This is a genomic window from Kitasatospora sp. NPDC056076 (genome assembly GCF_042266305.1).
Taxonomy (GTDB): domain Bacteria; phylum Actinomycetota; class Actinomycetes; order Streptomycetales; family Streptomycetaceae; genus Kitasatospora.
In genome coordinates this window covers 1-54,431 of the sequence record NZ_JBHJWG010000019.1, presented here as the reverse complement: position 1 = coordinate 54,431, position 54,431 = coordinate 1, and the positions used below count along the sequence as shown (strand labels likewise).

General features: G+C 71.7%; 54 protein-coding genes and 6 pseudogenes (1 of these 60 running past the window's edge). 25 read left to right on the top strand and 35 right to left on the bottom strand.

Annotated features, from left to right (window positions below; genetic code table 11):
- On the top strand, positions 1 to 27 hold the 3' portion of the coding sequence (locus ACFC1T_RS17975) for an SDR family oxidoreductase (RefSeq protein ID WP_375889824.1). The gene continues 870 nt to the left of window position 1, outside the view; the window shows 27 of its 897 coding nt (coding positions 871-897); the start codon falls outside the window, past its left edge; it ends in the stop codon at positions 25 to 27.
- 51 nt (positions 28 to 78) lie between these two features.
- Here the strand turns inward: ACFC1T_RS17975 and ACFC1T_RS17970 are convergent, their stop codons facing one another.
- Both ACFC1T_RS17970 and ACFC1T_RS17965 read right to left on the bottom strand, forming a co-directional pair.
- On the bottom strand, positions 79 to 528 hold the full coding sequence (locus tag ACFC1T_RS17970) for a DUF6328 family protein (RefSeq protein WP_375889597.1): 450 nt from the start codon (positions 526 to 528) through the stop codon (positions 79 to 81).
- 218 nt (positions 529 to 746) lie between these two features.
- Positions 747 to 1,091, bottom strand: a complete 345-nt coding sequence (locus tag ACFC1T_RS17965; RefSeq protein ID WP_375889594.1) for a hypothetical protein — start codon at positions 1,089 to 1,091, stop codon at positions 747 to 749.
- A 292-nt stretch (positions 1,092 to 1,383) separates the two neighbouring features.
- Here ACFC1T_RS17965 and ACFC1T_RS17960 point away from each other — a divergent pair, with 292 nt between their 5' ends.
- Positions 1,384 to 2,574, top strand: coding sequence for a YbdK family carboxylate-amine ligase (locus tag ACFC1T_RS17960; RefSeq protein ID WP_375889592.1), 1,191 nt, complete (start codon positions 1,384 to 1,386; stop codon positions 2,572 to 2,574).
- A 28-nt stretch (positions 2,575 to 2,602) separates the two neighbouring features.
- On the opposite strand, the gene ACFC1T_RS17955 is transcribed toward ACFC1T_RS17960, so the two are convergent.
- Positions 2,603 to 2,857 (bottom strand): hypothetical protein, encoded by a 255-nt coding sequence (locus ACFC1T_RS17955; protein ID WP_375889590.1) that lies wholly within the window; start codon positions 2,855 to 2,857, stop codon positions 2,603 to 2,605.
- Between the two features lie 294 nt (positions 2,858 to 3,151).
- On the opposite strand from ACFC1T_RS17955, the gene ACFC1T_RS17950 reads away from it, so the two are divergent.
- Complete coding sequence (locus tag ACFC1T_RS17950; protein WP_375889588.1) at positions 3,152 to 3,706, top strand: type 1 glutamine amidotransferase domain-containing protein; 555 nt, start codon at positions 3,152 to 3,154, stop codon at positions 3,704 to 3,706.
- A 214-nt stretch (positions 3,707 to 3,920) separates the two neighbouring features.
- Positions 3,921 to 4,328, top strand: a complete 408-nt coding sequence (locus ACFC1T_RS17945) for an SsgA family sporulation/cell division regulator (RefSeq protein ID WP_375889822.1) — start codon at positions 3,921 to 3,923, stop codon at positions 4,326 to 4,328.
- Positions 4,329 to 4,401: 73 nt separating this feature from the next.
- On the opposite strand, the gene ACFC1T_RS17940 is transcribed toward ACFC1T_RS17945, so the two are convergent.
- The gene (locus tag ACFC1T_RS17940; RefSeq protein ID WP_375889586.1) at positions 4,402 to 4,641 is read right to left on the bottom strand and encodes a DUF6296 family protein; all 240 of its coding nucleotides are present in this window, start codon (positions 4,639 to 4,641) and stop codon (positions 4,402 to 4,404) included.
- A gap of 456 nt (positions 4,642 to 5,097) precedes the next feature.
- A complete protein-coding gene (locus ACFC1T_RS17935) occupies positions 5,098 to 6,564 on the bottom strand; it encodes a PP2C family protein-serine/threonine phosphatase (RefSeq protein WP_375889583.1) in 1,467 nt (488 codons plus the stop codon).
- A gap of 394 nt (positions 6,565 to 6,958) precedes the next feature.
- On the opposite strand from ACFC1T_RS17935, the gene ACFC1T_RS17930 reads away from it, so the two are divergent.
- Entirely contained in the window at positions 6,959 to 7,420 is a 462-nt protein-coding gene (locus ACFC1T_RS17930; RefSeq protein ID WP_375889580.1) for an SRPBCC family protein, read from the top strand.
- 302 nt (positions 7,421 to 7,722) lie between these two features.
- Here the strand turns inward: ACFC1T_RS17930 and ACFC1T_RS17925 are convergent, their stop codons facing one another.
- Together ACFC1T_RS17925 and ACFC1T_RS17920 are read right to left on the bottom strand one after the other, a co-directional pair.
- Positions 7,723 to 7,890, bottom strand: coding sequence for a hydrophobic protein (locus ACFC1T_RS17925; RefSeq protein WP_375889577.1), 168 nt, complete (start codon positions 7,888 to 7,890; stop codon positions 7,723 to 7,725).
- A 116-nt stretch (positions 7,891 to 8,006) separates the two neighbouring features.
- A complete protein-coding gene (locus ACFC1T_RS17920) occupies positions 8,007 to 8,564 on the bottom strand; it encodes a hemerythrin domain-containing protein (protein ID WP_375889574.1) in 558 nt (185 codons plus the stop codon).
- A 193-nt stretch (positions 8,565 to 8,757) separates the two neighbouring features.
- Between ACFC1T_RS17920 and ACFC1T_RS17915 the strand changes: the two genes are divergently transcribed.
- The gene (locus ACFC1T_RS17915) at positions 8,758 to 9,747 is read left to right on the top strand and encodes a YihY/virulence factor BrkB family protein (protein WP_375889572.1); all 990 of its coding nucleotides are present in this window, start codon (positions 8,758 to 8,760) and stop codon (positions 9,745 to 9,747) included.
- A gap of 75 nt (positions 9,748 to 9,822) precedes the next feature.
- On the opposite strand, the gene ACFC1T_RS17910 is transcribed toward ACFC1T_RS17915, so the two are convergent.
- The 6 genes from ACFC1T_RS17910 to ACFC1T_RS17885 form a co-directional block, all read right to left on the bottom strand.
- On the bottom strand, positions 9,823 to 10,242 hold the full coding sequence (locus tag ACFC1T_RS17910; RefSeq protein WP_375889569.1) for a hypothetical protein: 420 nt from the start codon (positions 10,240 to 10,242) through the stop codon (positions 9,823 to 9,825).
- A gap of 467 nt (positions 10,243 to 10,709) precedes the next feature.
- On the bottom strand, positions 10,710 to 11,123 hold the full coding sequence (locus ACFC1T_RS17905; protein ID WP_375889566.1) for an ATP-binding protein: 414 nt from the start codon (positions 11,121 to 11,123) through the stop codon (positions 10,710 to 10,712).
- 67 nt (positions 11,124 to 11,190) lie between these two features.
- On the bottom strand, positions 11,191 to 11,541 hold the full coding sequence (locus ACFC1T_RS17900) for a hypothetical protein (RefSeq protein ID WP_375889563.1): 351 nt from the start codon (positions 11,539 to 11,541) through the stop codon (positions 11,191 to 11,193).
- A gap of 175 nt (positions 11,542 to 11,716) precedes the next feature.
- On the bottom strand, positions 11,717 to 12,616 hold the full coding sequence (locus ACFC1T_RS17895; RefSeq protein ID WP_375889560.1) for a SigB/SigF/SigG family RNA polymerase sigma factor: 900 nt from the start codon (positions 12,614 to 12,616) through the stop codon (positions 11,717 to 11,719).
- A gap of 159 nt (positions 12,617 to 12,775) precedes the next feature.
- Positions 12,776 to 13,231: an ATP-binding protein gene (locus ACFC1T_RS17890; RefSeq protein ID WP_375889557.1), complete on the bottom strand. Its 456-nt coding sequence runs from the start codon at positions 13,229 to 13,231 to the stop codon at positions 12,776 to 12,778.
- Between the two features lie 10 nt (positions 13,232 to 13,241).
- A complete protein-coding gene (locus tag ACFC1T_RS17885; protein WP_375889555.1) occupies positions 13,242 to 13,643 on the bottom strand; it encodes an STAS domain-containing protein in 402 nt (133 codons plus the stop codon).
- A gap of 278 nt (positions 13,644 to 13,921) precedes the next feature.
- On the opposite strand from ACFC1T_RS17885, the pseudogene ACFC1T_RS17880 reads away from it, so the two are divergent.
- Positions 13,922 to 14,200: pseudogene (locus ACFC1T_RS17880) on the top strand (DUF6328 family protein); the annotation flags it as partial.
- A gap of 9 nt (positions 14,201 to 14,209) precedes the next feature.
- On the opposite strand, the gene ACFC1T_RS17875 reads toward ACFC1T_RS17880, so the two are convergent.
- The 9 genes from ACFC1T_RS17875 to ACFC1T_RS17835 form a co-directional block, all read right to left on the bottom strand.
- Entirely contained in the window at positions 14,210 to 16,027 is a 1,818-nt protein-coding gene (locus tag ACFC1T_RS17875) for a complex I subunit 5 family protein (protein ID WP_375889552.1), read from the bottom strand.
- A 3-nt stretch (positions 16,028 to 16,030) separates the two neighbouring features.
- The gene (locus ACFC1T_RS17870; RefSeq protein ID WP_375889550.1) at positions 16,031 to 16,378 is read right to left on the bottom strand and encodes a sodium:proton antiporter; all 348 of its coding nucleotides are present in this window, start codon (positions 16,376 to 16,378) and stop codon (positions 16,031 to 16,033) included.
- Entirely contained in the window at positions 16,378 to 17,130 is a 753-nt protein-coding gene (locus ACFC1T_RS17865) for an MnhB domain-containing protein (protein ID WP_375889547.1), read from the bottom strand. Before ACFC1T_RS17865 ends, ACFC1T_RS17870 begins: the two co-directional genes overlap by 1 nt.
- Complete coding sequence (locus tag ACFC1T_RS17860; protein ID WP_375889544.1) at positions 17,127 to 17,393, bottom strand: Na(+)/H(+) antiporter subunit B; 267 nt, start codon at positions 17,391 to 17,393, stop codon at positions 17,127 to 17,129. The genes ACFC1T_RS17865 and ACFC1T_RS17860 overlap by 4 nt, the downstream gene beginning before the upstream one ends.
- Complete coding sequence (locus ACFC1T_RS17855; RefSeq protein WP_375889542.1) at positions 17,390 to 17,686, bottom strand: cation:proton antiporter; 297 nt, start codon at positions 17,684 to 17,686, stop codon at positions 17,390 to 17,392. Before ACFC1T_RS17855 ends, ACFC1T_RS17860 begins: the two co-directional genes overlap by 4 nt.
- A gap of 54 nt (positions 17,687 to 17,740) precedes the next feature.
- Positions 17,741 to 18,031, bottom strand: a complete 291-nt coding sequence (locus ACFC1T_RS17850; protein ID WP_375889539.1) for a monovalent cation/H+ antiporter complex subunit F — start codon at positions 18,029 to 18,031, stop codon at positions 17,741 to 17,743.
- On the bottom strand, positions 18,028 to 18,483 hold the full coding sequence (locus tag ACFC1T_RS17845) for a hypothetical protein (RefSeq protein WP_375889536.1): 456 nt from the start codon (positions 18,481 to 18,483) through the stop codon (positions 18,028 to 18,030). The genes ACFC1T_RS17850 and ACFC1T_RS17845 overlap by 4 nt, the downstream gene beginning before the upstream one ends.
- A gap of 365 nt (positions 18,484 to 18,848) precedes the next feature.
- A complete protein-coding gene (locus ACFC1T_RS17840) occupies positions 18,849 to 19,172 on the bottom strand; it encodes a plasmid stabilization protein (protein WP_375889534.1) in 324 nt (107 codons plus the stop codon).
- Between the two features lie 2 nt (positions 19,173 to 19,174).
- Positions 19,175 to 20,251: an SDR family oxidoreductase gene (locus ACFC1T_RS17835; RefSeq protein WP_375889532.1), complete on the bottom strand. Its 1,077-nt coding sequence runs from the start codon at positions 20,249 to 20,251 to the stop codon at positions 19,175 to 19,177.
- 120 nt (positions 20,252 to 20,371) lie between these two features.
- Between ACFC1T_RS17835 and ACFC1T_RS17830 the strand changes: the two genes are divergently transcribed.
- The 9 genes from ACFC1T_RS17830 (at position 20,372) to ACFC1T_RS17790 (ending at position 31,530) form a co-directional block, all read left to right on the top strand.
- Positions 20,372 to 21,058, top strand: coding sequence for an HAD family hydrolase (locus ACFC1T_RS17830; protein ID WP_375889529.1), 687 nt, complete (start codon positions 20,372 to 20,374; stop codon positions 21,056 to 21,058).
- Between the two features lie 10 nt (positions 21,059 to 21,068).
- Positions 21,069 to 21,836, top strand: a complete 768-nt coding sequence (locus ACFC1T_RS17825) for a class I SAM-dependent methyltransferase (protein WP_375889526.1) — start codon at positions 21,069 to 21,071, stop codon at positions 21,834 to 21,836.
- A gap of 60 nt (positions 21,837 to 21,896) precedes the next feature.
- The gene (locus ACFC1T_RS17820; protein ID WP_375889523.1) at positions 21,897 to 23,684 is read left to right on the top strand and encodes a thiamine pyrophosphate-requiring protein; all 1,788 of its coding nucleotides are present in this window, start codon (positions 21,897 to 21,899) and stop codon (positions 23,682 to 23,684) included.
- Between the two features lie 3 nt (positions 23,685 to 23,687).
- Positions 23,688 to 26,747 (top strand): FAD-binding and (Fe-S)-binding domain-containing protein, encoded by a 3,060-nt coding sequence (locus ACFC1T_RS17815; protein ID WP_375889520.1) that lies wholly within the window; start codon positions 23,688 to 23,690, stop codon positions 26,745 to 26,747.
- 2 nt (positions 26,748 to 26,749) lie between these two features.
- Positions 26,750 to 27,862 (top strand): enolase C-terminal domain-like protein, encoded by a 1,113-nt coding sequence (locus ACFC1T_RS17810; RefSeq protein WP_375889517.1) that lies wholly within the window; start codon positions 26,750 to 26,752, stop codon positions 27,860 to 27,862.
- A 66-nt stretch (positions 27,863 to 27,928) separates the two neighbouring features.
- Positions 27,929 to 29,698 carry a glycoside hydrolase family 15 protein gene (locus ACFC1T_RS17805; protein WP_375889515.1) on the top strand — a complete coding sequence of 590 codons (1,770 nt, stop codon included), beginning with the start codon at positions 27,929 to 27,931 and terminating at the stop codon, positions 29,696 to 29,698.
- Positions 29,699 to 29,799: 101 nt separating this feature from the next.
- Entirely contained in the window at positions 29,800 to 30,180 is a 381-nt protein-coding gene (locus tag ACFC1T_RS17800) for a hypothetical protein (protein WP_375889513.1), read from the top strand.
- A 130-nt stretch (positions 30,181 to 30,310) separates the two neighbouring features.
- Positions 30,311 to 31,267: a TIGR03557 family F420-dependent LLM class oxidoreductase gene (locus ACFC1T_RS17795; RefSeq protein ID WP_375889511.1), complete on the top strand. Its 957-nt coding sequence runs from the start codon at positions 30,311 to 30,313 to the stop codon at positions 31,265 to 31,267.
- Between the two features lie 101 nt (positions 31,268 to 31,368).
- Positions 31,369 to 31,530 (top strand): YqaE/Pmp3 family membrane protein, encoded by a 162-nt coding sequence (locus tag ACFC1T_RS17790; RefSeq protein ID WP_375889508.1) that lies wholly within the window; start codon positions 31,369 to 31,371, stop codon positions 31,528 to 31,530.
- A gap of 404 nt (positions 31,531 to 31,934) precedes the next feature.
- On the opposite strand, the gene ACFC1T_RS17785 is transcribed toward ACFC1T_RS17790, so the two are convergent.
- On the bottom strand, positions 31,935 to 33,482 hold the full coding sequence (locus ACFC1T_RS17785; RefSeq protein ID WP_375889505.1) for a recombinase family protein: 1,548 nt from the start codon (positions 33,480 to 33,482) through the stop codon (positions 31,935 to 31,937).
- 88 nt (positions 33,483 to 33,570) lie between these two features.
- On the opposite strand from ACFC1T_RS17785, the pseudogene ACFC1T_RS17780 reads away from it, so the two are divergent.
- Positions 33,571 to 33,714: pseudogene (locus tag ACFC1T_RS17780) on the top strand (exodeoxyribonuclease III); the annotation flags it as partial.
- A gap of 241 nt (positions 33,715 to 33,955) precedes the next feature.
- On the opposite strand, the pseudogene ACFC1T_RS17775 reads toward ACFC1T_RS17780, so the two are convergent.
- The 4 genes and pseudogenes from ACFC1T_RS17775 to ACFC1T_RS17760 all read right to left on the bottom strand — a co-directional run.
- A pseudogene (locus tag ACFC1T_RS17775) lies at positions 33,956 to 34,193 on the bottom strand (transposase family protein); the annotation flags it as partial.
- 80 nt (positions 34,194 to 34,273) lie between these two features.
- Positions 34,274 to 34,909: a hypothetical protein gene (locus ACFC1T_RS17770; RefSeq protein WP_375889502.1), complete on the bottom strand. Its 636-nt coding sequence runs from the start codon at positions 34,907 to 34,909 to the stop codon at positions 34,274 to 34,276.
- A gap of 125 nt (positions 34,910 to 35,034) precedes the next feature.
- On the bottom strand, positions 35,035 to 35,664 hold the full coding sequence (locus tag ACFC1T_RS17765; RefSeq protein ID WP_375889500.1) for an HhH-GPD-type base excision DNA repair protein: 630 nt from the start codon (positions 35,662 to 35,664) through the stop codon (positions 35,035 to 35,037).
- Between the two features lie 501 nt (positions 35,665 to 36,165).
- Positions 36,166 to 36,678, bottom strand: a complete 513-nt coding sequence (locus ACFC1T_RS17760) for an STAS domain-containing protein (RefSeq protein ID WP_375889499.1) — start codon at positions 36,676 to 36,678, stop codon at positions 36,166 to 36,168.
- 643 nt (positions 36,679 to 37,321) lie between these two features.
- On the opposite strand from ACFC1T_RS17760, the gene ACFC1T_RS17755 reads away from it, so the two are divergent.
- The 3 genes from ACFC1T_RS17755 (at position 37,322) to ACFC1T_RS17745 (ending at position 40,849) form a co-directional block, all read left to right on the top strand.
- On the top strand, positions 37,322 to 39,403 hold the full coding sequence (locus ACFC1T_RS17755; protein ID WP_375889496.1) for a SpoIIE family protein phosphatase: 2,082 nt from the start codon (positions 37,322 to 37,324) through the stop codon (positions 39,401 to 39,403).
- 66 nt (positions 39,404 to 39,469) lie between these two features.
- Positions 39,470 to 40,111, top strand: a complete 642-nt coding sequence (locus ACFC1T_RS17750; protein WP_375889493.1) for a carbonic anhydrase — start codon at positions 39,470 to 39,472, stop codon at positions 40,109 to 40,111.
- Positions 40,112 to 40,201: 90 nt separating this feature from the next.
- Entirely contained in the window at positions 40,202 to 40,849 is a 648-nt protein-coding gene (locus tag ACFC1T_RS17745) for an L-threonylcarbamoyladenylate synthase (RefSeq protein ID WP_375889491.1), read from the top strand.
- 966 nt (positions 40,850 to 41,815) lie between these two features.
- Here ACFC1T_RS17745 and ACFC1T_RS17740 read toward each other — a convergent pair.
- A complete protein-coding gene (locus tag ACFC1T_RS17740) occupies positions 41,816 to 42,217 on the bottom strand; it encodes a hypothetical protein (protein WP_375889490.1) in 402 nt (133 codons plus the stop codon).
- Positions 42,205 to 42,909, bottom strand: a complete 705-nt coding sequence (locus ACFC1T_RS17735) for an amidohydrolase family protein (protein ID WP_375889487.1) — start codon at positions 42,907 to 42,909, stop codon at positions 42,205 to 42,207. Before ACFC1T_RS17735 ends, ACFC1T_RS17740 begins: the two co-directional genes overlap by 13 nt.
- A 302-nt stretch (positions 42,910 to 43,211) precedes the next feature.
- On the opposite strand from ACFC1T_RS17735, the gene ACFC1T_RS17730 reads away from it, so the two are divergent.
- Both ACFC1T_RS17730 and mqnP read left to right on the top strand, forming a co-directional pair.
- Positions 43,212 to 44,720 (top strand): MFS transporter, encoded by a 1,509-nt coding sequence (locus ACFC1T_RS17730; protein WP_375889484.1) that lies wholly within the window; start codon positions 43,212 to 43,214, stop codon positions 44,718 to 44,720.
- 201 nt (positions 44,721 to 44,921) lie between these two features.
- Positions 44,922 to 45,803, top strand: a pseudogene (gene mqnP / locus ACFC1T_RS17725) (menaquinone biosynthesis prenyltransferase MqnP); the annotation flags it as partial.
- Positions 45,804 to 46,221: 418 nt separating this feature from the next.
- Here the strand turns inward: mqnP and ACFC1T_RS17720 are convergent.
- Complete coding sequence (locus ACFC1T_RS17720) at positions 46,222 to 46,869, bottom strand: TetR/AcrR family transcriptional regulator (protein ID WP_375889482.1); 648 nt, start codon at positions 46,867 to 46,869, stop codon at positions 46,222 to 46,224.
- Positions 46,870 to 47,389: 520 nt separating this feature from the next.
- Positions 47,390 to 47,596: pseudogene (locus tag ACFC1T_RS17715) on the bottom strand (MMPL family transporter); the annotation flags it as partial.
- A 734-nt stretch (positions 47,597 to 48,330) separates the two neighbouring features.
- Between ACFC1T_RS17715 and abc-f the strand changes: the two are divergent.
- The gene (gene abc-f, locus ACFC1T_RS17710; RefSeq protein WP_375889479.1) at positions 48,331 to 49,974 is read left to right on the top strand and encodes a ribosomal protection-like ABC-F family protein; all 1,644 of its coding nucleotides are present in this window, start codon (positions 48,331 to 48,333) and stop codon (positions 49,972 to 49,974) included.
- Positions 49,975 to 50,310: 336 nt separating this feature from the next.
- Here the strand turns inward: abc-f and ACFC1T_RS17705 are convergent, their stop codons facing one another.
- Both ACFC1T_RS17705 and ACFC1T_RS17700 read right to left on the bottom strand, forming a co-directional pair.
- Positions 50,311 to 51,081: an ABC transporter permease gene (locus tag ACFC1T_RS17705; protein WP_375889477.1), complete on the bottom strand. Its 771-nt coding sequence runs from the start codon at positions 51,079 to 51,081 to the stop codon at positions 50,311 to 50,313.
- Complete coding sequence (locus ACFC1T_RS17700) at positions 51,078 to 51,824, bottom strand: ABC transporter ATP-binding protein (RefSeq protein ID WP_375889474.1); 747 nt, start codon at positions 51,822 to 51,824, stop codon at positions 51,078 to 51,080. Before ACFC1T_RS17700 ends, ACFC1T_RS17705 begins: the two co-directional genes overlap by 4 nt.
- Before the next feature lie 90 nt (positions 51,825 to 51,914).
- On the opposite strand from ACFC1T_RS17700, the gene ACFC1T_RS17695 reads away from it, so the two are divergent.
- Together ACFC1T_RS17695 and ACFC1T_RS17690 are read left to right on the top strand one after the other, a co-directional pair.
- Complete coding sequence (locus ACFC1T_RS17695) at positions 51,915 to 52,508, top strand: TetR family transcriptional regulator (protein WP_375889472.1); 594 nt, start codon at positions 51,915 to 51,917, stop codon at positions 52,506 to 52,508.
- An 80-nt stretch (positions 52,509 to 52,588) separates the two neighbouring features.
- The gene (locus ACFC1T_RS17690) at positions 52,589 to 52,948 is read left to right on the top strand and encodes a hypothetical protein (protein WP_375889469.1); all 360 of its coding nucleotides are present in this window, start codon (positions 52,589 to 52,591) and stop codon (positions 52,946 to 52,948) included.
- Positions 52,949 to 53,317: 369 nt separating this feature from the next.
- On the opposite strand, the gene ACFC1T_RS17685 is transcribed toward ACFC1T_RS17690, so the two are convergent.
- On the bottom strand, positions 53,318 to 53,659 hold the full coding sequence (locus tag ACFC1T_RS17685; RefSeq protein ID WP_375889467.1) for a hypothetical protein: 342 nt from the start codon (positions 53,657 to 53,659) through the stop codon (positions 53,318 to 53,320).
- 25 nt (positions 53,660 to 53,684) lie between these two features.
- A pseudogene (locus ACFC1T_RS17680) lies at positions 53,685 to 54,431 on the bottom strand (high frequency lysogenization protein HflD); the annotation flags it as partial.

Genomic DNA, 54,431 nt, shown 5'->3' with positions numbered 1-54,431 from the left:
GCCACCGGCGGCACCCCTCTGCCGTAACGGACCGGGCGTTCGGCCGCGTAACGACCGGCCCGGCGGCGGCACAGGGCATCATCGCGGGGACGTGAAACCGCTCGCGTCGCCGGTCTCGCCCGTCTTCGCCTGGCGTGCCGTGGTGCGGCGCAGCACGACGTGGGGCAGGACGAGCCAGGTAGTGGTGAACCAGAGCAGGACGGCGGCGCTCAGAGCCCACGCTGCGGCCGGGTTACCGGTGGCGGCGCGTAGGAGGAGGAGCAGGGCGGCGGCGATGGTCAGGGCCAGGGTGATGAGCCCGGTGGCGATGAGGTGCCCGGCGATGTGGATGAGTTCGGCTTTCATGCCGTGGCCGGCGAGGAGGCGGTGGAAGGCGACGGGGGCGATGAGGGCGCCGGTGGCGACGGCGCCGAGGATGACGGTTGCGGTGTAGAGGTTCTTGTCGAAGTCGGGCAGGGCGGCGAAGCGCGGGGTGAAGGCGACGCCGATCAGGAACCCGAAGAGGATCTGCGCGCCGGTCTGGCACACGCGGACCTCCTGAAGCATGTCGCTCCAGAGACGGTCGGCCCGTTCCTGGGGTGTCTCGTCACGGCCCGGTGCGCCGTCGTTCTCCGTCAACGGGTCCTCCCCCGGCTACAGGCGGTTCTTGCCGCAGCTGGTCTTGGCGGCGGCTTCTCCAGCGGGGCCGGCTGTTCGAAGTCGGTGCAGACACGGGCCGGGACCTCGTTCCGGGGCCGATGGCGGTGTCAGGGCCGGTCGTCGTGGTGGCCGCAGAGCCAGGCCAGCGCCTGGTAGGCGCCCAGGGCGGACACGGCATCCGTCCCGGCGTCCAGAGCGTGGCGCAGGCGGACCTCGGCGGCCTGGCATTCGGCCAGCAGCTGGGCCCGGCACGGCCCGACGGCCCCGACCGCCGCCGCAGCGGTGACCGGCGCCGACACCTGCGCCCCAGCGGCCCACCGGTAGGCGCCCAGGACTGCGTGCTCGAACCCGGTCCAGGGCTGCGGGCGGCAGTTGGCGGACTCGATGGCGCCGAACACCTCGTCCAGCGAGCGGACCCCCACCGCCGGGATCGTCGTCTCTTCACTGGTCATGCCCGCAACCTACGACGATTCGGCGTGACCCGCCGCCGGGCGAGACAACGGCCGCTGGACCAATAGAGCCCCGCCCAGGCAATCGGGTGAACCGCCGCGCCGGGCTGCCCCGGGCCAGGGAAGCGAGGCCGTTTCCCGCTGTCCGCGCGGGACATACGCAGGGCGACAGATCTCCTGCCCCGGAGCGCAGCGTCATGATCCAAGACTTTTCGACATGCAGTGCCGCCCGCCTCGGCACCCAGCAGTGCGGGCTGCTCGTCCGGTGGCCGGCCGAAGTGACGGAGCCACTGCGATGACCGGCCGAGATGACGTCCTCAGGTTCGGCGTCGAGGAGGAGTTCCTGCTCGTCGACCGCGCCACGCGGTGCACCGTCCCGCGTGCCCATGTCGTGGTGGCACACGCTTCCCAGGCCCTGGGGCGCCGGGCCCAGCACGAGTTCTTGGCCACCCAGGTCGAGGCGTGCACCCGCCCCGTCACGGCTGCGGCCGCGCTCCGCGCGGACCTGGCCTGCGCACGCCGGGCCATGGCCGCAGCGGCCGAGGACGCCGGATGCCTGCTGGTAGCCACCGGCACCGCCGTACTGCCCAGCCACCACCCGCTGCCACTCACCCCGACCGACCGATACCGGCGCGTGGCCGCCCACGTGGGCACCGTCGCCGACCAGACAGGTGGCGAAATCTGCGGCTGCCACGTCCACCTCGGTGACCTCAGCCGAGCTGACGCCCTCACGGTCAGCGCACACCTGCGCCCCTGGCTGCCCGTACTGCAAGCGCTGTGCGTCAACTCACCGTTCTGCGAAGGCCGGGACTGCGGTGCCGCGAGCACCCGTGCGGGCCGCTACCTGGCCTGGCCCACCTGCGGGCCCTCCCCGGTCCTGGACCAAGCCGAGTACGAGCGGACGGTACGGCGGCTGATCGCCCGCCGGGTGATCCTCGACCGGAAAATGCTGTACTGGTACGCCCGGCCGTCCGAACACCTGCCCACCCTGGAGGTGAGGATCGCCGACACCAACGCCGACGTGGACGTCCCCGTCCTGCTGGCCTTGCTGCTGCGCGGCCTCGCCCACACCTTCCTCGCCGCCCACCGCAGGGGCGCACCACCACCGCACACGCCCTCGACGGTCGTCCTGCGCGAAGCCCACCGCCAGGCCGCCCTCGGCGGCCTCGCCGGCCTGGGCACCGACCCGCACACCGGCCGCCGCGTACCGATGCCCCACCTGGTCGCGGCCCTGGCCGAACTGGCTGCCCCCGCCCTGGCGGCGACCGGCGACCTCGAAACCGTCCGCCTGTTCCTCCACCGCCGACTGAGCCATGGAACGGGCGCCGACCGGCAACGGGCCGTCTTCGCCCGACGCCAGTCACTGACCGACGTCGTCGACGACCTCGTCCACCTGGCCGCCGACACCGGAACCGCGGCAGCTCATCTCCCCTCCACCAGTACCAGCAGCCCCGTCGGCCTAGACCGCGCCAGGGTCCCGTGCTGACCAGCGGTTCCCGCCTTCGGCAGCTCCCTCACTCCTGCACCACCGGCAACGCGATTCGCCGAACCCGGCCGTCCTGGATCTCGATGTCGACCGGCAGCACCGGATGCAGCCAGCGCACCAGGGGACGCACGCCGGACTGCGGTCGGCGCAGACGTCCGGCGACCGGCTCCCGCAGTTCCGCTCGCGCCTTCTCCGACAGCTCCCGAGCCACCAGCCGCCGTCCGTCCGCGAGCAGCACCAACAGCTGCTGTACTTCGCCCGGCCCGTCGGCCACACCGATCACCCAGCCCCTCACCACGGACCGCCCGGGTCCAGTTCCAGGTGGAGTGACAGGTGCATGGGCGGTCTCCCTCCGTGTACGAGGCGCAACCCTCCGAGGATGCCAGCAGCCGTTCCTGATCATCAAGCAGGCGGATCCACTGCGTCTCATCCTTGGTCGGCTCTTCCTTCCTCCGGCCGTCACCGAAGGCGCACTCCGAAGGCCTGTGCCAGCGTGGGAGCGGCGCGGCGGGAGATCGCGGCCGACCGCCCGCGTCACCGACTGTCCACTGCTTGACCTGAGTAGGAGGATCCCGCCATGGTCACGTTGCGGGGAAAAACCGTTGCTTTCCTGGCCGCGCCCGAGGGCGTCGAGCAGGTCGAACTCACAGCGCCCTGGCAGGCCGTCCAGGAAGCGGGCGGCACCCCGCGCCTGGTATCCACCCGTACCGGCCGTATCCAGGCGTTCAACCACCTCGACCGCGGCGACACCTTCAAGGTCGACGCCGTGGTCGCCGACACCTCGGCGGCCGACTACGACGCGCTCGTACTGCCCGGCGGCGTCGCCAACCCCGACGCTCTGCGGACGGACGCTGACGCCGTGGCCTTCACCAGGTCGTTCTTCGACACCGGCAAGCCGGTAGCCGCCATCTGCCACGCCCCGTGGACGCTGATCGAGGCCGGTGTGGTCCACGGACGCAACCTCACCGCCTGGCCGAGCCTGCGCACCGACCTCATCAACGCCGGCGCTCACTGGGCCGACGAACAGGTCCGGGTGTGCACCGACGGACCAAACGTCCTGGTCACCAGCCGCAAGCCCGACGACCTGCCCGCCTTCAACGACACACTGGTCACGGTCTTCGCCGCAGCCTGACCGAACCGGGTCCCGCCGGTCACGGCAAGCTCTTGGACCGCGGCTCCGCTAGCGACCGTGCGGTCTAGGCCAACCTGCCACGAGCGCTTGGGAGTTGTGGACCAGTCTCGGGTTGCGCTGACTATCCGCCGGAGCGCGGGGTAGACGCCGCTCGTCCATGTGGGTCCGTCTGGAAACGGACCCGCCGCTGCCGCAGGAGGGTGCCTTGACCCAGATGTCCGCAGTCCGAGCGATAACCGTCACGTTCCCCGACAGTTCGCTGCCCGACGTGCCGGTGGACGTGGAACTCCGCTTCGACGTGGGACTTCCCTACGCGGCCTGCCTGGCGTTCTTGCTGCCTTCAGCCGGCGCCGACGGCAGGCCCGAGCACTGCTGGTACTTCAGCCGCGACCTGCTCAACGAGGGGCGTCACTGTCCGGCCGGCGAGGGAGACGTCAGGGTCAGGCCCGGCCCCGTGGGCGCGGTCCTCATCACCCTGCACGGTCTCGACGGCCGGGTGTTGCTCAGCGCCCCGCAGGACGCTGTCGCCGCCTTCCTCGCGGACTCCTTCACCCTGGTGCCCGCCGGCTCGGAGTCCGACCACCTTGACGTCGACACCGCTCTCGCCCGACTTCGCGAGTAGCCATCGGCCGGCCAGACGGTGCGTTCCCCCGAACGCTCAGCCCGCAGGGCAGCCAGTGCGGCGGGCGTGCAGATCAGGGCAGCGGGACGGCGTGCAGGCACAGCTGTCGGCCCTCGTACTCGGAGGGAGCGCGCAGCACGGTCGCGGCCTCACCGTCTATCCGCATGCGCCACAGACCGTCGATGTCACCCCATACAGGGCCGGCCGGGTGCAAAACGTCGTCGTGGACCAGCTGCACCACGACCACCTTCGCCGCTCCGTGGCCGCCGACCGGCCCTGGCAGCGTCACGGCGTACCGCGATTGCGGAGCCATCAGGCACCTCCGCAGGTCGGTCGATCAATGTGGACGCGGACTCGTATGCCCAGCCTGGTCCGATCCATACCCGTTCACAGCGGTGATGGCCGGCAGCCTTCGACACCGGTGCATACGGCCTCCGGCGCGATCAGGTCAGACAGCGCCGCGCGCGGGACCAGGGTGCCCATAGGGTTCAGCCGACCCGCCCCCTCCCCGACGAGGCCCAGCACTGTCTGGTACCGGCGCGCCCCGGCTCTGTGGCGACGGGTGTCAGCCATCCGGTGGGCCAGTGCCGCACCGGCGACCGTACAGGCGGGCTGGCCGTTCGAGGTCCTCCACCGACCGTCCAAGGCGCGCCTTACCCGGCTCTCCCGAACGACGGTCGGGAGACACGAACAGCCCGGCCCGGGGTTCCCTGGGAAGCCACCGTGCCTGACGCGAGAGCGGCTGGGCTTCGCCGCGAGGGCGGAGCGGTCAGCGGCTGATGTGGAGGACGCAGATGTCGTCGCGCCGTGTCCTTGCCGAGGTGAGCACCTGAACGAGCCGCTCGAGGCGAGCATGGGTGTGGGCGTGGGCTGCGGCGGCTCGGGCCAGTCGGACGAGTCCGTCGTCGATGGGTTCAGCGGGGTTCTCGATCAGCCCGTCCGTGTACAGGTACAGGTGGTCGCCGGGAAGCAGTTCGTGCCAGGCCTGTTCGTAGGCGGGCGTGGTGGTGGCGCCCAGCAGGACGCCCGTAGGGGCGTCCAGGAACCGGGCCTCGCCGTCGCGCACCAGCAGGGGCGGCGGGTGTCCGGCCTGGACCCAGGTCAGGCCGGAGGTGGCGGGTTGGTAGACGGCCATGATCATGGTGGCGGTGCTGCAGTTGCGCTCCGCGGCGTGGAGCAGCAGGACGTTGAGCCGATGCAGCACAGCGGGTAGGGGCATGCCGGTGATGGCCATGCCCTTGGCGGTGAAGCGCAGCAGTGCCATGGTGGCCACGGCGTCCAGTCCATGGCCGGCGACGTCGCCGACGACGAGCAGGGCGCTGCCGTCGGGCAGGTCGATGGCGCTGTACCAGTCGCCGCCGAGGTCGAGGCCTTCCTGGACGGGCTGGTAGGCGACGTCGACGGTGAGGTCGTTCAGGTGGAGCACCTGCTCGGGCACCGGCAGCAGAGTCTCTTGGAGGCGGCGCGCGAGTTCGCGTTCGGCGGCCAGTTGGCTCTGCTGCACGAGGGCGTTCTGCTCATGCTCCAGCAGTTGCCGTTCGGCGTGCTTGGCGGCGGTGACGTCCTGGAAGAAGCCGTGAACGTGGACCGGGTGGCCGTTGGCGTCCGCCTCGGTCTCGGCGACTATCCGCACGTGCTGCACCGGCCGGTGGGGCAGCCGGATGCGGAAGGCGTGGTCGATCGGCTCGCCCGATTTCAGCAGGACCCGGACAGCGTCGTCCAGGGAGGCACGGTCGTCGGGCTCGGCGTGAGCGGCCAGTTCCTCCAAGGTCATCGGGCCCAGCGCCCGGTCCCGGCCGAAGATCGAGTACACCTCGTCGGACCAGGTGATCTCACCTCGGACCAGATCGCGGTCCACCCAGCCCATCCGGCCCAGGCGCTGCATGAGCGCCAGTCGGCGCTGCTCGCGCTCGCCGGCGTCCAGCCGCTCCCAGGAGACGGTCAGCCCGCCCAGGCAGGGCACGGCCCGCACACCGTACCGGGACAGGCTCGGGACACCGGCGGCTCCTTCCTCGTACTCCAGCACTCCCTCCCAGGCTTCGCCAGTTTTCAGTGCCTGGAGGTAGCCCTTCCACAAGGGGGTGCCAGCGACGCCCGGGTAGACCTCAAGGACGCTGAGTCCCACGAGTTCAGGTCCACGGCGGCCGGCGATGTCGACCGCCTCGGGCGAGGTGGCGGCAAGGCGGAAGTCCGCCACCTCGCCCCCCGGCCCGTACTCGGCCAGCAGAAGTGCCACCGAGCCGGGAAGGCTGGCCAGAACCTGCCGAGCCACTCCCGCGGCGGCGTCGGCGCTCCCTGCCGGATCAGGGCCCTGACCCGGTGCGGCGGGCTCCTCAAGGTCCGTCATGCACCGAGCATGTCACACGCATGGCTACCGGCGGCACAGCGCAAACGGGATTTCTCAGCGCGGTCCCTGTGGCTGGCTCCGGCTGCTTTTGGACGGGTCACCGTCATCGAGCACGCCGGCTGGCGGACCGCTGCCCGCAACCCCCTCAGGGTGACCCGAGCCACGCCGCCGCCGTCTTCGGACGACCTGGCTTGCCCCGTCCTTTGTCCCCTCGCGACGCATGAGCGGGCAGAAGCCGGGCAGGCGAGTGAGAGCCCGACCACGGAACCACGGAGGTGCTGCGATGAGCATGGTGCAGGAACAAATCGACGTGGACGTCCCGCTGACCACCGCGTACAACCAGTGGACGCAGTTCGAGGACTTCCCCCGCTTCATGGAGGGAGTCGAGCAGGTCACCCAGCTCGATGACCGCCACAACCACTGGACGACCAAGGTCGCCGGCGTCACGCGCGAGTTCGACACCGAGATCGTCGACCAGTTGCCCGACCAGAAGATCGCCTGGCGCACGACCGGCGGCGAGGTCCAGCAGATGGGCGTCGTCACCTTCGAGCGCCTCGACGACCAGCACACCACCGTCCACCTGGCCATCGACTTCGAGCCCGACGGCGTCGCGGAGAAGGCCGCCGACGTCATGGGCATGGTCGACCGCAGGGTCAAGGGCGACCTGCGGCGCTTCAAGTCCTTCATCGAGGACCACGGGGCCGAACAGGGCGGCTGGCGAGGCCGCATCGCTCCGGGCAGCTGAGCACGGACCGAGGGTGGGCGGTGGCGGCCGGTCGAGCCGCCACCGCGCCACCCTCCTGTCTCGGACCGAGGGCCGTTCGAGCGAGGCAGTAACTTCCCCCGATCCCCGCGCGATGCCGCGAGGTTCGGCCCGGAACACCCGCACGGAGAAGCACTCCCCCACGGCTCGTCAGTCCACCAGCGGCCCCACCCAGTGCGGCACACAACAGGGTGGCCAGGCACGACCACGTCCTGACCAACGGGTCCGGGAACGTCTGACCCGCTAGGGCAGGCGGCGCGCCCAGTTGAGCAACGATCAGCAGTTCACCACCGGTACCACCGATGGCCACCACCACGTCCGCCGGCTGGCAGCAGGAATCCCAGCAGCCAGAGCACCAGGACGACGAGCGCCACCCACCAGAGGATGTGGACGGCGAATCCGGCGCCCCCGAGCGCCAACGCCAACAACAGGACCAGTACGAGGAGCACCATGGCGTTCACCTTCCGTACGGGTACGGACTTTCAGGAAGGGCGTCTGCCCTGATCAAGCTGGTTCATGCCAATCCAGACCGAGCCGCGCAGGTACGACGCCGGTGGGCACTGTCCCGTCATCCAGGCTCACCCGGCGGCAGGAGCGCCCTGATTCGCTGCGCAGCCAACCGCTCGGGCGACCGGCGATCGGGCGGTACGGCCGCCGGCGGCTGCGGCCACGGATGGAGCTGGGATGGCAGGTCGGCCCGCCGGGCCTGTCTGCCCAGCTCTGCGAGGGTCGCGGCCGGGGTGCTCGTGCGAATCTCCGCGTAGATGTGGGCCTCCTCGGCCGCGAAGTGCTGCATGGCCTCCTCCACCAGCCGGGCCACCAGCCGGTCGAAGGCCGGGGAGACCGCCGAGGTGTATCCCAGGTCGGCGAGCAGCGCCTCCACCGCCCGGTGCGCGGCCTGCCCGATGCCGACCTCGGCCGGGGCGTCGGCCAGGCTCTCCCGGGCGAGCGGGTGGAGGTAGCGCTCCTCGGCGGCGAAGTGCCGCATGATCTCACCAGTGAGGAGATCCACCACCCGCCGCCGCCGCTGGTCTCCCAGAGGCAGAACGGCGAGCTCGCCGAAGCGGACGCGGATCGCGTCGTGCTCCGCCAGGAGGTCGTCCAACAGGTCAGGCTGCGAGCCCATGGCGGACTCTCCTTCCGTTTCCGGCGCGGCTACCCGGCGGCGCGCCGACTACACCTGCGGCGCCTCGGACGGCCTTCGGCCACCCGCCATGTCCACCGGTGCACCAGCCGCTGGGCGCCCCGGGCTGAGCCCCGCCCGCTTCGACCACCGCTCTCAGGCGGTTGGCCGCGCCCGAAGTGGAGAGACGCTCCTCATGAAGCCCAACCGCAGACACCCGGACCGCAACCGTCCTCCAGCGACCGGGACCGGCCCGCGCGGCCCCACCGACCTGCCCGGACGGCGCTGGTGGGCGGTGCTCAAGCGCACCGGCACCGAGTTCCTGCAGGACGAGCTTCCCGACCGCGCCGCGGCGCTGACCTACTACGGGGTCCTCGCGATCTTCCCGGCGCTGCTTCTCCTGGTGGCGCTGCTCGGACTGACCGGCACCGCTGCCACCACCACACTCCTGGACAACCTGCAGCACCTCGCCCCGGGCCCGGCCCGCGACATCCTGCGCAGCTCGCTCGCCGAGCTCCGCGGCAGCCGCGCCACCGGCGGCACGGTCGCCGTTCTCGCCCTGGCCGGCGCCCTGTGGTCGGCCTCCGGGTACATCGGGGCGTTCATCCGCGCCTCCAACGTCGTGTACGACATCCGCGAGGGTAGGCCGGTCTGGAAGACGCTGCCACTGCAACTCGGCCTGACCGTGCTCATGGTGCTCCTGCTCGCGGCCAGCGCGGCGATCGTCGTCTTCACCGGTCCGCTGGCTGAGCGCGCCGGTTCCGTCCTGGGCGTGGGTGACACCGCCCTGGCCGTGTGGGCGGTAGCTAAGTGGCCCGTCCTGGTGGCCCTGGTAGTCATCATGACCACGGTCCTCTACGCGGCGGCGCCGAACGTCCGCGGCCGCGGCTACCGCTGGATCTCCCCGGGCAGCCTGCTGGCCGTGGCTCTGTGGATGGCACTGTCCGGCGGCTTCGCCGCCTACGTGGCCACCTTCGGCTCCTACAACCGGACCTACGGAGCCCTGGCCGGCGTGATCATATTCCTGATCTGGCTCTGGCTCACCAATCTCGCCGTCCTGCTCGGCCTCGAACTCGACGCCGAGCTCATGCGCGAGCGCGCAGTCCAGACCGGACTGCCTGCCGACACCGAGCCCTATGTCCGCCCCCGCGACACCCGCACCTGGCGGGATTCCTCCTCCGACTGAACGAGCAGCCCAGTCGTCCTGCTGACTGCCCCAGCACCCCTTCCGACCGCGCCTGGGCTGCCAAGCCCGCTCGGTTCAGTCCCCGCGGCATGCTCGGTCAGCTCCGCCGTAGCGGGCCCGCCATTCCCGGGCCCGCGCGTTGTGCCAGTAGATACCGCGCAGCGCCTCCTGCTCCGAGATGCCGCTCAGCTTCGCCAACAAGCTCAGCGGCACCGGCGGAGCCACCTCGGCCACCGCACGGCGGACCTTGGCCGCCCACAGCTCCTCTGCCACGAACGGCCGGGCCCGGTACTGCTCGACCAGAACCGCAAGGTGGTCCACGGTGCACGCTGTGAGCACCCGCTTCCCGTCCAGGGCGGGGTCCGTCCCGTACACAGCCGAGGAGTCCGGGACAAGCGCTCCCAGCAAGTCGTCGTCACCGACGACCTCCCCGCACAGATCGCAGATGTCGCACGGCTCGAAGTCGGCGGCCCAGGCCCGGTCCTCGGCCGTCATGGCCGACGCCTGCCTTCTGCCGTCTGCCAGGACCTCCCGGCCGACGTCCAGCCCCCTCCCACCAGCCTCCACACGCAGCTCCGCACCCCGTACTCGACCTCGTGCAGCCGGGTCAGCAGAACCTTCTGGCCGCCTGCCATCTTCGCCTGCCACCACATATCCGCCCCGTCATTCCTCGTCCTGCTCGTCCTGCTCCGGCTTCCCGGCCCGCTGCTCGCCACCGGCCTTCCGGCCCGGACCGTCTTGGCGGTCACTGCCTGCTCCTCGTCCGCCCGGTCCTTCGCGTCGTCCGCCGCTCGGCTCGGGCTTCCCTCTGCTCGCGCATCCATCGTGGCCACCTCCGGCAGGTCCTCGGGAGCCGGTCGCGGCCCCGGTGACCCTCCCGGGTACCCGGCTCCGGCCGGCGGAAACGGTTCGCGGTGTCGAGAGCTGCGGGACCGTGAGCCGTCGCCTCGGGACCTGCGGCCTCAGCTCGCGGGCAGCACCAGCTCGAACCAGACGGCCTTGCCCGCCCCTTGCCGCCGCCACCCCCAGCGCGCCGCCAAGCGGTCGACCAGGAACACTCCGAACCCGCCCACCTGGTCGGCTGCGGGCTGGCTGGGCACCGGTGGCCAGGGGCTGCCGTCGCTGACCTCCGCTCGAATCAACCGGGAGCTGGTGACCAGGCGCAACCGGCGAGGGCCGTCGGCATACCGGTACGCGTTGGAGATCAGCTCGGAGACCAGCAGCACCGCGTCCTGCCGGACCGGATCAGGCAGACCGGCCAGGACTGCGGCCGTGAACACCCGCCCCTCGGCGGCGCCGCCAACTGTCTCCGGCAGCGGCAGCGCACAGGCCTGGTGCGTCGCGGGCTCACCGCCGAAGGCCGGAACTCCGGTCACCCTCTCCTCCCTCTGCTCGCCGTGGCCTCCTGGACTCCCGCGCGTCTCGCCACCGCGCCCGGGGTGTTCAACGGCCGAACATCCGGCGTGCGCCGTGGCCGGGCGTACCTGCCGCGCCAGCCGAGCGCCCACCCTGCTCGGCTGCCGTCAGGTCCGGACCTGAGCCGCCCTCTGTCGCCGGCCCGACCGGTGGCGTGCGGCGGCGACGACGGCCGGTGGCCACCGCCAGGGCGAGGCCCAGGCAGAAGATCAGCGCGAGCGCCAGACCGGAGAGGAAGATCTCCAGGCTGTTGAGTGTCGTCAGCTGTTGCCCCACCACGGTGACCTGGTAGTCCGGGCCGCCGCCGAGGTTGTCCGCGATCAGCAGTCCGGAGAACGCCCCGGCCGCAGCCGCCAGCAGGAGTCCGAGCAGCAACATCGTCCTATCCCTTCCGTGCGCTCCCCCCTCGCCAGCTCGCGCCTACCCCTGCCCAGCCGCCCCACACCCCTTGTGTGCGAGAGGGGCTGAGCACTCGGCCACTCCTCACACGGAGTTTTTGCCTCGTGGCACGGCTGCCTGCGGCTGACGCCGGGAATACGGGTACAGGAGGAGATCAGCCGGTCTCCGTCGCCCAGCCGGGCGCGTCCTCGTCGTCCAGCTGCTCGCGCAGCCGGCCCAGGATGCCGCCGATCAGCCGGGAGACGTGCATCTGGGAGACGCCGACCCGGGCGGCGATCTCGGACTGGGTGAGCGCGTCCCAGAAGCGGAGCTTGACGATGGTCTGCTCACGCTGCGACAGGCCTGCCAGCAGCGGGCGCACAGCGGTGCGGAACTCGGCCAGCTCCAGGTCCGGGTCGCAGCTGCCGAGGCGGTCGAGCAGGGAACTGCCAGTCTCGTCGCCGTCGTGTTCGCGCAGTGCGTCAAGGGAGTCGGGCCGGTAGACGCGCCCGGCGACCAGGCCCTCGACGGCCTGCTCCACCGTGAGGTCGAGGTCGGCGGCGATCTCCTCGGGGCTGGGCAACCGGCCGAGCTTCTGCTCCAACCGGTCCGACCCCCGCGTCACCGCGAGGTAGAGCTCCTGCGTGCTGCGCGGTACCCGCACCGGCCAGGAGGTGTCACGGAAGAACCGCTTGACCTCGCCCGCGATGGTCGGCAGGGCGTACGTCAGGAACTCGACGCCACGCTCGGGGTCGTAGCCGTCCACGGCCTTAATCAGGCCGATGGTGCCGACCTGGACGATGTCGTCCATTTCCTGCGCGCGGTGTCGGAACCGGGCGGCGATGAAGCGCACCATGGGCATGTTCAGCTCGATGATCGTGCCGCGCACATAGCTGTACGCGTAACTCTCCCGGGGCAGCCCGGCCAGGCGGGCGAAGAGTGCGTCACTGAGCGCGCGCGCCTCCAGCTTGCCCATCGCCCGCAGCTCGTCCCTGGTGGGGCAGGGCGGCAGGTTGGGGGGTGGTGGGTCGCTCTGGTCGGGCCAGCGGACTTGCCGGTCGAGTGTGCTGGACACGACGAAATCTCCTGCGCATCGGGGCCCCCGCTGCGTCCCTTCTTGTACCCACCTGTCTCCGATAAAGTCATAAACGATTTGATTTATCTGTTTTAGCCGGGACAGTCCGGCCAGAAGGACCCCCGCCGTGTCGCGCGGATCGAGGTCGAAACCTCAGGATCAAGAAGTCCTGAGGCCAGGCGGCGCGGCCAGCTTCAGCCAGACCAGCTTCCCGGGGCCTTCCGGCGCCGATCCCCAACGGCTTGCCAGCCGGTCCACCACGCGCAGCCCGTGGCCGCCGGGGCGGGCCGGATCCTGATGCGGGCTCAGCCGCGGCGGCACCGGACTGCCGTCCGCCACCCCCGCCCACAGGTGCGCTCCGTCCCAGCTCAGGCTCAGCTCCGTCGGCCCCGCGGGAGCGTGCAGGCAGGCGTTGGTGACCAGCTCCGAGACCATCAGCAGCAGGTCCTCGACAAGGGCCTGACCCTCCTCGTCCCGGGCGGGCAGCCAGTGCCAGTCCACCAGCGCCTGGCGGCTGAAGTCGCGGCAGCGCTGCACCGCGCCGTCGGTGCCGTAGAGGGCCAGCCGCCGGGTCTGTGCGGTTGCGGCGGGAGAGCCTTCGTCGAAGCGGGTCATCGGAGCGGTCTCACTGTGCGTCGCCGGTGTCGTGGGCGGGGCCGGCCGTCCGCAGGGCCGTGCCCAGGTCGGGGTGGATGCGCAGCACGGTGTCGGCGCCGGTGACGGCGAACAGCCGGGCCACCGCTGAGGTCGGGCCGGCGACTTCGAGCTGCCGCCCGTCGGCCTCGGCCACCAGGCGGGCGCGGAGCAGGATGTTGAGGCCGGTGGAGTCGCAGAACCGGAGATCGGCGAGGTCTACGAGGGTTCGCTGCTCCCCTTCGTCCCAGGGGCGGACCAACGCCGCCCGCAGCCCCTCCCCGGTGTCGTGGTCCAGCTCCCCGCTGACGGACACCACCCGGACCGCACCTTGGCGCGACACCGTCACCCGCAGTCGCCCGGGGCCGTACTCGTCGTCGGCCGACTGCGGCATGGCGAACTCCCGGGCAGCTCGTGGCGGCTTCCTCGCTTCCCGGCCCATCATGCCCCGCTCTCCCACGGACCCAGCCGCGCCGCGCGGCCCTCGCGAAGGCGACCAGGTTTCCCGTGCCTCGCTCCTGACCGGCGTTTGCCCGTCCTGCGTCCAGCTACACGCCTACTACGCGAACCGGGTTCCCCGTGTCGGAGGAGGCGATCGCGGTGGCCACACCTCGCCCGGGTTCGGGTTCTGGAGCGAGGACCGGTCGCCGGGAGTAGGCCGAGGAGCGGGCCGACCGCCGGAGGGGTGATCTGCTTCAGGAGGTCCCGGTCACCCAGACCGGCTCGCAGGTGCTGTTCGGCTTCCTGCTGAGCGTGGTCTTCATGCCGCGCCTCGTCCTGCTCGGCCACTTCGACCAGAGGCGCGAGTACTTCGACGACAAGGCCGTTAACACAGGGCGGGCAGGTATCACTCCTTGCACCGCCGCCGTTCCGGCCCTGCCCGATGTGCAGGCCCAGCAGTGCCCGCAAGGGCCTGACCGCGGCCATCCGGGTGCGCAGAGAACCTCGTAGCAGCCGGGCTCAGGTCTGGGCCGCGATCGCGATGCACAGCGCTGCGACCCCCAGCGCAAACCAAGCCAGGTAGTCGCCCAAGTGGCCGGAGTGCAGCCGGCGCACTGCCCGTACCGCTCGGGCGGCTGGGTGGCGGCCGGGAAGCACGGGGGCAGGGTGGCGGACTGCGGCGGTGGCCAGCGCGGCTGCGAGGCCGGTGGACAGCAGACCGAGCAGCACACCCGCCGTGGTCCAGTCGGCAGCCGGAGCGGGCCCGGGCACTTCGCCGGAGCCGGTGAGGACGGCTGCGGCGTATCCGACGGGGTCGGTAAAGCCGGCTGCCCCGCGAGCGAGAGCGGCGGAGACGGCGGGCAGGGCGCCGACGAGGGCTGCCAGGCCGATCAGGACGGCCGGGACAATCGTCATGGTGGGCGGCAGAGTTCGATTGGCGGAACGGATCTCCGGCTCCTCGCCCTCACCAGTGGTCTCGTCCTGGTCCGGTCGGCTGCGTGGGGCAGGGCCCACGCCGAAGAAGACCCGCAGGGCCGCGCGAAGGGCGGCAGCGCCGGTGACGGCGGAGGCGGTGACGAACACAGCGGGCAGCCAGGGCTGCCAGCGGCCGGCGGCCTCCTCGGCAAGGGCCTTGCCGAGACCGGTGCCGAACGGGGGAAGCCCGGCCAGGGCCAGCGCGCCGACGACGAACGCGACGCCCACCGGACGGAGTTCACGTGCTCTCCCGTGCAGGCCGTGCTCGTCGACGGAGCCGTAGCGGTCCAGCAGCACCCCGGTGAGGGCGAACAGTGCGGCCTTCACCAAACCGTGCGCGGCCACGTACACCGCCGTGCCGGCGGCGCCGCCGGGGGTGAGTTGGGCGATTCCGACGAGGAAGAGGCCGACGTGGCTGACGGTGGAGAAGGCGAGCAGGCGCTTGAGGTGGCGCTGCTGCCAGCACATCAGGGCGCCGACGAGGGCGGTCAGCACACCGAGGGCGGTGAAGGTGGTGCGGAAGGCCGACTGGGGGATGCCGCCGGGGCCGGAGAAGACGGTCCAGTAGATGCGGGCGATGCCGTAGACGCCGAGCTCGACCATGGCGCCGGACATCAGCATGCACACCGGCGTCGGCGCGACGGCGTGCGCGTCGGGCAGCCAGAAATGGAACGGCACGGCGGCCGCCTTGACCAGCAGGGCGGTACTGATGAGGACGAACGCGACCACGGTCAGCAGGTCGGTGTGGTGGCCGGCGAGCTGCTCGCCGAGGCGGGCGAGGTTCAGCTCGCCGGTGCGGGCGTAAAGCAGGCCGATGCCGAGCAGGGAGCAGTAGGCGGCGAAGGAGGTGACGATGCCGAAGGTGAGAGCGCCGTGCAGCGGGCGCGGGTCCTCGATGTGGTAGCCGGTCAGGGCGTAGGCGGCCGCGCCCATGAGCTCGAAGAAGACGAAGGCGTTGAACAGGTCGCCGGTGAGCGCGAAGCCGGCCATACCGGCTTCGAACAGCAGGATCAGCGCAGGGAAGGCGCCGGCGTGCTCGCCGGTCGGTTCTTCGAAGTACCGCCAGGAGTAGACGATCACGGCGAGCACCAGGACCGCGACGAGGAGCGCGAGGCCCGCGCCGACGGGGTCGGCGGCGAGCACGATGCCCAGACGGGCGGGCCAGGCGCCGAGGTCCGCGGTGACGAGGTGTGTGTCGCTGCGTGCCCAGAGCAGGGCTAGGCAGGCCGTTTCGGCGCCGGCGCAGGTGGTGGCCAGGATGTCGCAGCCGCGCCGGGGAAGGCTACGGCCGGCGATGGCGAGCAGCGCCGCGCCGAGCAGGGGAACGGCCACCGCGAGCGGCAGCAGAGCAGCCTCGGTCATCGCTCAGCCCTTGAGGGCGGCGAGGGCCTGAGGGTCGACCGTGTGGTGGCGTTTGCGCAGTTGGATGGTCAGGGCCAGCAGCAGGGCGGTGACGGTCGCGCCGACGACCACGTCAGTCAGGGCGAGGGCCTGCACGACGGGGTCGACGACTGGGTGAGCGCCAGGGGCGAGGTCCGAGTAGACGGGGGCGGTGGCGCCGCGGCGGTAGCCGACGGCCAGCAGCAGGAGGTAGGTGGAGGACTGGGCGACGGCCAGGCAGCCGATGGCGTGGATGAGGTTGCGGCTGGTGACCAGGCCGTACAGAGCGATCAGCAGGACCCATCCGGCGGCCAGGAAGACCCATGTCCCCATCAGTTGTCTCCGTTGTCGTGCTGGTCGGGGTCGGTGAGTTCTACGGCTTGGTCGAGGAAGTGTGCGAGCAAGGCGATCAGGCCGCAGGCGACTTCGACGCCGACTGCGGCGTTCAGCACAGGCACGGTGCCGCCGGAGATGATGGTATTGAAGGTGCCCAGCGGCAGCACGTTCTTGAGGAACGCCCCGCCGGCGATCAGCCCGGCCAGGCCGACGAGGGTGTAGGAGGCAGCGGCGAGGGAGTCCGCGACGTCGAGGACTGCCAGCGGGCGCAGCTTCTTGAGGGCTCGGTAGTCGGCGGCGACGTAGGCCAGGTGCAGGGCGGTGGCGAGCACGACGCCGCCCTGGAAGCCGCCGCCGGGGCTGAGCTGGCCGTGCGCCACGATGTACACGCCCACGACCAGGGTGACCGGGAGCAGGAGAGCGCCGAACAGGCGGGTGGTGGGCATGACCCGTTCTGCTTCGGCGCGGCGGTGGCGTTCATCGCGGGCCCGGCGGAGCAGCAGGGTCGCGCCCAGGACGGTGCCGAAGAGGATGGACTCCTCGCCGAGTGTGTCGAAGGCGCGGATGTCGAAGTTGACGGCGGAGACGACGTTGGCGGTGCGCCGGTCCAGGGCGGCGGCAACGGCTCGCTCCCCGTAGGGGTGGCTGTCCGTTCCGAACGGCGGCAGGCTGGTGCAGGCGGCGGCGAAGAACGCGGCGATCACGGCGGCCGCCGCAAGGAACATCGCCAGCCGGGTCCGGGCCGTCACTTCTGCTCCCGCTCATCGGTGTGGGTGGGGCGGCGGGTGACCTTACGGACGGTCAGAAGGATCAGCAGCGGGGTCAGCGCGGTGCCCACGGCCAGCTGGGACAGGGCCACGTCCGGGGCCTGCAGCACCGCGAACAGCACTGCCAGGCCCAGACCCAGCACGGACAGGACGACGGCCTGGCGAGCCGGGTCACGGGTGAGGACCGCCGTGGTGGCGGCGAGCACGACGAAGGCGACGGCGGCGCCGATCAGCCACTCGTTCACTCCCTGCCCCCGTCCTCGGCCTGGTGGGCGGCATGGCCTATGGCGATCGTGGTGACCGTCCCGCCGACGGCGAAGACCAGGCCGATGAAGAGCGTCTTCACGGCCGCGCGGCCCAGCCCCTGGTCGACGGCCACCGCCGCGGCGATCAGTGGCACCCCGACCACCGAGGCCGGCGTCAGGGCGTGCAGGCGCATCAGCGTGCCACGCAGCCGCACCACCGCAGCCGTGGACAGGAGAACGCAGCCCACGCCGGCCCACAGCAGGACGAGCTCGATCACATGGCGCGGGGTCAATCTGGACTCCCTCCCACGTCTCCGGCCCGGTCGGCCGGACGGTACGTGGTCCCGTCAGGTCTCTGGTGGGCAATCGTGCGGGCGGGCCTCGTGCCGGTGGCCAGCGACGAAGCGGGTGAAGACGAGGGTGCCCGCAGGGGCCAGGACGGCCAGCATCAGCGCGAGGTCCTGGTAGGAGGACCGGTCGTAGGCCATCGGCAGCAGCAGGAACACCGCGCCGACCACGGTCGACAGCAGCGAGGCCCCGACCAGGCGGCGGATCGCCGTGCCGCGCGCCGTCACCCATAGGCAGGCCGGCGCCGTGCCGGCCAACAGAAGCAGCGAGGCCACCGCCCATGCGTTCACCGCTCTGTGTCCTTCCCGGCCACGGCCTCTTCGACGGGCCCGCTGCCCGGACGCAGGGCGTGGACGACGACCTCGGCATCGCCCGGGACGTCGATCACGCAGGTGTCCGGCGAAGCGGCGATCAGCACGGCGGCCCAGGAGGCAGCCGCCCCGGGTCGAAGCCGGATGCGCCGCACTGCCCCGTCGGTCGGATCGGCGGCTGCGGCCGCCACCAGGACGGCCAGCCCCCGCAGGACAGCGTGCGGAAGGGCGACCAGCGCCCGCAGGGCGGCGCTGCCACCCACGGCATGAACGCCTGCGGCCATCCTCATCCGCCGCGCCGCGAAGGCGCCGCCCAGCCCGGCGGTGGCGGCCACCACCATTTCGACGGGCGACACGGCGCTGATGAACACCACGGTCAGCCCGGTCAGCACCGCACCCCACAAAACGATCTCCACCAGCCTGGCGAACACCCGGCCTCCTGTTGTCCCGACTACCTGGTCCGGCCGCGCGCACCACGCGGACGACTGGTGCTGGAAACGCCCCCGGATTCCTCCCTGGCGCCGGGCCCGTCGGCTTCGGTTAGTCCGGGGGCTCAGGCGGGCGGGGCCGGCTGCGGGCCGGCTCACCTGGGCGGGGCGGCATCGGTTCCGGGGGCGGCTCGGGCGTGCCCGGGGGCGCTGGTGGATCCGGTGGCACCGGGGGCTCGACTGGCTGCGGTGGGCCGGGCGGCTCTACGGGCTGCGGCGGGCCCGGAGGCTGCAGCGGCTCGTGCGGCGGAACGGGGTTGGTGTCGGGGCCGGGTGGCACGGGGACGGTGCCCATGATCGTGGGACTCCTATCGGCCGAGGGCGTGTTCGAGCTGCTTCTTGTTCATCGTCGAGCGCCCGTGGATGTTGCGCTGCCTGGCCTCGTTGTACAGCTGGTCGTAGGTGGGGCCCTTGGAGCCGCTGTGCGAGTGCAGGCCGCCACGCCGAGAGGAGGAGATGTCCTTGACCGAGCTGCGGCTGGCGGTCTTCGACTCGCCGTGCCGTGCCCGCTCCTTGTTGACCGTGCGGGCCGCGATCTCCTTCGCGCGCTTCTCGCTCTCACCCCGCTCCAGCGCGCTGTCCTTGATGTGCTCGTACTGCCGTTCTCGTTTCGGGCTCGATCCGCGAGGCATGGTCACACCTTCCTGTCCATTGACTGCAGGGAGCGTCGTCCCCCCATCCGTGAGAGGAACCCCCTTCCGGCATCTCGGAAACCCCCTTGCACCCGTCCGGCCGCACGCCGCACCGCTGCGGCCAACGCGCCGGCGGCGTGCGCCGCCAGCTGCTGGCTGCTGTGCTCGCGGGCCCGGTCGTCGAAACGGCCGTGCGACCCGAAGTCCTGCAAGGCGTCCGCCGGTTCGAAGAGGTTGTCCGGGTCAGCGGCTCGGCGCGGGCGGTCCTCCTGCTGGGAAGCGAACCCGGTGCGGGCCAGGTAGCGGTCCAGCAGTCCAGGCGCGACGGCGTTCGCCACCAGAGCGGCCGCCGTGCTGCCGCCGACCCAGTACTCGCGCCGCCCGGGGTGGTCGGCCGCGTACAGGACGGCGCGGGCGGCGATCTCGGGCTGGTAGATCGGTGGAACGGGCTGCGCACGGCGGGGCAGCCGGGAGCGGACCCAGTCGAACTGCGGGGTGTTCACCGCCGGCATCTGCACCATCGTGGTCCGCACCCCCGTGCCGGAGGCGAGGAGTTCGCAGCGCAGCGCCTCGTTGAAACCCTGGATGGCGTGCTTGGCGCCACTGTAGGCGCTCTGCAGCGGGATGCCCCGGTAGGCGATGGCAGAGCCGACCTGCACGACCACTCCGTGGCCGCGGGGCAGCATCATCGCCAGGGCGGCGCGGGTGGCGTACACGTAACCGAGGTAGGTGACCTCGGTGACGCGCCGGAACTCCTCCGGGGTGATCTCCGTGAAGGGCGCGAAGACGGACGCGAAAGCGTCGTTCACCCACACGTCGATCGGCCCGAGAGCGGCTTCGGCCCGCTCGGCGGCCGCCTCCACCGCCCGTGGGTCGGAGACGTCGGCCTCGATGGCAACGACCACGTCGGCTCCCGCCTCCTCGGCCTCGCGCACAGCACCCGCCAGTCCGGCGCGACCGCGGGCGATCAACGCCAGCCGATCTCCCCGGGCGGCGAACGCCACCGCGCAAGCCCGCCCGATACCCGCGCTGGCACCCGTGATCACGACGGTGCGACCGGAGGACTCCACAGGTTTCATGCCGATGCGGCTTTCCCGAAAACGGCGTGGCAAACGAACCCCACTGCTGTGTGGACCCTGACAGTCGGGGTAGCCGCCGAGCAGATCCGACGGGTTCGGGACGGGAACAGGGAGGCTCCGATGTCGGCTGCGGCACTGTTCGACGTCGACGGCACATTGGTCGACACCACCTACTGGCACACAGTCGCCTGGGCGGAGGCATTCGCCCAGTACGGCCAGACTCCGGCGATGGCCCGGATCCACGGGGCGATCGGCATGGGCGGCGCACAACTCCTGGACCACCTGCTGGGCGAGGACCGAGACCACGGCGAGGACGACGCGATCAGCGCGGCGCACCAGGCACTGTTCGCCCGGTACTGGCCGCACCTGCGCGCCTTCGACGACGCCGCCGAGCTCCTGCGGGAGCTGCACCGGCGCGGCTGGACGATCACCCTCGCCTCCTCGGCCTCCGGGCGCGACCTCCAGGTCATGCGCCGCGTGCTCGACGCCGACGACGCGATCGACCACGCCACCAACGCCGACGACGTCGATGCCGCCAAACCCGCCCCCGACCTGGTCCACGCCGCCCTCGGCAAGTCCGGCACCGAGCCGGAAGCGGCCCTGTTCGTCGGCGACACGCCCTGGGACGTGCAGGCCGCCGCACGCGCACACGTCGGGTGCATCACGGTGCTCTCCGGAGGCTTCAGCGAACAGCCCCTGCGCATGGCCGGCGCCGTCGAGGTCCACCGCGACGTGGGCGAGCTCCTCACCGGCCTTGACGCCAGCGCTCTGTCGGACCCGGCTCGCTACCTGGCAGCGTCCGGTTAGCCGCGCGGACATGGGCGGCAACGACGACTACGCGGTCTCCGCCGAGTTCTACGACATCCTGCAGGCCGAGACCGACCGCCGACTGGCCGAGCGGCGCTTCACCCAGGCCGCCGCCCACGCCCGCCACGCGATCCTGGACATCGGCGCGGGCACCGGCATCGTCACCGAGGTCCTGCTCCGAGCGTCCAGCGCGCCCGTCCACGCCGTTGAACCGGCCCCAGCCATGCGCGCCGCACTGCTGTCCCGGCTGGCCCACCTCGGCGCGGACCAGCGCACCCGCGTCACCGTCCACCCCGAACCCGTCGACACGACGGGCCTCACCGCGGTCGCAGACCTGGCTGTCGCCTCCAACGTGATCGCCAGCCTCGACCCCGCCACCCGGCGCGCCACCTGGAAGGCGATCGCGACGGCCCTCCTGCCCGGCGGGCTGCTGCTCTTCGACCCACCACCCCCGGCCCTGCCCACCGAGGCCGAGACCTTGGGCAAGCTCGGCCCGGTGCGGGTCGGCCCGGACCTGTACAGCGCCGACGTCACCCGCCGGCCCCACCGCGGCGTCCTGCGCACGGCCTTCACCTACCGCGTCGAACGGGAGCAGGAGGTGCTGCGCGAAGCCCGGGAGGAGTTCGACCAGTGGCCGGCCTCCCCCGAACTGCTGGCCGAGGAGCTCCACGACCAAGGCCTGTACCTGGTGCAGGCGCCGGGCGCCGACCTGGTCGCCGCCCGGCGTCCCGCCACAGCCGATGCGCTGCGGCGGTTTCAGCACGGCGCCAGCGGTTAGCCGCTGCTGTGGGGCCGTCCGGCACCCGACGAACGGCCCGCGCTGTGGAGGAGTCCGGTGATGAAGGTTTCCGACTACGTACTGGAGCGGCTGCGCGACTGGGAGGTGGACCACGTCTTCGCGTACCCCGGCGACGGGATCAACGGCCTGCTCGCCGCCTGGGGCCGGGCGGATGACCGGCCCCGGTTCATCCAGGCCAGGCACGAGGAGATGGCCGCGTTCCAGGCTGTCGGCTACGCGAAATTCTCCGGCCGCACCGGAGTCTGCGTCGCCACCTCCGGCCCGGGCGCGATCCACCTGCTCAACGGCCTGTACGACGCCAAGCTCGACCACGTCCCGGTGGTCGCCATCGTCGGCCAGACCGACCGCAGTGCCATGGGCGGCTCCTACCAGCAGGAGGTCGACCTCCTCAGCCTCTACAAGGACGTGGCCTCGGAGTTCTGCGAGATGGTCACCGTCCCCGCGCAGCTGCCGAACGTGCTGGACCGGGCGATGCGCATCGCCGCCACCCGCCGCACCGTCACCGCGCTGATCATCCCTGCCGACGTGCAGGAACTCGAATACGAGCCCCCGGCGCACGCGTTCAAGCAGGTGCCCTCCAGCCTCGGTGTCCCCCACTACGCGCCTGTCCCCGCCGAGGAGGATCTCGCGAAAGCTGCCGAGATCCTGAACGCGGGCGAGAAGGTCGCCATGCTGATCGGCCAGGGCGCCCGGCGCGCCCGCCCCGAGGTCCAGCAGACAGCCGGGCTCCTCGGCGCGGGCGTGGCGAAGGCGCTGCTCGGCAAGGACGCGCTGCCCGACACCCTGCCGTACGTCACCGGGTCGATCGGCCTGCTCGGCACGCGGCCGTCGTACGAGATGATGCGCGACTGCGACACCCTGCTCGTCATCGGCTCCAGCTTCCCCTACACCCAGTTCCTGCCCGAGTTCGACCAGGCCAGGGCGGTGCAGATCGACCTCGACCCGTCCATGGTCGGGCTGCGCTACCCCTTCGAGGTGAACCTCGTCGGGGACGCCGGCGAGACGCTGCGCCGCCTGATCCCGCTGCTGAAGCCGCGGGCGGACGGCACTTGGCGCAAGACCGTCGAGGAGAACACCGCCCGCTGGTGGGAGGTGATGCAGCGCCGCGCCGAGGTGAGCGCCAACCCCGTCAACCCCGAGTACGTCGTGCACGCCCTGGACGCCCTGCTGCCCGAGAACGCGATCGTGGCCGCCGACTCCGGGTCGGCCGCGAACTGGTACGCCCGCCACCTGCGATTCCGCGACGGGGTGCGCGGCTCGCTGTCCGGCACGCTGGCCACCATGGGTCCGGGGGTGCCGTACGTGATCGGCGCGAAGTTCGCCCACCCCGACCGCCCGGCGATCGCGATCGTCGGTGACGGCGCCATGCAGATGAACGGCCTCGCCGAGCTGATCACCGCCGCCAAGTACTACCGGGAGTGGTCGGATCCGCGCTTGGTGGTCGCGGTGCTGAACAACCAGGACCTGAACCAGGTCACCTGGGAGATGCGCGCGATGCAGGGTGCACCGCAGTTCGAGCCCTCGCAGAGCCTGCCCGACGTGCGGTACGCCGACATCGCGCAGTCGTTCGGCCTGCACGGCGTCCGGGTCGAGCGCCCGGAGGACGTGGAGCCCGCCTGGAGTCGGGCGCTGGCGGCGGACCGGCCGTTCGTCATCGACTTCCGCACCGACCCGGCGGTGCCGCCGATCCCGCCGCACGCCACCTGGGACCAGATCAAGGCCGCCGCCCTGTCCGTCCTCACGGGTGACAGCGATCGGGGCTCCGTGATCCGGCAAGGGGTGAAGGCCAAGCTCCAGGAGTTCCTCCCCGGCGACGGAGGGAGCTGACCGGTGACCGGTCATCAGGAAGTGGACCTGGGCGCGCTCGAACATGCTCTGCGGGCCGAAGTGGACGGCGAGATCCGGTTCGATCCGGGCAGCCGGGGCGCCTACGCCACCGACGGGTCGAACTACCGGCAGGTCCCGCTCGGTGTGGTGGTGCCGCGCACGGTCGAGGCCGGTGCGCGGGCGGTCGCCGTGTGCTCCCGGTTCGGCGCGCCGCTGCTCTCCCGGGGCGGTGGCACCAGCCTCGGAGGGCAGTGCACCAACGAGGCGGTGGTCGTCGACTGGACCAAGTACTGCCACCGGCTGCTGTCTGTGGACCGCGAGGCGCGCACCTGCGTGGTCGAGCCGGGCATCGTCCTGGACGAACTGAACCGCCAACTCGCGAGCTACGGGCTGATGTTCGGGCCGAAGCCGTCCACCCACTCCCACTGTGCGCTGGGCGGGATGATCGGCAACAACAGTTGCGGGGCATCGGCGCAGGCCTACGGCAAGACCGTCGACAACGTCCGCGGCCTGGAAGTGCTCACCTACGGCGGCGTCCGGTTCTGGGCCGGTCCGACCGACCAGGCGCAGTTCGAGCAGATCATGGCCGAGGGCGGTGGCCAGGCCCGGCTGTACCAGGCCCTGAAGGACCTCGCGGGCCGCCATCTGGCGGAGATCCGCACGGGCTATCCGAAGATCCCTCGCCGGGTGTCCGGCTACAACCTGGACTCGCTACTGCCGGAGAACGGCTTCGACATCGCCCGGACGCTGGTCGGCAGCGAGGGCACGCTGGTGACCGTCCTGCACGCCGAGCTCGAACTGGTCGAGGTGCCGGCCGCCGAGGCACTGCTGGTCCTGGGCTTCGACGACATCTACCAGGCCGCCGACGCCGTCCCCGACCTGCTCAAGCACAGCCGCCCCACCCAGCTGGAGGCGATCGACGGGCGCATGGCGCAGCTGATGCGCGAGGAGCACGCCTACCTGGACTCGCTGGAAAGCCTGCCCGAGGGCGACAGCTGGCTGCTGGTCCAGTTCACCGGCGACACGAAGGACGAGGCGGACGCACAGGCCATGGAGCTGCTGCGGTCACTGGGCCGCGGCGAGGACGACCCGCGGGTGGCGCTCTCCGACGATCCGCCGCGCGAGCAGGAAATGCTCAAGGCCCGCGAGGCGGGCCTCGGAGTGACCGCCCGGCCGCCGGACGGATCCGAGACGTGGGAGGGCTGGGAGGACTCCGCGGTCGCGCCGGAAAAGCTGGGCGACTACCTGCGCGACCTGGAACGGCTCTTCGACCGGTACGGCTACCAGCAAGCCTCCCTGTACGGGCACTTCGGGCAGGGCTGCGTGCACACCCGGATCCCTTTCGAGCTGCGCGAGGGCAAGGGCATCGAGCAGCTCCGGGCGTTCCTGTTCGACGCGGCCGACCTGGTCGCCTCCTACCGCGGATCCCTCTCCGGGGAGCACGGCGACGGGCAGGCCCGCGGCGAACTGCTGCCGCGCATGTTCACCCCCGCCCTCATCGAGGCGATGGGCGAGATGAAGGCACTGTTCGACCCGGACAACCGGATGAACCCCGGCAAGGTCGTCCACCCCCACCGCGTCGATGACAACCTGCGCCTAGGAGCTGCCTGGCGGCCCGAGCCGACGCAGACCCACTTCGCCTTCGCCGACGACGGAGGCGACTTCGGGCAGGCGGTGCTCCGCTGCGTAGGGATCGGCAACTGCCGCACCCACCAGGGCGGCGTGATGTGCCCCTCCTACCGGGCCACTCTGGAGGAGGAGCACTCCACCCGGGGCCGGGCCCGGCTGCTGTTCGAGATGCTCGGCGGCCACCAGGATTCCCCAGTCACCGAAGGGTGGCGCTCCACCGAGGTCCGCGACGCCCTTGACCTCTGCCTGGCGTGCAAGGGCTGCAAGTCCGACTGCCCGGTCGGCGTCGATATGGCCACCTACAAGGCCGAGTTCCTCGCCCACCACTACGAGGGCCGGCTGCGGCCCGCTGCCCACTACTCCATGGGCTGGCTCCCGCTGTGGGCCCGGCTGGCCGGCAGCGCACCGGGTCTCGCGAACGCCGTCCTGCACGCCCCGGGCATCAGCCGGCTCGGCAAGACCGTCGCCGGGATCGATCCCCGCCGCAAGGCTCCGCTGTTCGCCCCTGCCTCGTTCCAGGCCGCCTGGCACGAGACCGGGCGCCCCCAGCCCGATCCGCAGGATCCGCGCACCGTCCTGCTGTGGCCGGACACCTTCACCAACCACTTCCACCCGCACATCGCCGACGCCGCCGTCCGCGTCCTGGAGGACGCCGGGTTCCAGGTCGCCGTCCCCGAAGGACCGGTGTGTTGCGGCCTGACCTGGATCTCCACCGGGCAGCTCGCCACTGCCCGCCGCGCCCTGCACCGCACCACCCAGGCGCTGAGGCCGTGGCTGGACGCCGGCACTCCGGTCATCGCGCTCGAACCCTCCTGCACTGCGGTCTTTCGCAGCGACGCCCCCGATCTCCTCGCGGGTGATCAGGACATCGCCCGCCTTGCGGCGCAGACCAGGACCTTCGCCGAACAGCTCGTCAACCACGCCCCCGGGAGCTGGCAGCCACCCCGGCTCAGCCGGGCGGCGACCGTGCAGACCCACTGTCACCAGCACGCCGCCCTTGGCTCCGATCCCGACCGTGAGTTGATGCGTCGCGCCGGGCTGGCAGCGGACGTCCTCGACGAGGGGTGCTGCGGCCTGGCCGGTAACTTCGGGTTCGAGCGGGGGCACTACGACCTGTCACAGACCATCGCAGAGCAGGGCGTGCTGCCCGCCGTACGCGACACCGCGCCGAGCGCGCTGGTGCTGGCCGACGGGTTCAGCTGCCGCACCCAGATCGAGCAGGCCGACACCGGCCGTCAGGCCGTGCACCTCGCGGAGGCCCTCGCCTTGGCCCTGGAGGGGGCACTACCCGCCGACCGTCCGGAGAAGGCGGTCCCGCGACCGCGACCGCACCCGGTGCCGGCCCGCCTCCTGACCGTGGGCCTCGCCGGAACCGCAGCGGGGTTGGCTGCCGTCGGCGCCCGGTCCGCCCGCCGCCGTACCCGCGGAAGGTAGCCATGGGAAGCACCCCCAGCACCGCGACGGTCGAGAGCGTCCACGTCCAGGTGCTCCGGTTTCCGACCGACGCCCCCGAGGCGGACGGCACCCTCTCGTGGGACAGCACGACCATGGTCGTGGTCGAGGCCCGTAGCGGGGGTGCGACCGGGCTGGGCTACACCTACGGCGTTCCCGCCACCGCCCACGCCATCACCGGACTGCTTGCCGGGATCGTCACCGGGCGGCCGGTCCTCGACGTGCCCGCCGCGAACGAGGCGATGAGCCAGGCGGTGCGCAACGCCGGGCGCCCCGGCCTGGTCGCCGGCGCCATCTCCGCGATCGACATCGCCCTGTGGGACCTCAAAGCCCGCGTCCTCGGCCTGCCGCTGGCCGACCTGCTCGGCCGGTCCCGCACGGAGGTACCCGTCTATGGCAGCGGTGGTTTCACCACCTACACCGACCGGCAACTCGCCGATCAGCTGGACGGCTGGGCGGCCCAGGGCCTCACCCGGTTCAAGATCAAGATCGGCGAGGGGTGGGGCACCCGGGAGCGGCGCGACCTGGAACGGACCGAAGTGACCCGTGCGCTGGTGGGCGACGAGGCGGAGCTGTACGTCGACGCCAACGGCGCCTACACCCGCAAGCAGGCCGTCCGGATCGGCCGCACGCTGGCTGGCCTGGGGGTGAGCTGGTTCGAGGAGCCGGTCTCCTCCGACGACCTCACCGGCCTCGCCCAAGTCCGCGACGCGCTCTCCGCCGACGTCGCGGCCGGCGAGTACGGCTACGACCTGCCCTACTTCGCCCGCATGATCCCGACTGTCGATTGCCTGCAGGCCGACGCCACCCGCTGCGGCGGCATCACCGTGTGGCTGCGCGCCGCGGCCCTCGCTCAGGCCCACGGCCTGCAGCTGTCCGGCCACTGCGCCCCGCACGCCCACGCCCACGCGGCCGCCGCCGTGCCGAATCTGCGCCACCTGGAGTGGTTCCATGACCATGTCCGCATCGAGAACCTCCTCTTCGACGGCGCCCTCGATCCGGCCGGCGGCCGCCTGCTGCCAGGACAGGGCGGCGAACCCGGCCTCGGCGTGAACATTCGGCCCGAGGTGGCGGAGAAGTACCGTGTGCGTTCCTGAGCCCGGCCCAGAGCGGCCGGTGGCTTTCGCAGCCGCCGGATCGCACGGCGCTAAGGGGATGCGGCCATGACCGCCCTTACCGGGCCCGGCGGCGCACCGGCTCCGCACGCCCTGCGGGACTACGCGCTGCTCGCCGACGGCGAGCGCGGCGCCCTCGTCGGACCACGCGGGGACATCGTGTGGATGTGCGCACCCGCCTGGGACAGCGACGCCGTCCTCGCCGCCCTGATCGGGGGTGACGGCTGGTACACCGTCACCCCCGACGCGCCGTTCGTCTGGGGCGGCTACTACGAGCAGGGCAGCCTCATCTGGCGCAGCCGCTGGGTCACCACAGCTGGGATCACCGAATGCCGCGAGGCCCTCGCCCACCCCGGCGACCAGCACCGTGCGGTGCTGCTGCGCCGGGTCCTGGCCGTCGATGCCGACGCCCGGCTGGACATGGAGCTGAAACTGGCGGCCGGGTTCGGGGCGCACCCGTTCCAGGACGTGCGCCGCGACGCCCACGGCCGGTGGACGGGGCGCGCCGGCGGTCTGCGGGCGCGCTTCAGCGGCATGCCGGACGCCCGCTTCGACGGCACCACCCTGAAGGCTCGCCTGGAGGTCCCGGCCGGGGCGCACCACGACCTCGTTCTGGAGATCTCCGACCGGCCGTTGACCGCGCCCGCTCCGGCCGACGCGATCTGGCGGGCCACCGAGGCCGGCTGGGCCGCGTGCGTGCCCGACCTCGCGAACACGCTGGGCCACCGCGACGCCCGGCACGCGTACGCGGTCATGACCGGGCTGACCACCTCGGACGGGGGCACCGTGGCCGCGGCCACCACCAGCCTGCCGGAGCGGGCCGAGCAGGGCCGCAACTACGACTACCGGTTCGTGTGGATCCGCGACCAGGCCTACATCGGACAGGCCGCCGCAGCCGCTGGAGGGCACCGGTTGCTCGACGATTCTGTGCGGTTCACCGCTGCCCGCATGCTCGAACACGGCCCCCGCCTCTCCCCCGCCTACACCGCCACCGGCCGGCCGGTGCCCGACCAGCGCACGCTGGACCTACCCGGCTACCCCGGCGGCTTCGACGTCGTCGGCAACCACGTCAACCGACAGTTCCAGCTCGACGGCTTCGGCGAGAGCCTGCTGCTCCTCGCGGCGGCCGCCCGCGCGGACCGACTGGACGCAGACGGCTGGCGGGCAGCGCTGATCGCCGCCGACACGATCGCGGCCCGTCACCGCGAGGCAGATGCCGGAATCTGGGAACTGCACGACGATCACTGGGCACACAGCCGCCTCACCTGCGCCGCCGGTCTGCGCGCCATCGCCCAGGCTGCCCCGCGCGCCTCCGGCGCACAGGCCGGCAACTGGGAAGCCCTGGCGGACTGCCTCGTCGCGGAGACCTCCGCCGACTGCCTGCACCCCTCGGGCCGCTGGCAACGCTCCCCCACCGACCCCGCCGTGGACGCCGCCCTCCTCATGCCCGCCATCCGCGGCGCCCTGCCCCCTGACGACCCCCGAACCCGTGCCACCCTCGACGCGGTCCGCACCGACCTCGCCACCGACCACTACCTCTACCGGTTCCGCCACGACCAGCGGCCACTGCAGGACGCCGAAGGCGCGTTCCTGCTCTGCGGCTTCGCCATGGCCCTGGCCGAACACCAGCAGAACAACGACGTAGAGGCCGTGCGCTGGTTCGAACGCAACCGGGCCGCGTGCGGCCCACCGGGCCTGTACGCAGAGGAGTTCGACGTCGCCCAGCGCCAGCTGCGCGGCAACCTCCCCCAGGCCTTCGTCCACGCGCTGATGCTTGAAACCGCCACCCGCCTCGGCTCCGGCCCGGCAGCGCCCTGAGCCGAAGCCGACCAGGCCCATGCCCGGCGTGCGTGACCCGCCCGACACGGGGCAGACGAGCCACACCAAGAGGCGTTCGGCGATCTGGGAGGGGACCAGCAGTGCTGTTGCTGTGGCTGGGCATGCTCGGCGGATACGCGATCGGCGCGGTGGTGACGGCACGCACCGTCTTCGAACGCGGCAGAGCCGGGTTCCTCGGCGGTCCGGCATCCGGCAGGTCGCTCGCCGAATTCGAGCGCAGGGAACGCCCTCACATCGAGGTGATCGCCCTGTGCTCCGGCGTGCTGTGGGTGACCGCCGTCCCCGTGCTGCTCCTGCGCCGGCTCGTGGCGAGTGTGGTCCTGGCCCGCCCACGCCACGGCGTCCGTGACGGACAGCAGGTCCGGGCCCGCATCAGCGAGCTGGAACGCGCCCTCGGCATCGGCACGTACGCCGATACCGCCCGACGGGGTCACGAGCCCCGCTGCGGCACGGACCGCTAGACGTGTCCGTCACCGCCGCCTGCCGGCGTCCCGGCGACAGCAGATCGTGCCGCCCGACGTGTGACAGGCCGCGCCCCGGGCAGGCGCGAGCTGCGGAGGCCACGCACCGCCGGAACGGAAGGGAATTGCCATGACCGAGTACGGCTACTTCCTGTCGTGTGAGGAGTTCACCCCGGCAGAGCTGATCGACCAAGCACGCCGCGCCCAGGAAGCGGGCTTCACCCGGCTCGCGATCTCGGACCACTTCCATCCGTGGAACGACGCCCAGGGCAACAGCGCGTTCGTATGGTCGGTGATCGGCGCACTGTCGCAGGCCGTCGACCTACCGGTCACCACCCTGGTGACCTGCCCCACAGTCCGGCTGCACCCGGCGGTCACCGCACAGGCCGCCGCCACCTCCAGCGTGCTGCTCGGCGGGCGCTTCGCGCTCGGGGTCGGCACCGGCGAGGCGTTGAACGAGCACATCCACGCAGATGCGTGGCCCTCGTTCGACGTCCGCGCCGAGATGCTGGAGGAAGCGGTCGAAGCGATGCGCAGGCTGTTCACCGGCGAGCAGGTCAGCCACCGCGGCCGGCACTACACGGTCGACAACGCCCGCCTCTACACCACCCCCGACCAGCCTGTACCGGTCTACGTCTCCGCATTCGGGCCGAAGGCCGCAGAGCTGGCCGGCCGGATCGGGGACGGCTTCGTCACCATGACCCCCGACGCGGACCTGGTGGCGGCCTTCCGGGAGCACGGGGGCCACGGCAAGAAGGTGCTGGGCGGGGTGAAGGTCTGCTGGAGCAGCAACCGGGACAACGCGGTGGAACTGGTGCACCGGCTGTGGCCGACCGAGCTGCTGCCCGGCGAGCTCGCCCAGGTGCTTCCGACCCCGGCGCACTTCGAGCAGGCCAGCCAACTGGTCACCCGTGAGATGGTCACCGACGCGGTCACCTGCGGGGACAAGGCGGAGGAGCACGTCGAGGCCGTTAGCGCGTACGCGCGGGCCGGCTTCGACGAGGTGTACGTCGGCCAGATCGGCCCCGACCAGGAGGTCTTCTTCGACGCCTACCGCGAGCTGGTTCTCCCCGCCCTGCGCACCTGACCGGTTGCTCGGCCTGCCCCAGCGGAGCGACCCGGCGCCCTGCACCCGGGTCTGCCGCACCACATCGGCACACGCGAATTCATCAGAATTGAGGAACAGTCATGGTGAAGGTCTTGCTGGTCCTGCTGTGCCTGGTACTGCCCTGGCTGGCTGTACTGATCAAGGACGGTCCGAGCATGAAGGTGCTGTGGGCCTTCCTCCTCCAGCTCCTCGGCCACGTGCCCGGCGTCATCTACGGCATCTACCAGGTCGTCACAGACTGATCACTTCGAGGTTGCTTGTCTCGGCACGCACGCCTCCAATCATCGGACCGCAGGCCGAATCGCCGAGGCTCCACCGCACAGCGCCAGGTGTTGGTGGTGCGGTCGCGCATCTCGAAACGACCGTCGGCATCCCTGTTGAAGACGGTCGCCCGAGCAGTAGCACTGCGTAGCCCAGGCGGCGGGCAGCCAACTCGACTTCGTGGCATCCGCTCGACGCTTCTCACCACGTCTTGTCGTCGAGGCCGCCGCGTGTGCACTGATTGTGAAATGATCTTCCTTGCGCTCCATGTTTCCGCAGTTCAGAGGCATGTTCGATCAGTATTACGGCAAGTGCAGAGCCTGCGTAGTCGGGGATCTCGGGTCTGCCACGACCCCGGTGAAATGACCTACGCCGTGCTGCCGGCTCATGCCAGCCGTCCAACACGCGCTTCGAGCTCCGCAGGCAGGTACCAGCCTTCAAGAGCAGGCGTCATGTACAACCGGGCCTTGAGACCCAGGAGGAGCTGGCGGCGATGCTCCTGGTCAGCTTCGGTCCAGGCGTCGGCGAAGGTCTGGCCGGTCTCGACCTCGACCCAGGCGGAGGGCCGTTGCGGGAGGGCAGCGAGCCGGCGGCGTTCGTCAACCAAGGTCTCGAGGGCCTCGGAGTACTCGTCGTCGCCACCAGGGTAGTCGAACAGGCCTCGGCGCTTCTCCTCCCGGATGTCCTTCATGGCCTGGGTGACGTGGTTGAGCTGCTCGGTGTGGTCCTCACCGGGGATGAACCGGCGGACCGTCATCGCCAGGCCGGCCAGGCGATCCACGAGGGAGGTGATCGCTGCGGTGACTCGCTCGCCCTTGACGGACTGGCCCTTGCACGCGGGTTTGCCGGCTGTCTTCGCGCACCGGTAGTACTCGTACACCTTCCCGTTCTTCGCGAAGTTCAGCTGCCGGTAGAACCGGTCCCCGCAGCGGTCGCAGTGCGGCACGCCCAGCCAGGGCGAGGCGCCGTTCGAGCGTTCCTTGGTGACCGAGCGCTCGTCCATCGCCGCCTGGACCGCCGCCCACTCCTCCTCCGTGAACAGCGGCTTGGCCATCCGGATCGGCAGGCCCTTCGCATCGCGGGCGATCTTGCGCGTCTTCACGGAGCGGCCGGTCAGCTTCAGGCCCATCGTCGCCGGCGAGCGCAGGATCTTCCCCACACTGCTCGGGTTCCAGTGGTTCGACGGAGCAGCCTTCCGCTTGCTCGAGTAACTGTCCCCCTGGTTCTTGTACGCGTGGGTCGCCGGCGTGTCGAAGCCCGCCGCCTCCAGAGCCGTGGCGATCATCCACTGACTTTGCCCCTCCAGCAGAAGCCGGCCCATGTACCGCACCGCCTCCGACGTCACCGGGTCCGGCTCCAGCGTCCGCCCGCCGCCGGGCCGGTCCACGATCCGGTACCCGTAGGGCGGCTGCCCGCCGGCCCAGCGGTCCGTCTTCCGGAGGTGCTTGTGCGCGGCCGTCACCCGCGCCTTGATCCGCTTGAGCTCCATCTCCGCGAAGATCGACGCCAGCATCAGGAACACCTTCGCCAGCTCGTTCCCGAACGACGACTCCCGACCCTCCCGGTAGTCCAACGTGATCCCGTCATCAGTGAAGACCAGGACCTTGTGGTTCTCCTCCGCCCAGTGCGCCACGTCCGCGCAGTCCTTCGCCGAGCGGAACGCCCGGTCGACCTTGGCCCACACCAACGCGTCCCACTCGTCCTGCCGCTCGGTCAGCCACGGCCCCAGGTCCGGGCGCTTCCACGGCGTAATCTCAGCGGAGACATCGAGGTCCTCGAAGGACCCGACGATCTCCCACTCCTTCGCCAACGCGTGCCGGGTCGCTGTCTCCGCTTGGATCAGGTGCGAGACCTTGCCCTCGTTGCCGTGCGTGTCCGAGACACGCGAACCCACCACTGCCCGAACCGGCGCCGAAGCCGTCATGATGCCCATGGGCATCCCCCTACCGCCCAGGCCAGCAGGAACCCCCGAACAGGCCGCACTCGAACGGGTGGACCTTTTGGAAAAGGCGTCGTTCCGCTGGAGAGTTGACCTTCTGACGGCTAGTCAGAAGCTTGCGGACACCTGCATCAAGGCCTACGTCGAGCGGCCGGCCTCCCACGCCGAACGGTGGAGCGACCACGCGCCTGTAACGGCCGTCTTCGAAATCAGCCAACTCCTATAGCGCCAAGGGAAGATCAGAAAAACTGGCTTCGGATGCCTCGGTCGTCGCACTGCTTGATCAGAGCGACGACCGAGACTGCCATCGGCTCGCAGCTGGAATGCGTCGGGATCCCCTTCGGAGTAGTCAGCTAGCGCTCCGGGAAACGACTCGTTTTGTAAAAGCCAGGCCACGAGCGGTCCCGTAGTTGATTGTTGAGACGCTCGAGGCGGGTCGGGTCGACCGGCGGCCTGGCCAGTTGCGCAGCTTGGAGGAGGTTCTGCTGCCGTGCGATGCCGACCATCGCGTGGTAGGTGCCGTCGCCCTTGCGACGGCAGTCGCGAAGGATCGTCCAGGTCTTCACTCGAACGAAGACGTGCTCGACGCGGGCGCGGACCTGCTTGTGCTCAGGACTGTGCTCGGCCTGCAAGTCGGTGAGCTCATCACCGCGTGGCCGACGGCGCGGCATGACCAGGTCCGGACGCCGGCGCAGCGCCGTCACTCCTCCTGCGGCAGGACCGTCTTGCGGACGACCGTGGGCCGCAGGAGTGCCGCTACGTCATGCGGTTCTGGTGGCAGCTGGTCATGTCGTACACCGAGGTGTCAATGGACGACCTCGCCCCGAACCCGTCGGAGCCGACGAACAGCGCGGCCTGAGCCCGTAGGACCTCCAGGTGCTGCTGCTTCGCGGCGAACTTCGGCTCTGCCCAGTGCGCCAGCCAGGGGAACAGGGCGACGCTGGCCTGAGCGGAGGCTCGTGGCCGCGCCACGCCCAGGTGGACAGCACGCTCTCCCACAGGCGCTTCGCCTCGTCGCGCGCTTCCCAGTCCTCCTCATCCGGCTCCTCGTCGTCCTCGGAGGCAGCGGCGGCCGGTTCTACGGGCTCGGTGCGCAGCAGGGCAGCGGCGGCCTGGAGCTCGTCCTGCTCCCAGCAGTCGTCCGGGTCCGGTGCCGTGTACTGCTGCAGCTGGTGCAGCAGCCCCAGGCCGCCCAACGCCCGTAGGAAGATGCCGAGGCCGCTGGCCGGCGATGCCCAATGTCCGGGCTCCGCGCAGCGCGAGCACATCCGGTCGATCATCCCGGCGTTCAGCGGCACCTGGAACGTCGTGATGTCTCGGGTGCGCAGCTGGGCGTTCTTGCTCCTGGCCGAGCGGACGGTGACGGGTGCGTCCTGGAAGGGGCCGAGCGGAACGTCGGCGGTGAGCGGGCTGTCGAGCACGTGACTCCCCTATCGGTCTCGGCTTGCGAGCCTAGATGAGGGCACCGACAAGGTGAGCCGAGAAGGCTGTTCCCGGTTGTGTGCGCAGCTGGCCATCAGCCTCTGGATCTGCGTTCGCTTCGAAGCTAGGTCGCGGCACCGGACTGGTCGCGGGGCGCGGTAGTGGCGAGCCGTGTCTGAGCGTGCTTGGTGGTCTGCCGCTGCTGTTCCCGGAAGGCGCCTACCTTCCTCAGGGCATCGGGGCTGGTGACGTCTGCGACGGAGCGGAAGATGTTGTCCTCGCCGTAGGGGCCGGCCGCCTCGCGCCAGCCGTGGGGCTGCACGCCGAACTGTTTGCCGAGGAGGGCCACGAAGATCTGTGCCTTCTGCCGGCCGAATCCGGGTAGTGCGTTGAGGCGCGCATACAGTTCCTTGCCGGTGGCCGCGCCGTCCCATACGGCGGCGGCGTTGCCGCCGTGGCGGGCGAGTAGGTAGCGGCATGCCTCCTGCACTCTGCGGGCCATCAGTGCTGGGGAGTCGTGGACGGCGGGTCTGGCCGAGAACAGGGCGGCGAGTCGCTCCGGGCGGTAGAAGGCGATCTCCTGGGCGTCGAGGTCGTCGCGACCCAGACGGTGTGCGATCGTCAGCGGGGCGGCAAACGCTCGTTCCAGGGCCATGTTTCGGTCCAGCAACGCTCCGATGAGTAAAGCGAGCGCGCTGCGTCCGAGCAGGGCGTCGGCCTCGGGCTGCTGCGCGATGCGTACCGTAATGTCCATGGGCTGGTTCCCTTCGGGTTCGACGAATGATCCGCTTTTGCACCAGTCTGGTCGGGCCCAGCACAACGGGCAGGTCAACACGCCCGCGCTCACGCGCCGCCCCGGTCGGTGGGGCCGACCGGGGCGGGCTGAGGGGGTCCGAGGCTGATGGTCGATCACCGGCGATCGGCTGGCTCCAGTTCCTGATCCCCGGTCGGAACCGCGGTAGGAGGAGTGATCGCCGGGCCAGAGGTGAGGTCCGCGCTTGCGCCTGGCGAGTTCCGGCGCCAACCGCCCGCTCGGGCCTGCGCCCACGTCGTGGCGGCGGGCGTTGGGTGTGCTGCCCGGCCCGGGTCTATGCGGTAGTGCCCGGCTGTGGGGGTGACTGGCGGCAATGGACCTGGGGTGGGCGGGTTGCGGTCCGCGGCGGTCGGGCCTGTCGGCGATGCCGTGCTTCGCGGGGCTTCCAGTAGCCCAGGATGACTGCCGCGAGCATCGGTGCGCAGGTCAGCAGAGTGAACGTCATGACGTCGCCGCCGCCGCCGTCGGCCGACCGGGCCGGGCTGGGTGGTGGCGCCGCGGTGCGTGGGCGCGAGGCCCGGCTGGGGCGTGGCCGGTGTCGCCCGGCGGCTCGGTGTGCCGGGTGAGGGCGTCGGACGGCCCATGGGCGGCCGCCGCGTCCAGGAGTCTCTGGACGGTCCGGGAGCGGGTGGTGAGCCGCAGTCGGCGCCCGTCCTGGGTCCACCACCGCAGGACGGCGAGGAACCCGGAGTCGGCAAAGGTGACGCGCGAGGTGTCCAGCGCGAGGCCGGTGTGGCCGTCGGCGGCCGCCGAGGCGAGCAGTGCCTGCAGCGGGGCGGCGGTGAAGTGGTCGATCTCTCCGGCGAGATGGAGGACCAGGGTGCTGCCGAGGGTGGTACGGGAGTGGACGGCTATGGGGCAGGGCGCGGTGTCCGCGCCCTGGTCGTGCGTGGTGGGACCGGTGGGCGTCGGGAGGGCGCCGGGCAGTATCGGGGCGGTGGTTGAGGTAGTCACGTCCCGTTCAACGCCTCCCGGCCATGGCCGGCAACGACCCGCTCGACCCTTTCACCCCATCTGACCAGCACGGATCCACCGGGAGGAACGATTTCCACTCGGACGAGGCATACGGAGGCCGAGGTGCCACGCCGAGTGGAGCGGGCGCCGGACGTTCGGGGCGTGAGGCCTGGGAGGCAGGCGGTCTCGTCGCCTGCCGGACGGCGGAGTCCGGGAAGCGTAGCGGCTGACCGGTGCCTTTCCGCGTCGGTCGGGGAAAGGGGGGCGACGTGCGGGCAGGCCCGGCCGCCTGAGCCGCTGCCGGTGTCGAGGGGCCCGTCGTCTCGCCGATGATCTCGACTCGGAGGATGCCGGCGGGCGCAGGGTGGACGGGGACGCTCTTGCCTGTGGTCTCGGCGGGCGGCTGCCGGTCCCGCGAGCGGACCCTTCGGCTGTAGCCCGCCGCCCTGGCCGCGGAGGAGCGAGAGCTGGGTGGACGGCCTGGTGGATGGTCGCGTTTCGGGGAGGAGAGCGGTTGTGTACGGCGGCCGTCCTGCCGGCTGGGCTGTCCGGGAGGAGGATGGAGGGAGCCTTCACCTCCGACGGCTTGGCGCGGTCTGGGAGGTCGGCTCTCTCGAGGGTCACGGGGGGAGGAGGCCTTGACATGGGTGAGGACGAGACGTCTCGGGCGCGAGCGGGTCCGCCGTCGACATCGGAGCTACCTGCGGGTCTGCTCGACCTGTTGGGGGTTGCGGCGGTCGTTCTGGACGAGGGCGGGCGGATCGTACTGTGGAGCCCGCAGGCCAGGAAGCTCTTCGGCTGGAGCGCCGAGGAGGCCCTTGGCCGGTACGCGGCGCAGCTGTTGGTGGCCGAGGAGCACGCGGGGCTGGTGCTGGAGCTGTTCGCGGCGGTGATGGCGAGCGGTGAGAGCTGGGCCGGGGTGTTCCCGGTGCGGTGCAAGGACGGCCAGGTTCGGCTGGTGGAGTTTCGCAACATGCGTTTGCGGGACAAGGACGGCGCCCACTACGCGCTGGGGATCGCCGCGGACGAGGCGGTCGTGCGCGGGGTGGAGCGTGATCTCGCGCTGTCGTCGCGGCTCGTGGCCCAGTCCCCGATCGGCCTGGCGGTCCTGGATCCGGGGCTGCGCTACGTCCTGGTCAACCCGGCCCTGGAGCGGATCAACGGGATCCCCGCCCTCAGCCATCTGAGCCATACCGTGCCCGAGCTGCTGCCCGCCCTGGACACCGGCGCCATCGAGGAGGCGATGCGCCGGGTCCTGGCGACCGGACAGCCTCTGCTGGACCAGTTCACCGTCGGCCGGACCCCGGCGGACCCGGGAGTCGACCATGCCTGGCTGACCTCCTACTACCGCCTCGACGGGCCGGGTGGTCGAGTCCTTGGCATCGCCCTGTCAGTCGTCGACGTCACGGAGCGCCACCGCGCCGACCGGCAGGCCGCCGAGGCCCGCCGCCGCCTGGCCCTTGTCGCCCGTGCGTCGACGCGTATCGGTACCACCCTCGACCTGGAGCAGACCGCCCGCGAACTCGCCGAGACCGTGGTGCCCGACCTCGCGGACATCGCCGCCGTCGACGTCCTCGACGTCATTCTCACCGCCCGCCCCGCCGGTCTCGACGCCACCGGTCCGGCGCATTTTCGCGCCCTCGCGGTCAAGGCTGCCTACCCCAGCGAGGCCGTCGGGGCGGCCGACCCTGTCGGACAGGTCGCCCGCTACGGCGAGGAGCGCCTGGTGACCCGCTGCACGGCCACCGGCCGCACCGTTCACGTCCCGCGGGTGCGCGCCGACGACCTGGCGCGCATCGCCCGCGACGAGTCGGCCGCCGAGATCCTCGCGCGCGCCGGCCTGCACTCCTATCTGGCGGTCCCCCTCGTCGCCCGCGGCGAGGTCCTGGGAGCCCTCGACCTCAAACGCGCCCGCAACCCCTTGCCGTTCGACGCCGACGACATCCTCCTCGCCGAGGAACTCGCCGCCCGCGCGGCCGTGTGCATCGACAACGCCCGCTGGTACCAGACCCAGCTGCAGGCCGCCACCGTCCTCCAGCACCATCTGCTTCCCCGCACACCGCCTCGGGCGCCGGGCCTGAGCGTCGCCTGCCGCTATCAGCCCGCCACCGCCCACACCCACGTCGGCGGCGACTGGTACGACGTCATCCCCCTTGAGGACGGCACCACGGCCCTGCTCGTGGGAGACGTCATGGGCCATGGCATCAACGCCGCCGCCACCATGGGTCAACTGCGAACTGCGGCCCGCACCCTCGCGCGCTTGGGACTGGACCCCTCGGAGATCCTGCACCACCTGGACGTCCTAACCGACGACCTCGACGAGACCATCGCCACCTGCGTCTGCGCCCTCCACGACCCCGCAGCGGGCCAGTGCCGTATCGCCCTGGCCGGACACCTCCCGCCCGTACTCCACCCCATGACCGGGCCGCCGATTCTGCTCGGCCTGCCCACCGGCGCACCGCTCGGCGCGGGCGGCCCGGCCCCCGGCGCCGCCACCCGCATCGACGTGGAGGTCGGGGCGCGCCTCGTCCTGTACACCGACGGACTGGTGGAACGCCGCGACCAGGCCATCGACCAGCGCCTCGACGCCCTCCTTGCCGCGCTCGCCGGCCCCCGGCACGCTCTCGGACCGACCTGCGACCGTCTCCTGGCCACCCTCCCGGCCCCCGGCGGCCACGACGACATCGCTCTGCTGATCGCCGAAGCCGCCCCGTCCGGACCGTAGCGGCCGACCACATCGCACGCACACCTGGTGAGGTGCGGTGATCGCGGGCCCCGTAGGCTGAGGCCCATGGTCTCTGCGCTTTCCCCCTCCCGCGCGCTGGACGCGCTGCTGGTCGGCAACCGCCGCTTCGTGACGGGCACGCCCGAACACCCCAACCAGGACGCCGCCCGGCGGACCGAGGTCGCCCCCGGCCAGCGCCCCTTCGCCGTCCTGCTGGGCTGCTCGGACTCCCGCCTGGCCGCGGAGATCATCTTCGACCAGGGACTGGGCGACCTGTTCGTCGTCCGCACGGCCGGGCACGTGCTCGGGCCGGAGGTGCTGGGCAGCATCGAGTACGGCACGAGCGTGCTGGACTGCCGCCTGGTGGTCGTCCTCGGGCACGACTCCTGCGGCGCGGTGGCCGCCGCCCGCGACGCGCTGGACGGGGGCCGGCCCGTCGGCGGGTACGTGCGCGACGTCGTCGAGAAGGTGACCCCGAGCGTTCTGGCCGCCCGCGCCGCCGGCCTGAACAGCGACGCCGACATGATCGACGCGCACATACGGCACACCGTGGACCTGCTGCTGGAACGCTCCCGCGCCCTCGCCGAGCAGGTCGCCTCCGGGCACACCGGCGTGGTGGGCCTGGCCTACCAGCTCGCCGACGGAACCGCTCGCCTCGTCACCTCCCGCGGCCTGCCCACCGGCGCGCCCGAGACGGACACCATCTGAGCGTCCGGCCCCTGCCCCCCGCGGGAGGGACGATCACGGCAGCCCCACGGCGCGCACACCCAGAAACACCGAGACTGGAGACCGGAACCTATGACGCGGAGCTACGACTGCTCGGACCCGGCCCACAGGGCCGCGGGGCTTCGCGACGCGGCCGAGGCCGCGCGCCGGGGCGAACTGGTCGTGCTGCCCACCGACACCGTCTACGGAATCGGCGCGGACGCCTCCAACCCCAAGGCGGTTGCCGCCCTGCTGGCGGCGAAGGGCCGGGGACGCCACATGCCCTCCCCGGTCCTCGTCGACTCCCCCTACGCCCTGAACGAGCTGACCGCCGACCTGTCCGAGGCCGCCCGAAAGCTCGTGGACGCCTTCTGGCCGGGCGCCTTGACGATCGTCGTCGCCCAGCGGCCGTCACTCGCATGGGACCTGGGCGACACCCACGGCACCGTCGCCGTCCGCATGCCGAGCCAGTCCCTCACGCTCGAACTGCTCGCCCGCACGGGCCCGATGGCCGTCTCCAGCGCGAATCTCACCGGCCGGCCAGCCCCGCAGGACTGCGACGCCGCCCACGCCATGCTCGGCGACAGCGTCGCGGTCTACCTCGATGCCGGCCCCACCTCCGACACCGTCCCGTCATCCATCGTCGACGTGACCGGCGCGATCCCGGTCCTACGCCGAACCGGCGCCCTCACCGCCGACCAGCTCCGCACCGTGCTGCCCGACCTGGTGACCACGGACTGACGCCAGCACGTCGGTGCCGGCCACGACATACCCCGCACCGTCCGCTCCCCGCTTCCGCTTCCGCTTCCGGAGGATCCAGGGGGGTGGGGCCCTTCGCAGGGCCGACCGAAACGCGCGGCGGCGACGTGGTCGCGGACGGCGACGGCGCCGCCGGCCAGGACCTGCCGGTGTGGGTGCTCGGACGGCGGGGTCACCGTTTCCGGACCTGCCCACGCTAGCTCCGCGGCGGCGGCCAGGGGACGGGCGGGGTTGTGAGCCGTTCCTGCTGAACTCCGGGCGGGGTCAGCGCTGGAGGCGAGCCTGGTCTCGGCCATCCCTTCGGCCTCCTGCCCTGGTGACCGTCCGCCAGGCAGGCTTGCCGATGGGCTGCCCTCGGCCTGTCGGCGGATCGGGCGGCACACCAGCAAGGGGTGGACCGGTGCACCGCCCGTCCTGCGACCCGGCAGGCGCTTGCTTCAACCATCCGAAGGGCCCGCACGGTACGGGTGCCATCCGGGCGAGTGCGTCAGAAGACCGGGCGTCGACTCGCGCCCGCTCGCGCATCGGCTAGGTCCCCCACCGCACTCACCCGTCGACTGTCGCCAGGACCTTCCAACCGCTTGCCGGAGTCGATGAAGTGGGCGACGCGGGATCATCCGGACCACCGCGACGCCCACACGCCCTGCATTGGTGGCGGTCCGCATCACTGTCATGTACGCTGCGCGTTTTGGCGGGCGAGATCAGCCGGGTCCGCTCCGTGGGGGAAGTCGGAGACGGCCTCGACGCCGGACTCCGGGCCCGGCTGCGCCTCCGTGGGGGGAGCCCCAGCCGGGTTCCGGCAGCCCTCCTGGCCTCACAACCTCGCCTGCACCCGCCGCCGCAGGGGACTGACCTCGACGCTCGACGGAGCGGCCCCGCGGACCAGGTACCCCGGCCCGGCCCGGCCGGGCGGCCTGGGCGCAGGCGCACGCAGCAGTGCACGGCGGGTCAGCAGGGTGCATGCCGGACGCCGACGCACCAGACACTCAGGATGTTGCGGGTGGCGCGGATCTCGGCGGTGGGGTCGCCCTCGATCAGCAGCAGCTCGACAATCGGGCCCAGCTGGATGCTGCCGCGGCCGGTCAGCCCGAAGTGGCGGGCGGGCAGTTCGGTGGCCGCCCGCAGCACGCAGGTGCTGCTCAGGCTGGCGCCGACCGGAAGCTCCAGCCCCTCGTGAAGGCTCGGCCCGTGCGGGAGGTGGACGGGGACGCCGGGCAGTACGTTCGCGTCGGCGCCGGCCAGGATCGGCACTCCGGCCCGGTGCAGTGCGGCGACGTCGCGGCAGGCGGCCTCGAAGACGCTCCCGTCGCCGAGGGCCGCCACCCCTCGCATCATGGTCAGCGTCGGCACGCACACCCGTCCCGGCCGCGGCGATCCGGTCCAGGGCCGGCGAGTCCAACACGTGGTCGAGCGGGACGTGGGCGAGGACGTCGACCCCGGCAGCGACGGCCATGCGGTAGGTCGACGGTCAGCGCGTGCGCCACAACCCGCCTGTCGCGCGCATGCGCGGCCGCGACCACGGCGCCGGCGCTGGCGCGGTCGCTCCGACTGCCCGGACCGGACGGCCCGAGCATGATCTTGATGTAGTCCGAGCCCTCGGCCACCCGCCACCGCACGCCTTCCTCGGCACCCGCGGGGGTGGCGACAATGGCCGCGCGCACCAGGTCCTCGGGAACGCCCGGCACCGCCTCGGGGTCGATGTCCCCGACCACGGGAATCATCGCGCTGCGGAAGTCGCTCACGCCGGACAGGGCGCGCAGGCGCTCCACCAGCTGCGGCTGCCAGGTCGCCATGTCCATGGCGGTGGTCACCCCGGCCGAGCGCAGTTGCTCCAGGTTGCCCGCGCCGTCCAGGTGGATGTGGGCGTCGATCAGGCCGGGCAGCAGCACCGCGCCGTGCGCGTCCATTCCCTGCGCGCCGGCCGGGTCGGTTCCGATCACGGGGCCCTCGAGGACGACGGTGCGCGGCTCCGACAGCCGGTACCCGTCGAAGACCCGGACGCGGTGCAGGGCGGTTCGCGGCGCTGGGACAGGGGCTGTCATCGGATATCCCTCCAGGGTCGGCAGGCGCAGGACCGTCCTGCCCCAGGCGCGTTCTCGGGGAGCGGCCCGTGCCGGGCATTGTCACCCCGCGCGGCGGCACTGCGCTGGCGCGGTCACAGCGTGTCGTGCGCGGCCCTCCTGTCCGCGGGATGCCCAACCGCCATGCAAGCGAGTACTTGCATAGCGTGCTACGGTGATTTGCAAGTAGTCACTTGCATAGCGGGTTGACCCTGCCGCGCCCGGCCCGTCCGGCGGCGGACACCGGCCAGCCCGGAACCCTGCCACGTCCCGAGGTGATCCCCATGTCCATACCGCTTGCGGCGCCCCCGCTCGATCCCCGGCGCTGGAAGGCACTGATCTTCATCGGCCTCGCCCAGCTGATGGTCGTGCTGGACGGCACCATCGTGAACATCGCCCTGCCGTCCGCCCAGCAGGACCTGCACATCTCGGACGCCAACCGGCAATGGGTGGTCACCGCATATGCGCTGGCCTTCGGCGGTCTGCTGCTGTTCGGCGGCCGCATCGCCGACCGCTGGGGACGCAAGTACGCGTTCACGGCCGGACTGATCGGCTTCGCCGCCGCCTCCGCGATCGGCGGCGCCGCCACCAGCACCGGAATGCTGCTAGCCGCCCGCGCGATGCAGGGCGCCTTCGGCGCACTGCTCGCCCCCGCCGCGCTGTCACTGCTGGCGGTGATGTTCACCGACGCGAAGGAGCGGGCGAAGGCGTTCGGGATCTACGGCGCCATCGCCGGCGGCGGCGCCGCGATCGGCCTGATCCTCGGCGGCCTGCTCACCGAGTACCTGAACTGGCGCTGGACGATGTTCGTCAACATCTTCTTCGCCGTCATCGCCGTTGCCGGGGCCGTCCTGGTGATCCGCGAACCGGAGGGAGCCCGCAACCGCGACCGCCTCGACGTGCCCGGCGTGCTGCTGGCAGGCTCCGGACTGGTCAGCCTCGTCTACGCCTTCACCCGCGCCGAGTCCGACGGCTGGAGCGCCGGCGTCACGCTCGGCCTGTTCGCCGCCGCCGCCGTCCTGCTGGCCGCGTTCGTGGCTCTCCAGGCCCGCACGAAGTCCCCGCTGCTGCCGCTGCGCGTCGTGCTCGACCGCAGCCGCGGCGGGGCCTACCTGTCCCTGGGCCTGGCCGTGATCGGCATGTTCGGCGTCCTGCTGTTCCTGACCTTCTACCTGCAGGTCGTCCTCGGCTACACCCCGGTCACCACCGGGGTGGCGTTCCTGCCGATGGTGGCGGGCATGATGATCGGCTCCACCCAGATCGCCGCCCGCCTGATGACCCGCGTCCCCGCCCGCCTGCTGATGACACCCGGACTGCTGGTCGCCGCCTTCGGACTCGTCCTGCTGACCGGGATCACCGTCGACGGCTCCTACACCACCACCGTTCTGCCCGGTGTCTTCCTCCTCGGCCTGGGCCTGGGCGCCACCTTCATGCCCGCCATGAGCCTGGCCACCCACGGCGTGCGGCCCAAGGACGCCGGAGTCGCCTCCGCCATGGTCAGCACCTCCCAGCAGGTCGGCGGCGCGATCGGCACCGCCCTGCTGAACACCATCGCCACCAGCGCCACCACCACGTACATCGCCGGCCACGCGGCCGCCGCCACGTCCCCGGGCGCAGCGCAGCTGATGAAGCTCAACGCCATGGTGCACGGCTTCTCCACCGCCATCTGGTGGTCCGCCGGCCTCCTCGCCCTGGCCGCCCTCGTCGCCTTCGCCCTCATCGACGCCCGCCCGCAGACCGGCGGCGCAGCGCACACCGACGAGGACGCGCCGCCCGTGGCCCTGATGCACTGACAGTCGGCCACAGCGGCACACCGCGGGCGGCGCGCCCGACCGGGAGACACCCTCCGGCCGGGCGCGCCACCGCGACATGGCATGCCCCTTAAGCTCCCCGGGGACAGACAGCGGCCGACCCGCGACGGGAATCCCGGACCCGGCGACGCCCGCCGGTGACGAAGCGCGGACCGTGAGCACTACCGCCGGTGTCCTGGATCCCCGCCGCCCAACAGGCTCCGGGCCTTCCTGCGGCTCGTCCTCATCGAGCACTCCGTCTTCGCCCTCCCCTTCGCCTGCACCGCAACCCTGACCGCGATGTTCCAGGCCGACAGGAAGGTGCACTGGGGCACCCTGCTCATCGTCACCATCGCGATGGTCAGCCTGCGCACCTTCGCGATGGCCGCGAACCGGCTCATCGACCGCGAGATCGACGCACGCAACCCGCGCACCGCCGGTCGCGAGCTCGTCACCGGCGCCGTCTCACTGCGCACCGCCTACACCGGCTCGGCGGTGGCGCTACTGGTCTTCCTCGGCGCCACCGCCTCACTCAACTCGCTCTGCCTGGTGCTCGCGCCGCTCGCCGTGGCGCCGATGGTGGTCTACCCGTACGGCAAGCGGTTCACCGACTTCCCGCACGTGATCCTCGGCCTGGCCCAGGCGATGGGCCCGGTCGGAGCCTGGCTGGCGGTCACCGGCCACTGGTCCTGGGACGCAGTGGTACTGGGCTTGGCGGTCGGCATCTGGATTGGCGGCTTCGACCTGATCTTCGCCTGCCAGGACGTGGCCGCCGACCGCGCCGGGGGTGTGCGTTCCGTGCCGGCCCGCTTCGGCGTCACCGCCGCGCTGCACGGCGCCCGGGCCTGCCACGTGATCACCACCGCCGTGCTGGCCTGGTACGGCGTTTCCACCCACGCCGGTCCGGTCTTCTACGTCGGCCTGGTCGTGGTGATCGGGGCCTTCCTCTACGAGCACTCGATCGTGAAGCCGGGTGACCTGTCCCGGCTCAACCGGGCCGTCCTCACCGTCAACGGCTTCGTCGGCATCTCGCTGTTCGTCTTCGCTCTGCTCGACCTCGTCGTGCGGGGCCTGCGGCTGGGCTGAGGGCGCGGACGGGCCTGCCGGAAGCCCGAAGCGGTTCGGCCGGCGTGTCGGGCTGGTTCAGCGGGCTGACCAGATCGGGCATTCTGCGCGGTGACGGGTGAGGATCAGCACCATGCCGCCCTCCAGCGTCCGGCGGGTACCGGTCGTCCGACAGCAGGCCGCCATCACGCTGAGGGATGGTCCTTGCCCGCTCGGCACCATACGGATGGGGGTCCGGCCAGCTGGCACGAAGACCGGCCGCGCGGGCGGCGGGACAGTGTCGCGGCGGCGGGACTCAGTACCGGAGGCGAGGGCGCGCAGACGGGAGCGGCGGCGGCTACGAGGGGCGGTCATGGCGTCACCCTGGCGCCTGCGTCCGCATCGGTCCCGCTGTACGCGCGGCACGCCGCCGCCGGCTCACCCGTTCGGCCGAGCGATGTCAGAGCCCGCCGGAGGTCCCGGCCGTCGATACGCCGTCGCACCGGGCCGCGGGTTCCGGGTTCGACGGTCCTTCGCGCATGATCAGCCGCAGCCGGGCGGTCACGAGGCGGTCCGCCTCTCCGGGAACCAGCTCGCCCCAACCGCGGGCACTCCACATCGTGGTGAGCAGCTGGGTGCCGAGCAGGCCCAGGACCTCTGCGTCGATGTCGACGCCGGGCCGCAGCTGGGGGGCCGCCTGGTGGAAGGCGCGGGTCAGCATCCGGCGTGCCGCCATCGGGTTCTTCTTGATCTCCTCCAGGAGTTCGGGGTAGCGGGTGGCTTCGCTCATGCCGAACTGCATGACCTCGGCACGGCCTTCCAGGTGGTGGCGCAGCTCGTGTACGCAGGCCAGTAGCCCCTCGATGGTGGTTTCGGGGCTGCTGGCGTCGATCTTGGGTTCGAAGGCGTCGATCTGGGCTGCCGGGCTGAACGCTTTGACTGCTTCCAGGGCGAGGTTGGCCTTGTCGCCGAAGTGCCGGAACAGGGTGACCTCGTTGACACCGGCCGCGGTCGCGATCTCCTTTGTGGTGATCGCGGCCATGCCCTGCTCCCCCGCAAGCGCCAGGAAGGCGGTGAGGATCTTCTTCCGGGTCTGTTCCGCACCCAAAGTTCAGCTCGCTTTCGTTGTCGTGGCAGGCGCCTGGGCACAGTAGTGGGCCCGCCCCACGGCTGACGAGTCCCGTCGTCGGGCATCAGCGGTGCCCAGCGGCCGTGCTGCCCGTCAGCCGAGGACCCGCGTCCCGCGGTTTCCCCGGGAACACGCGCGCCGTGGCCCGCCAGCGCTCGGGCGCCGACCCGGACGAGGGGGCCGCCACCAGCCCACCTCGGACCTAGAACGTGCATGCAGGCACTTGCAAGCCTATGCCGTGGCGAAGGTCGGGTTCGTTTCGGGGATGTCCTCCGCTGTCCGCCGCAACGGCCGCTCGGCGGCTGACGGCGGACAGGCTCGACGCAGGCACTACGTCGGAAGGGGTGTCGGCTGCTCGGCCGGGCGAGGGGTGTCCGCCCGCGCTGATGCCGCGGTTGCGATACCGCCGGACACGTCGGCCGGCGGCACCCCCACTGGTGGGGGCGGACCCAGTCGCAGCCGAGCGGCGAGCCGGCGGTAACGCCCGGCGTTCTACCCGGAGTTCGGCGGCGAGGAGGGTCAGCAGGCTCAGGACGACGGTGGTCCCGCTGGCCAGGACGGCCGGGGCCGTGCCGCGCCAGGCGCGGGCCATGGCGGTGAACCGGTCCTCGGTGAGGTGGAGTTCGTCGCGGTAGCGGGAGACCAGCAGCAGGGCGTAGTCGGTGCCGGCACCGAAGACCAGGACGGACAGGATTCCGGCGGCGGACGCGTCGACCTGGACACCGACCGCCGCGGCCTGTGGTCGCGCATCGGCCGCGCGCCTTAGCGGCAACGGGCGGCGGAGCGTGCGCGACGAACCGGCGCAGCGCCTCGGCACGGCTGGCGGCGGGCGCGATGCCGACGTCTCTGAGGATCGTCTGCAGGGTCCGCGCCGCCATGGGTTGGCCGGCCTGGCGCCCGGGGAGAGTCACCGTCACTTCACGCACTGGCGCAGGGCAGGCTGCGGTGGTCGGTGTTCAGGTAGTCCTGGATCAGGCTGGCGACGTGTTCGGGAACCGGCATGGACGGCTCGCCCAGAACGAGCGGATGCTCGCCAGCAGCCGCACCTGCACCGGATCCTCAAGTGCATCTTCCCCGTGGGTCTCATCCCCTCCGTGCGGCGAAAGAGAGTGGCCTGCTGGTGGGATCAATGTGTAACGTGTTGGGCGGTTCTGTTGTCTCCGATTGAGGTGGATCTTGCGCATCTGAGGTTCGTGCCCTTGCTACCAGCACGGCGTACCCGCCTGTGCTGCCCTGCCGCGGTCGGCTATGCCGGCGGTGGTGGTGTGCATGCGACCTCTGCGCTTCCCTGGTCCCTTCGGATACCCAGGCGATGACACGCGCGTCCGCATCCGCTGTCGGACGTACTGCACTCCCGCCCGCCGTCGTGAGGCCGAGCGCGTGCCACCCTCTCACACTTTTGTCACCACAGGTGACCGACCGTTTCCGGTAGGCGACCACATGACCGCAACCCTTACCGCCAAGAATCTCGCCGCGGGCCACGGCGACCTCCCCCTCTTCACCGGCCTCGACCTGGTCGTGGCACCTGGAGAGGTGATCGGCCTCGTCGGCTCCAACGGGGCGGGCAAGTCCACCCTGCTGCGCCTCCTCTCCGGCATCGACCAGCCCGATCAAGGCCAGGTCCGCACGGCTCCGGTCGGTGCGACCGTCGGCTATCTGCCCCAGGAACCGGACAGGCGTCCGCACGAGAACGTGTACGCCTTCCTCGCCCGCCGCACCGGTGTCGCCGCGGCTCAGCACGCCCTGGACACCGCCTCCCACGCCTTGGCCGACGATGTCGCCGGAGCGGACGAGGCATACGCCACGAGCCTGGAGCGCTGGCTGGCCCTCGGCGGTGCCGACCTCGACGAACGCGCCGAGCACCTCGCCGACGCCCTCGGTCTCGGCATTGGACTGGATCAGGCCATGACCTCACTGTCCGGTGGGCAGGCCGCACGCGCCCAGCTGGCTTCCCTGCTGCTGTCGCGCTACGACGTCTTCCTCCTGGACGAGCCGACCAACGACCTCGACCTGGCCGGGTTGGAGCAGTTGGAGCAGTTCGTGCGCGGGCTGCGCGCGGGCGCGGTCGTGGTCAGTCACGACCGGGAGTTCCTCAACCGCACCGTCACCCAGGTACTCGAGCTCGACCGCGCTCAGCAGCAGGTGCATCTGTTCGGCGGCGGTTACACCGCATATCTGGAGGAACGAGAGCGCGCCAGGCGGCACGCGCGCGAGGAATACGAAGAGTACGCCGAGCGCAAGGCTGCTCTCCAGCAACGCGCGAACATCCACCGGATCTGGGCCGACAAGGGAGTACGCACCGCACAGCGCCGCGGCCGGGACAACAACAAGTTCGCCCGCGGCGCCCGCGTGGAGAACAGCGAGAACATGGCCGCCAAGGCCAAGCAGGCCGAACGGCTCATCGAACGCCTTGAGGAAGTCGAGGAGCCCCGCAAGGAGTGGCAGCTGCGCATGCACATCGCCACCGCCCCCCGCTCCGGCACAGTCGTCGCCACCCTGCGCGACGCGACCTTCCGGCGCGGCGACTTCACTCTCGGGCCCGTCTCGTTGCAGATCGGCTGGGCCGACCGCGTCGCCATCACCGGCGCGAACGGCACCGGTAAGTCCACCCTGCTGAACGCGCTCCTGGGCCGTATCCCACCCATCTCCGGCGACCACGCACTCGGCACTGGCGTGGTGATCGGCGAGGTCGACCAGGCCCGGGCACTGTTTCACGGGAGTGAGGCACTGGTGGACGCCTTCCGGGGCGCGACGCCGTCGACGGAGCCCTCCGAGGTGCGGACCCTGCTGGCGAAGTTCGGGCTGGGCGCCGAGCACGTCCTGCGTCCGGCGGCCACCCTGTCACCAGGCGAGCGAACTCGGGCAGCGCTCGCCCTGTTGCAGGGCCGCAACGTGAACCTGCTGGTACTGGACGAGCCCACCAACCACCTCGACCTCCAGGCCATCGAACAACTCGAATCCGCCCTGGAGTCCTACAGCGGCACACTGCTGCTGGTCTCCCACGATCGCCGACTCCTCGAAACCGTGCGGGTCAGCCGCCGCCTGGAACTGGCCGACGGCACCATCACCGACACCCCTACGTGAGGCGTCCACCGGCCAGCTGCCAGATGCCCTCTCTCTGACAGCACACAGCCGGCAACGCCGTCGAGATGGCCGGCCCCCTGCCGCGATGCCCCCCTGGCCCGGCCGCTGGTGCCCGCGGCCGGGGCAGGGGGGCATGATGACGGCGGTGCTGGCGACGCCCGAAGACCCCTACGCGAAGAGCGTCTGCGGGCGGCCGCCGAAGGCGAAGCAGCGCCACGGAGTACCAGGTGCGCCCCGCCGCGCGGGCGACAGGGCGCCGGCGTCCAGTGGTTGGGACGAGCAGGCGACCGGACGGACTCTCCGGATTCACCGAGCACCCGGTCGGCGGGGGCGGGTTCAGGCGGTTCGGCGGCGCAGGGTGGCGGCTCCCAGGGCGAGGGCGAGGAGGGCGGATCCGGCGACGACGGCGAGGTCGCGGGCCACCGCGGTGTCGGCCATGGCAGTGGTGGTGAGGCGGGTCATCGCGTCGACGGCGTAGGACAGCGGCAGCACGTCGGAGGCCCAGCGCAGCGCCGTGGCCATGGAGTCGCGCGGGACGAAGAGCCCGCACAGCAGCATCTGGGGCAGCAGGACCGCGGGCAGGAACTGGACAGCCTGGAACTCGGTGGCGGCGAACGCCGAGACCAGGAGGCCCAGCGCCGTGCCGAGAAGTCCGTCGGCGACGGCGACGGCGAAGACCAGCCAGGTGGGGCCGGCGATGTGCAGGCCGAGCGGGCCGATGGTGAGTGCGGTGGCGAGGGTCGCCTGGAGCAGGGCGACGGCGCCGAAGGCCAGGGCGTAGCCGAGGAGGAGGTCGAGTTTGCCCAGCGGCATGGTGAGCAGCCGCTCCAGGGTGCCGGTGGTGCGTTCGCGGAGCATGGCGACCGAGGTGACCAGGAACATCACGAGCAGGGGGAAGACGCCGAGCAGGGCGGGGCCGATCCGGTCGAAGGTGGTGGGCTGGGCGTCGAACATGTACTTGAGTAGCACGAGCAGCAGGCAGGGTACGACCAGGAGCAGGGCGAGGGTGCGCGGGTCGTGGCGCAGCTGGGTGAGGACGCGGCGGGCGGTGGCGAGGGTGCGTCGCAGGGCGGGCGACGTCTGCTGGCGGGTGCGGGGGGTGCTCATCGGTCGGCCTCCACCAGTTCGAGGAACGCGCTGTCGATGTCGGTGGTGCCGGTGGCGCGGAGTAGTGCGTCCGGGGTGTCGTGGGCGAGGAGGTGGCCTTCGCGCATCAGCAGCAGGCGGTCGCAGCGGGTGGCCTCGTCCATGACGTGGCTGGAGACCAGCAGGGTGGCGCCGTCGTCGGCGAGTCGGCGGAAGAGTTGCCAGAGGTCTTGGCGGAGCACCGGGTCGAGGCCGACGGTCGGTTCGTCGAGGATCAGCAGTTCGGGGGTGCCGAGCAGGGCGGCGGCGAGGGAGACGCGGGCGCGCTGGCCTCCGGACAGGCGGTCGGTGATGTCGCGTTCGTGGCCGGTCAGGCCGACCTGGGCGATCACCCGGGCGGGGTCGGTCCTGGGTGCGCCGAGGACGGCGGCGAAGTAGTGGAGGTTCTCGGCGACGGTGAGGTCGCCGTAGACCGAGGGGGCCTGGGTGACGTATCCGAGGCGGTGGCGCAGCGCGGGGCTTCCGGCGTCGAGGCCGAGCACCTCGACGCGGCCGGCGGTGAGGCGCTGCACGCCGACGACCGAGCGCAGCAGGGTGGTCTTGCCGCAGCCGCTGGGGCCGAGCAGGCCGGTGATGGTGCCGCGCGGGATGGCGAGGTCGAGGCCGTGGAGGACGGGGCGGCCGCCGCGCTCGACGGTGAGGCCGGTGGTCCGGATCGCGGGGCCGGCGGCGGGTGTGGCTGGCCCCGGAGCAGAATTCATCATGTGATGAGTTTTGCGCTGCCGGGAATGCCGGTCAAGTGGCACGCCCGTGCCGCCAGCCACAATGGACCGGTGAACGGCGCGGAGAACCATGTGGAGAGACAGCGGAAGAGGGTCGGACGGCGCCCCGGGAGCGAGGACACCCGGGGCGCGGTACTGGACGCCGCCCGGGCCGAGTTCGGGGCCCGCGGGTACCAGAAGGCGAGCATGCGGGCGATCGCCCGCGCGGCCGGCGTGGACTCAGCACTGCTGCACCACTACTTCGGCACCAAGGACCGCCTCTTCCTGGCCGCACTCGACTTCCCGGTCGACCCGCGGACCGTCGTGGAGCACGTGCTCACCGGCGAACGCGCCCGCGTCGGCGAACGCGTGGCCGCCTTCGTCCTCGGCCTCTGGGAGCAGCCGGCCGTACGGGACCGACTGCTGGCGCTGCTGCGCACGGCGGCGGCCAGCGAGGAGGTCGCCGCGCTGGTGCGGGGCTTCATGGTGTCCGAGCTCGTGGACCGACTGGCGGGCGAACTCGACCTGGATCAGCCGGCGCTCAGGGTGGAGCTGGTGCTGTCGCAGATCGTCGGGCTGGCGATGGCGCGCTACGTGATCCAGGTGGAGCCGCTCGCGTCCGCGCCCGTGGAACAGCTCGCCCCACTCCTGGCGCGCACCGTGCAGGGATACCTGGCCGAGCCCTGACGGGTGCTGCGGTGGGGGCCTGCCGTGCCACCGGAGCCGGACGGGAAGGCCGGGTGGCCGGCGTCACCCATACTTGCTGGGTGGAGCTGAGCGCGAAGTTGCAGATGAAGGCCGGCCAGCGACTGGCGGTTGTCTCCGGTTCGGATGATGTGCCGTCGATCGCGGCGCCGGACACAGTGACGGCCGAGACACCTGAGACGGCGGATGTGATCGTGGCGTTCGTGCGCACACGGGCGGATCTGGACACCATCGCCGGCGCCGCCGTCGAGGCTGCCCGGCAGGACAAGCTGGCCTGGATCGCCTACCCGAAGGCCGGGAAGCTCGGCACCGACCTGAATCGCGACAGCCTCAGCGCTGCACTCACGGACCGCGGCGTCCGGCCGGTACGGCAGGTCGCCGTCGACGAGGTGTGGTCGGCCCTGCGGTTCCGCCCAATCTGAGCCGGATACCGGCGGCCTGTGCCGCCACGAACCCTCACGCGTGGAATCCCAGGGGCTCGGACCGGGGCCGGACGGCCCTTCGTGATCCGGTGTCGGCGCCGTCAGGGTCAGCGGCATCCACAGGTTCGCGGGGTCTCGGCCAGGAGGTGCTGGGGCAGTCGGATCAGGCGATCGCTCCCGGGATGCGCAACGCCCTGTTGCCCCACGACCGGGGGCGATCGGGGACGCCCTCGGCGGAACGGGCGAAGCCGTTGCGGATGTGGAGACGGGTGTGCGGATCGACTCGACTCGTCGTTCCCTCCCCGGCACACCCGCGCCGCCCGGGCCCTCGTCGAGCGACCGGACGCCGCAGCGTCGGCCGGAACGTGACTATCCGGTGGTGACGTGGACGGCGTCGCCGCCGAGTGCGGTGTAGAGCTCGGTCCAGCGGCGGTCGGTGTCCGTGGGCGGTCTGCCGTCGCAGTACGTCTTCGTGCCGTTGGCGGTGTAGAAGCGCATCATCTCCAGCACCGACTTCGGGTCGGACTTCTCCCGGCCCGTGTACGCGCTGCCGGGGTCCTGGCTCTGGTGCTGGATGCAGCTGGGGGACGGGGTGCCCGCCTGGGCGTCGAACCTGCCGTCCGGCTCGCCGCCGCAGCCGGCCAGGGCGGTGACGGCGGCCAGGGCGGGTACGAGAAGGCGAACTGCTCTGCGTGGGGTGCGGGCGTTCATGGTGGCGGGCCTCCGAGGTGGGACGTCAGATGGTGGCGGGCAGGCTGCGGACGGCCAGTCCGATTCCCACCGTGAGGATGAGCAGGGCGGTCAGCAGTGAGCTGTAGGGGGTGAGGCGGCGCAGGCGGCCGAGGAGCGGCCCGTCGGTGGCGGCGGCGAGGCGGTCGCCCAGGCGGACCAGGAGCAGGCCGACCGCGGTGAGGGTGGCGGCCATGCCCAGGCCGTAGGCGACCACGAGGGCCGCGCCGAACAGGGTCCGGCCGAGCGCGATGGCTCCGAGGAGGACGACGAGCGCCGACGGGCTGGGGACCAGGCCTCCGGCGATGCCCAGGCCGATCAGCCCGCGGCGGCCGGGCGGGGCGTGGTGATGGTGGTGACCGCCGCCGAAGAGGCCGTGGCGGTGCCCGTGGTCGTGATGGTGCCCGTGGTCGTGATGGTGCCCAGCCGGATGATCGTGGTGGTGCCCGTGGTCGTGGTGGTGCCCACCGGCGTGATCGTGGCCGTGGTCGTGGTGGTGGTGCTCGGGGTGGCCGCCGTGGGCGTGGTCGTGCGGGTGGGTGCGGCCGTGGTGCTGGGCCGGGGAGGGGGCCGCCGCCGAGTGGGCGAGTTCCCTGGCCCGCTCCGCCCCGGGCTCACCCGTGTCGTGCGCGTGGTCCGGGAGGGGGTCGGGATGCGGGCCGCCGCGCGCGCGGCGGGTCGCGTCCCGCAGCAGGCCGAGGCCGACGACCGCGACCAGGGCTCCGCTGGCAACGCCGAGCCAGCCCAGGACGAC

Bases quoted from the DNA above. Each gene is read 5' to 3' on its own strand.
- ACFC1T_RS17965 (WP_375889594.1), bottom strand. From the start codon at position 1,091: ATGACCAGTGAAGAGACGACGATCCCGGCGGTGGGGGTCCGCTCGCTG.
- ACFC1T_RS17960 (WP_375889592.1), top strand. From the start codon at position 1,384: ATGACCGGCCGAGATGACGTCCTCAGGTTCGGCGTCGAGGAGGAGTTC.
- ACFC1T_RS17950 (WP_375889588.1), top strand. From the start codon at position 3,152: ATGGTCACGTTGCGGGGAAAAACCGTTGCTTTCCTGGCCGCGCCCGAG.
- ACFC1T_RS17945 (WP_375889822.1), top strand. From the start codon at position 3,921: ATGTCCGCAGTCCGAGCGATAACCGTCACGTTCCCCGACAGTTCGCTG.
- ACFC1T_RS17940 (WP_375889586.1), bottom strand. From the start codon at position 4,641: ATGGCTCCGCAATCGCGGTACGCCGTGACGCTGCCAGGGCCGGTCGGC.
- ACFC1T_RS17930 (WP_375889580.1), top strand. From the start codon at position 6,959: ATGAGCATGGTGCAGGAACAAATCGACGTGGACGTCCCGCTGACCACC.
- ACFC1T_RS17925 (WP_375889577.1), bottom strand. From the start codon at position 7,890: ATGGTGCTCCTCGTACTGGTCCTGTTGTTGGCGTTGGCGCTCGGGGGC.
- ACFC1T_RS17920 (WP_375889574.1), bottom strand. From the start codon at position 8,564: ATGGGCTCGCAGCCTGACCTGTTGGACGACCTCCTGGCGGAGCACGAC.
- ACFC1T_RS17915 (WP_375889572.1), top strand. From the start codon at position 8,758: ATGAAGCCCAACCGCAGACACCCGGACCGCAACCGTCCTCCAGCGACC.
- ACFC1T_RS17910 (WP_375889569.1), bottom strand. From the start codon at position 10,242: ATGACGGCCGAGGACCGGGCCTGGGCCGCCGACTTCGAGCCGTGCGAC.
- ACFC1T_RS17900 (WP_375889563.1), bottom strand. From the start codon at position 11,541: ATGTTGCTGCTCGGACTCCTGCTGGCGGCTGCGGCCGGGGCGTTCTCC.
- ACFC1T_RS17890 (WP_375889557.1), bottom strand. From the start codon at position 13,231: ATGACCCGCTTCGACGAAGGCTCTCCCGCCGCAACCGCACAGACCCGG.
- ACFC1T_RS17885 (WP_375889555.1), bottom strand. From the start codon at position 13,643: ATGCCGCAGTCGGCCGACGACGAGTACGGCCCCGGGCGACTGCGGGTG.
- ACFC1T_RS17875 (WP_375889552.1), bottom strand. From the start codon at position 16,027: ATGACCGAGGCTGCTCTGCTGCCGCTCGCGGTGGCCGTTCCCCTGCTC.
- ACFC1T_RS17870 (WP_375889550.1), bottom strand. From the start codon at position 16,378: ATGGGGACATGGGTCTTCCTGGCCGCCGGATGGGTCCTGCTGATCGCT.
- ACFC1T_RS17840 (WP_375889534.1), bottom strand. From the start codon at position 19,172: ATGCCTCGCGGATCGAGCCCGAAACGAGAACGGCAGTACGAGCACATC.
- ACFC1T_RS17835 (WP_375889532.1), bottom strand. From the start codon at position 20,251: ATGAAACCTGTGGAGTCCTCCGGTCGCACCGTCGTGATCACGGGTGCC.
- ACFC1T_RS17830 (WP_375889529.1), top strand. From the start codon at position 20,372: ATGTCGGCTGCGGCACTGTTCGACGTCGACGGCACATTGGTCGACACC.
- ACFC1T_RS17825 (WP_375889526.1), top strand. From the start codon at position 21,069: ATGGGCGGCAACGACGACTACGCGGTCTCCGCCGAGTTCTACGACATC.
- ACFC1T_RS17820 (WP_375889523.1), top strand. From the start codon at position 21,897: ATGAAGGTTTCCGACTACGTACTGGAGCGGCTGCGCGACTGGGAGGTG.
- ACFC1T_RS17810 (WP_375889517.1), top strand. From the start codon at position 26,750: ATGGGAAGCACCCCCAGCACCGCGACGGTCGAGAGCGTCCACGTCCAG.
- ACFC1T_RS17805 (WP_375889515.1), top strand. From the start codon at position 27,929: ATGACCGCCCTTACCGGGCCCGGCGGCGCACCGGCTCCGCACGCCCTG.
- ACFC1T_RS17795 (WP_375889511.1), top strand. From the start codon at position 30,311: ATGACCGAGTACGGCTACTTCCTGTCGTGTGAGGAGTTCACCCCGGCA.
- ACFC1T_RS17790 (WP_375889508.1), top strand. From the start codon at position 31,369: ATGGTGAAGGTCTTGCTGGTCCTGCTGTGCCTGGTACTGCCCTGGCTG.
- ACFC1T_RS17785 (WP_375889505.1), bottom strand. From the start codon at position 33,482: ATGGGCATCATGACGGCTTCGGCGCCGGTTCGGGCAGTGGTGGGTTCG.
- ACFC1T_RS17765 (WP_375889500.1), bottom strand. From the start codon at position 35,664: ATGGACATTACGGTACGCATCGCGCAGCAGCCCGAGGCCGACGCCCTG.
- ACFC1T_RS17755 (WP_375889496.1), top strand. From the start codon at position 37,322: ATGGGTGAGGACGAGACGTCTCGGGCGCGAGCGGGTCCGCCGTCGACA.
- ACFC1T_RS17750 (WP_375889493.1), top strand. From the start codon at position 39,470: ATGGTCTCTGCGCTTTCCCCCTCCCGCGCGCTGGACGCGCTGCTGGTC.
- ACFC1T_RS17745 (WP_375889491.1), top strand. From the start codon at position 40,202: ATGACGCGGAGCTACGACTGCTCGGACCCGGCCCACAGGGCCGCGGGG.
- ACFC1T_RS17735 (WP_375889487.1), bottom strand. From the start codon at position 42,909: ATGACAGCCCCTGTCCCAGCGCCGCGAACCGCCCTGCACCGCGTCCGG.
- ACFC1T_RS17730 (WP_375889484.1), top strand. From the start codon at position 43,212: ATGTCCATACCGCTTGCGGCGCCCCCGCTCGATCCCCGGCGCTGGAAG.
- abc-f (WP_375889479.1), top strand. From the start codon at position 48,331: ATGACCGCAACCCTTACCGCCAAGAATCTCGCCGCGGGCCACGGCGAC.
- ACFC1T_RS17705 (WP_375889477.1), bottom strand. From the start codon at position 51,081: ATGAGCACCCCCCGCACCCGCCAGCAGACGTCGCCCGCCCTGCGACGC.
- ACFC1T_RS17700 (WP_375889474.1), bottom strand. From the start codon at position 51,824: ATGATGAATTCTGCTCCGGGGCCAGCCACACCCGCCGCCGGCCCCGCG.
- ACFC1T_RS17685 (WP_375889467.1), bottom strand. From the start codon at position 53,659: ATGAACGCCCGCACCCCACGCAGAGCAGTTCGCCTTCTCGTACCCGCC.